Here is a 56,441-nt window from a genome sequence, read left to right as displayed (position 1 = left end):
AAGGGGGTGAAGGAGGCGACCCGGTGAGCGCCAACATCGAGCCTGTTACCTGGCGGTTTGCCCTGGAGGAAATTGAAGGCAGTGTTCAGGATGTCTATGCACAGGAATTCAAGCGTCAAATTGAAGACCTGTCCGATGAACACATCACCATTGAAATTTACCCCTACGGTTCGCTGGGCACCTCACCGCAGCTGACCGAACTGCTTCAGGACGGTTCGATTGACCTGGCGTTTGCGTCACCCGGACATTTGGCTTCCGTGATTCCTGAGGTGGGTATTTTTTCGCTGCATTTTGTGCTCTCGGACAACAATAACGTGAATAAATCGGTACTTTCCAGCCGGCGCGTGCAAGACCTTTTCGCCAAGCCCTATGCCGACCAGAATCTCAAGCTGCTGGCAATCGTGCCGGAAGGCTGGATGGCCTGGACCGGTAACAAGCCATTGCGGGCACCGCAGGACTTCATTGGTTTCAGAATGCGGACCATGGTTTCCCCGATTGCGACCGAGTCCTACAGGGCCTATGGGGCCACGCCTTCTCCCATGCCCTATTCCGAGGTCTACAATGGGTTGCAACTGCGACAGATTGATGGCCAGGTAAATCCGATATTCGCAATTGAAGAGATGGATTTTTACGAAGTTCAGGAGGTCATGACGCTGGCCAACCATGCGCAATTCGTTTCCACATTGGTGACCAACCGGCAATGGTATCAAACACTGACGGCGCCCCAGCGCCAGTGGCTGGACAAAGCCCGGGATAACCTGACTGACTTCATTTACGCCAAACAGGCCGAGTTCAACAGCGAGCGACTAGACACAATCACCGAGAACAGTGATATGCAGATTATCAGGCTGACTCGGGAAGAGCGCGAAGCATTCCTGGAGGCCAGTTTGGGGGTGCGTGACTTCTACGTTAAACGTACCGGCCCACGGGGGCAGCAGATTCTGACCACCATCACCACCATGATTGACGCCGCTGAGGCCCAGCATTCCGGAGACTAGCAGCGATGCTGGCGCTCTGGCAGCACTGAGCGAGTCCAGCTCAATGGATACGATGCGGCTGTCGAAGACGGCGACCACGTCGCCGTTGAGATCGAGCAGCAGTAACCGCTTACCTTCAATAGCGAACCGATCGGCGGCATCCAGGGCCTTAAAAAATCCCGTTTCGAGCCCCCCCCGTTTTGGACACATCATTCGAGTAGCCGCCAGTGGACCGATATCCAGGTGGTCCCGGCGCCTGTGGTAATCCCCGACAAAACGGTTGCACCCACCCAGACCATTGACGCGGCCACCGCCATCAAAGCGCAAAAAGATATCCCTGTCCCCCTCGGCGCTGGTCACAACCTGTTCTCCCAGTCGTGTGAGTACCCAGTTGTGGTATTCCAGTGTCGCCTGCGGGCAGCGATCCGGCACTTTGGTGAAAGCACGATGAAAGGTAGTGACAATCAGATGCGGCCGCAGACCATCCGGCCCCTGACGCAAAGCCAGGTGGCCAGTGACATCCGCGCCCATCCGAGCCGGCACCAGTAATCCGGCCGCCTGCCAGGCGGCGGCCAACGCCCGGTAATCCTGCTCCACAGCCACCGACAAGTCACGTCGAATGTCCGGAATATAAGCCACCGGGGCACCGGCCGGCGCCGTGAAACAGATCAACTGAGGCCCGTCCTGCTCGCTCAGGTCAAGCATGGCCATCGCCTGTCGCTCGCGTTCCGGGATCGTCTCTGGCGGCGCTTCAACGGATGACGCGCAACCGCTCGCCAGCACCACAGCAGAAAACAGCCCAGTCAAACCCTTCAATATGCTCCTGTTACGCACTCGCGTTCCCCACCTGTCCTGTCTGCATACCCGCCAGTTCACCCGATGCCACAAACGACACGTGCCGCCGATTGCCGCACCAAACACGGCGCAACCGCGACCGTCCGGAGTTCTCCGACCGACCCGGGCAATTTATTCGGGCACCAACCAATCAAGCTGGTGCGTGGCATTTAGTCGGTCGGCAGTGCCTGCCTCCGACATCATGGCACGGAAGCGCTCTTCAAACCCCCACGGGGGATTGATCACCAGCATTCCCGACCCGGACATACCGCGATCGGGCGTTTCCGCCAGCGTCAGCTCACTGCGCAATACCTTGGTGACCTCGCTGGCGGTAAGGGCACTGAACAACCGGTGATGATCCTGTTTCGGCAGAATCGGGTACCAAACCAGGAAGACACCGTGCCGACACCTCTGCCAGGCTTTAATCACCGTTTCTGCAACGTCCCTGTATTCTGTTTTGATTTCGTACGACGGATCCGTCAACACCAGCAAACGAGGCGCACTGGGTGGCAACGCCTTCAACAAGCCCCGCAAGCCATCCTGGTGACGCACCTGAATCCCCACTGTTGCCGCCCAGTCGCTGAGCTTGCCCGTCTCGGTTGGGTGCAACTCAAACGCGGTGACGGTATCTTGCGGCCGTTTTAGTGCCGCCATCCACGCCGGTGACCCGCCGTAGTGACTCAATGCCGCCCGACTGCCGTTGAAACGCTCAAGCTGCGCCATAAAGGCCTTCCAATCTCCAGACAGCAGTTGCTGGCGGTCGGGCCAAAGTGCCTGAATGCCGCGACGCGCCTCATCGGTCTTCTGGGCCTGATCGCTATCCAGCCGATAAAGCGCGCTGCCTGCGTGGGTATCAAAACAGGCGATAGCGGAATCTTTTGCCTGCATCATCCGCAACGCCAGAAGCAACGCACCGTGTTTCTGGACATCGGCAAAATTACCGGCATGAAAGGCATGGAGATAACTGAGCATGAGCATTTTCCGCTGGCTAAGGTCATAAGCATTGATCGCCCGCCCATTAGGCCCGAACCCCGGAGTTCGGGCAACAGCGCATCCCGTTCGCACAGCACTTGATACGATTCGGTACCGATGACAATCCCCACGACTCACACTCATCTGTTGCAAACCGGAAACCGAACGTTATAAGCGCAAATGATAATCAATAATATTGCTAATCGCTTGCATGGAGCAATCTGACGATGACCACCCGATCATTACTGAAACCTATCCTGATAACGGTCTGCGCATCGACCTTGCTGGGGGCCTGCGGTAACACTCCGGAAGCCACTAGCGGCAACATCGTACGCCAAGACCCAGAGTCGAAATCTGCCGTCGTTGCGCACTTTGCCATGCTCGCGCATGCCAATTACCAGGACACACTTACGACCGCGCAAGCATTGGACAAGACAACCGACGCCCTGATTGCCACACCCACGCCACAAACGCTGACCGCCGCGAAAGAAGCGTGGCTCAATGCCCGTGTGCTCTACCAGCAAACTGAAGTCTTCCGCTTTGGCAACGCCGTGGTCGAAGACTGGGAAGGCCAACTCAACGCCCTGCCGCTGGATGAGGGCTTGATTGATTACATCATCGTGATGGCTATCAGTACGAACTCGGCAACGCTGGTGCCACCGCCAATATAGTCGCGAACACCCAGGTCACCGTCGGCGGCAATCAGGTCGATGTCAGCCTATTGACTCCGCAACGACTCGCAGACTTGAACGAGATTGGCGGGTCCGAAGCCAATGTTGCCACCGGTAACCACGCTGTTGAATTCTTACTTTGGGGACAAGACAGGAACGGTTTTGACGCCGACAATGGCTATCAGACCGCATACGACCTGGCAGTCGACGGCATCAGGCTCCATGAGCTGAGGCTGCACCCGGACGGCGAAACACTGGTCGTCGCCCTGGGTGGGATCAAAACCCACCCGGACTATGACCGCGTCAAACTCAATCTGGACACCATGGCGCCGGCGCTGCTGTTGATGAATCGAAAAACGGGGGCCATTCAAGCACGTTTCACACCCTCCCACCATCCGCTCAGCTGTCGCCACCTGGATGTCGGCCCGGACGGCACCGTGATGGCCAGTTACCAATACCAAGGGCCGAAATGGGACACGCCAACCTTGATCGTCCACCTCAACACCACCACCGGTGAGTTCAGTGAGCTGGCCCTGAACGCCGACCAACGCGTCGGATTGAGGCACTACACCGCCAGCATTGCCATCCATCCAGAGCAGCCCGTCGCCGCCATCACCGCACCCTGAGGACATCGGGTTCTGTTGATCAACACGGGATCCGGCGAGCTAATGCAAACCATTGCCATTCCCGATGCTGCCAGTGTCATTGCCAAGGCCGGTCGCGGTTTTCTGGTGACCTCGGGCTCGGGCGGCGTGTTCCACATCGACGCCAGTCGCTCCAACTCCGTCGTTGTGTCCCGTCAGAGCTTGCGCTGGGACAACCATTTGAGCTCGATTGTGGTCTGAGGTAATCCATCACCCGCTGTCGAAGGCTGGAACGGGCTGCTATCATCGCGGCTTGTTTGCCAGCCAACCGGGGAGGTTGCTCTTGCCCAGTGAACGTCGCGATGCGACAGACAAACTGTACGCGTTGATTGCCAATGAAGAGGACGCTCGGGCCTGCAAGGACATTTCCGATAGTGCCTGCCGCGATGTCCCGAAAAATTTCTTTCTGATTCTCGCCAGCCTGGTACTTACCAAACTCGGCGACCTGTTGGTCAGCCCCAAAACCGTACTGGCCTGGCTTCTGACCACCATTGGGGCGCCGGGGCTGGTGGCGTGGCTGGTCCCCATCCGGGAATCCGGCTCGCTGGTCCCGCAAATGGCGATTGGTGCCTGGGTCCGACGCAAACCGGTGCGCAAATGGTTCTGGGTATCTGGCAGCCTGGGGCAGGCCGGCAGTGTTGCCGCGATGGCAGCCAGTGTCTGGTTACTCGAGGGCATGACTGCCGGCTATGCCGTCATCGCCTCACTGGTGACGTTTTCGCTGGCTCGGGGTTTTTGCTCCGTGTCCATGAAGGACGTACAGGGCAAGTGTGTGCCCAAATCCCGTCGCGGCCGTTTGGGCGGTCTGGCCACCACTCTGGGAGGCAGCGCAACCGTCGTCCTGACCGTGCTGTTATTCTGGGAACGTGGCGAGCCGTCGGAACTGTTCTATATCCTGCTGCTGTTGCTGGCAGCGGGGCTTTGGGTACTCGCCGGCCTGATATTCGCGTCCGTTGACGAAGTGGAAGGCGAGACAGGTGGCGGTGGCAATGCCTTGCGGGAAGCGTTCAGTCATATGGCACTGCTGCAAGATGACAAACCCTTTCGACACTTTGTGATCACCCGGGCACTACTGCTCTGCTCGGCTCTGGCATCACCCTATTTTGTGGTCTTGGCGCAGCAACAGAACGACAGCGGTTGGTTATTGGGCGTGTTCCTGCTGGCCAGCAGCTTGGCGAGCTCCATTAGTGCCAGTTTCTGGGGCTGGATGGCCGATCGCTCCAGCCGACAGGTGATGATTCGTGGCGCCGCCATTGCCAGCTCAGTCTGTCTGGTGGTTGGCCTGACCAGCCTGGCGACCACCAGCAGCCTGATTCCCTCGTGGCTCTATCCATTGGCCTTCTTTGCCCTCAGCATTGCGCACGCGGGCGTACGTCTGGGGCGAAAAACGTACTTGGTTGATATGGCTGACGGCAACAAGCGGACCGACTACACGGCCGTCAGTAACACGGTGATCGGCCTGTTACTGCTGGTCGCAGGTGGTTTAAGCGCCCTTGCCTCACTGATTTCAAGCGCTGCTGTCATTGTGATGCTGGGCATGATGGGGCTCATCGGCACCGTTAGCGCTATGGCATTGAAAGAGGTGGAGTAGATTTGTATCCAGATCCGGCGTCGGCAGGCGGGCCGGGCACTCCGCGTGTTGGCTAAAAAAACACCGCATCATGCCCAAAATTCAATCGTATTTAACATATATATACAGTTAATATACAGACATCAGAATTCAGATCTACAGACTATAGAGTTCTGAGACCGATGCGGACACAAGCTATGAAACGTTTCGCTTTCGCTGTTGCTTTTGTCGTTACGGCGCTGTCAATGGTGAGTTGGGTTGGCGCGAGCTATTACCCAAACCCAAAGGAACTCAGTGGCCAGAGGATTCCACACTTACCCGCTGCATCATTGATCACTCCCTTAAGCGATAGGCGAGCAAGGACACGTTGAAATGAACTCAATTGATCCTGTTCAGTTTCGATCTAACCGATTTATTGAAACACGACGAGGCTGGGTCATCCGCACCCGGGAACAAACCGATATCGGGCCTTACATCGATCGGGAATCGGCGGAATCGGCCTTGCACCGCTATATTGCATCCGCGCCCAAACGGTCGCCAAGACCGAACACCGCCACCGTGTATTACGGCATCGAAATTCACGATGCCGTCAACTGCCACAAAATCAACTGCGCCATCTGCCTGGAAGCGCAGGAAGCCGCTAACGAAGCACGGTCTCGCATACTATCGTAAGCGGTGCCGGCAGAGTAAAGCGCAAACACATCAAGCGTCTTCGGGCGCTTTACCGTCATTGAGCGCCAGCGCGCCCTTCACGATGCGGTAGATAATCCAGATCGCGATGCCGAGCAGAATGAACCAGCCGACGATAATGAAGGTGGTCACTACCCCGATAACGGTCCACAACAGCCCGATCCAGAACGTGCGAATCTGCCACCGAAAATGCGGCTCAATCCAACTGCCCCTGACATCCTCCATTTTTACATAGTTGATGATCACCCCAACCAGTCCGCTGATGCCACCCAGAAAAAAAGACAGCGCCTGCAGAATGTAAACGGTTACGGCCAGGTTGCGGGCTGCATCCGAGCGGCGGGTGATTGGATCCGGATTAGCCGGACGGAATTCTGGGTCTGCCAAAACTGCCTCCTTTCATACAATGTTCGATACAACAGGTGTTCGATACAACAGGTGATCGATACAACAGCAGCTCAGTAAGTAGCAATCATCTGCCAGTAACGGCACCACTGTACAACCTAATGACTCTTATTATAGAGGAGGAATTGGCGGTAACGGCAGCTATTACGACACCGCAATGCCATTTACGATCAGGTGCACGGCGATTGAGAGCATCATCAACGATATCGCACCATCGATGACGCGCCAGGCAATCGGTCGGCTCAGTACCGGTGCCAACGCGGCGCCGCCCCAGGCCAGCATCACGAACCAAAGCACCGAAGCACTGGTGGCACCGGCAACAAACACCATGGGATCGGATTGCTGGACCCCGATCGAGGGAATGAGCAGCAGCGTATCCAGGTACACCTGGGGATTGAGCAGCGTCACTGCGAGCGTGGTCAAAATGACGGCGCCCAGGCTGCGCTTGGACTCATCATCAACGGTCAGCGCTGAGCGCCCCTGCACCGCCCGGCGAAACGCCGTAAACGACAGCCAAAGCAAAAATACCACGCCGGCCCAACGCAATACTTCCAGCGCTGACGGCACCGCAAGCAAGGCCGCACTGACCCCGAGCATGCCGATGGTAAACAGGAGGGCGTCACTGCTCATACAAAGCACGGCCGACCACCAGTGATGCTCGCGACGAAACGCCTGCCCCAATAAGTAGGCGTTCTGAGCACCAATGGCGATGATGATCCCACCGCACACCACCAGACCCGTCAGGTAACTTTGTAACATCACAACCTCCGTTAAATTCAGAGGGCCAGCATAGTCGACGACTGCTATACTAAAAAATCATATTACTTATACTGCATTAATTTTTCTTATGCTTGATTACAAACTGCTTCAGGCGCTTGTGACCGTTATTGAAACCGGCGGATTTGAGCGAGCGGGCATTGCGTTGGGGCTGTCTCAGTCTGCCGTATCGCAACGCATAAAATTGCTGGAATCACGGCTGGGACAACCGGTGCTCGTTCGCCACCCCCATTTGCAGGCCACACCCGCGGGCCAGCGCCTGCTGAATCATGTGCAGCAGGTGCAGTTGCTGGAGCGGGACCTGCGCCGCCAGATCCCGGCACTGTCTGCTGACCGCACCCGGCTTCGCATTGCGCTGAACGCAGATAGCCTTGCAACATGGTGGGCCGACGCCATTGGGCAGTTCTGTCAGCGGGAAGGGCTGCTGATGGACATGGTCATTGAAGATCAGGATGTTGGGCTCAAGCGGATGCGCGATGGCGATGTCGCCGCCTGCCTTTGCAGCTCCGACCAACCCGTTGCCGGTGCACGCTGCGTTGCCCTTGGCCAGATGCCCTATCGGGCGCTGGCAAATCAGGCGTATTACGACCGCCATTTTGCCCAGGGCCTGACCGCCAAAGCACTGCAGGAAGCCCCCGCCATTGTCTTCGGACCTAACGATCAGTTACAGCACCGTTTTCTTGCCCAGTGTGGCTACCACGGGCGTTTTCCCTACCACCTATGCCCCTCTTCCGAAGGTTTCATCCGCCTTGCCATGGCCGGCATGGGCTACGGCATGATCCCCGATCTTCAGGCCAGGCTCGCACTGCCCCAGGGTGGCCTGGTGGACATTGCTCCCGGCGAGGCCGTACCGGTCAATCTATACTGGCACTACTGGCGTCATGGCGGTGAGTTCATGGAACGACTGACGGGAACGCTGGTGGCAGCGGGTGTCGGCTGGCTGGATAAAATACCTTAATCACGGACGTTAAACTGACCAGCCGCTGCCACACGCCGGTGCTGGATCAACGCCCGGACTGGCCGCTTTTGTCCGGCCGATAGCCGAGACGAAAGCCGCCCCAATGGCGGCCTTTGACGTAGATCGGAACCGAAAGGTCATGCATGATCTCGCCGGTATCCCGGCGATAAGTCTGCAACAACATGGCTTGGGTATGGCTACCACAGCGGGAACCGGTACGGTCATTGAACAGACGCTTACTGCGGCTGCGCAGCAAGTCTTTTGCGCTGTCTCCGGTGGGCTCGTGGGCAAATTCCCGATTGTGGGTGGGTACATACCCGTCCGGGGCACATGCAATTGCAAACACCACGGCGTCGGACGAATCTTTAACCGGCTCCTGAACGCTGTGCAATTGCTTGTCAGTAAACCCGTCAAAAGCACTACGGTACTTGGCGGGCTGTGTACCGGGTATCACTTCCCGCTTATTGTCAAAGAGTTGGCCGGTTGTCAGTTCGCCAGAATCCAGCGCACGCTCAAATAAGTGACCGATTTTCCCAGCACCTGACTGCGCCTGCTCGAAAAAGAAGCGGTGATAGCTTACCTCGCTGTTGAGTGCAAAGGCGGCATTGGCAGACTCGGCCAGCTCCATCAATGTGCCGGCCTGCACGGCAAGCGCCTGCACGCCCGAGTCACTCTCTGACATCTGGGCCCGCATGTTCTGGATTGAATTGAACATCTGCTCAAGACTTTGCTCATTGTGTCGATCACCCTCGGCAATCAGCGCAACCTGTTGCTCGACCCGGTCCGAACGCCCCTGGATCTCGCCAAGGGTTTCCGCCACCTCTTCCACCGAGACCAAGCCGGTCTCTATGCTCGCCGCCAGCTGCCCGATCTGCTCCATCACCGCGCAGGTATCGGAGCGAATAGCTTGCAGGGTTTCGGCCACTTCTGCAGTGGCCTCAGCGGTGCGCCCCGCCAGTTGACGAACCTCATCCGCCACGACAGCAAAGCCACGTCCCTGATCGCCGGCCCTGGCGGCCTCAATCGCGGCGTTCAATGCCAGCAAATTGGTCTGTTCGGCAATGCCCTGAATGGCGGTCGTGACGCCCTGAATCTTTTCCGATTTTTGGTTCAGGGTCTGGATTCGCGCCAACGACACCGCCGATTGTTCTTTTACTTCCCGAATTTGCTGGATTGACGATGCCAGGGCGGCCTTACCTTCCGCACTGACCTTGCTCGCATCGCGGGCTGTTTCGGCGGCTTCCACCGCCTGTTGGGCTGACCGCCTGACGGTCTCAGTAATCTGGCCGGCGTAGTCGGCCATTTGGCCGGTTTCCTTGACCTGATGGTCAAGGCGCTTCTTGAGATGATCTGCAGCGTAAGACACTTCTGCGGCCGATATGGCGTTGGCGTTGGCGCCACTTGAGAGCGCCGCCATAATGTTGCGACCCGCTTCAGCCTCCCGCAACAACTTAGGAAACAGCAGCGGCAAGACCTTTAAATCATGGGTTTGCCCCCTCGCCACAGCCGCCTGATCGGCTTTCAGGGGCGAGGTAACCATGCCCAGGCACACCGCCAAAACCACCAAACCACCCAGGAACCCGGACAGCATGCCTGGCAGCGACCAGTTCAGCAGGCTTGACAGCAATACCAGCAGGCCCAACACGACAAACAGCATGATGATACTTCGGGTGATGACTGATCGCGTTAACACAGACATTCTAATGCCTCGGTAAAATTGGACGCTCGACAATGCTCACTCGGGTCAGCCTTCGAAGGTTAGTCAATTTAACGGCTAGGATAACTGATACTTTAGTTGGCGGTGTCGTCATGCCTTGCATGCACGGCAATCCCAGATAGGCAAGCACAAAAAAGCCCGGCGGTGCCGGGCCTTAAAAGCAACCAGAAGAGCGCTGACCTGCGTCAGCTCCCGACCACGCCGCCGTCATCTTTGGTGACGATGACGGTTGACGATCTGGGCCGCGGTTCTGACGCATCCGGCCAACTGCCTCCGGGATGTTGGATGTTAACGAACATGGTCCTCTGATCTGGCGTCGTGGTTACTCCGGTCACTTCACAGCCTTCAGGGCCGACCAGGAACCGTCGAATTTCACGGGTCACCGGGTCTGCGGCCAGCATCATATTGTTCAGATAAGGCGCCGAGTCCGAGCCATCGGTCTGTATCCACAGGCGTCCGGAGCCGTCAAACCAAAGGCCGTCCGGGCTATTGAACAGGTTGGTTGCATCCAGAGTGACCACCGCCTCATCACCCACGACGGTTTCCGTTCCAGCGTCACCCGCAAACACAAAAATATCCCAGTCAAAGCTTGTGGCCGCGAAATCATCGCCGTTTTCCAGCCAGCGGATAATGTGCCCGGTGGCGTTCGGACCATTTGGGTTGGCCGCATTGGTGTCGCCCGGAGCCCGCTGGCTGTTGTTGGTCAGGGTAAAATACACCTCGTTGTTCAGTGGGTTGATGGCTCCCCACTCCGGGCGATCCATCGGTGTCGCCCCGAGGGCATCGGCCGCAAGCCGGGTATTCAGTAGCACGTCCGCCTGGGAGGCAAACCCGTCCGCCACGGTGAGCCCAGCGTTGCCATGCACCAGGGCTTTCCAGTCTCCGGTCCCGTCGTCATGAAAAACCGCGACATACAGTGTGCCTTCGTTCAACAGGTAGCCTCCGGCGGTGGCTGCGCGGTAGGGTTGTGCCGATACAAATTTGTAGATGTATTCAAACCGTGAGTCATCGCCGGAGTAGCAGACAATCGGCTCGCCCTCGGTGACTGGCGCAAATATCACGCCTTCATGTCCGAAGCGCCCCAAGGCCGTGCGCTTTTGTGGTTTGCTTTCCGGCGCAAACGGGTCGATTTCGACCATCCAGCCGAACGTATTGGGCTCGTTCCGATAGTCGTCCGCGGCCGTAGCGCCGGTCTTGGCTGCATTAAAACGGACGTAGAGGTCCTCGCCGCCAATCGCCGTGTTCCAGCGGTAGCGACCATTGACGCTGGAGATTCCGTAACGGGCATGTTCCCTCGGTTGTGGTGCATCGGCGTTGACAAAGTACCCGGCCCAGTTTTCTTCTGCCGCCAGATAGGTCCCCCACGGCGTCGGACCCATGGCGCAATTATTCAATGTGCCCCGGGTCTCGGTACCTGCCGGACTGAAACGCGTCTTTAACTTGTCATCACCGCGGACAGGCCCCCGAAGCTCCATCTCCGTGGCCCCGGTCACCCGGCGGTTGAATGGGCTGCCAAACACCACGTCCCAAGCGCCGTTGCTGTCCTGCTTTACGTGCACCACGCTGACACCGTGGGCCGCCAGCTCCTTTTTGACCTCAGCGCTGGGTCGCGGTGCGGCTGTGGCGCCGGCGGGATGGAGGTGATCCGGATTGATGTATTCGTGATTCATGACCAGGAGGCCTTCGGAGGAGCTCTCGCCACCGGACTTCAGATCAATCGGAAAATAGTGCATGCCGTCGTGATTCTGACCCATCTGGTTTTCTTGCTCTTCGGCCGTATTGGTGCCATCGCTACGATAGGCCGGGTAAGCGCCAGTAATGGGCGTTCCCCACGGCACAAACGCCACCGAAGAATACCCCTCAGGAACAACAATCGCGTTACCCGAGGAAGTGGTGACCGCCTTGAATCCCAGCATGGCAGCCGACTGCGACGTGGCGTTACCCGACGCGGTCGAATCGTCATCGGAACACCCCGCCAGGGACATTCCCATGATGCTGGCCAACCCGGCCCCCATGGTGCCTTTCATTAATGATCTCCGCCCCATTCTGGCGCTGAGAACTGACTGAAAAGTGCGGTTGTCGGAGGGGTTGGTAACAGGCTCGAAGTCCGGGTCCAGATCGATTTGGTTTAACAGCTTACTGTCCATTATTCAGGCTCTCTCATTGGGTGTTTTGGTGTTGGTTATGAGAGAGCAGTGTCGGCGTTTTTTTTGACAGGACAGTGACGGAAGTGCGACTTCCCCGTGAACAATGTATGACAGGGACAGCCGGATTTGAGGCAAAAAAAAAAGCCCGCATAAGCGGGCTTTTTCTCAAGCAGGCACGACTACTGGTTAGTCGCGTCCTCGTAGCCTTCTTCGATATCATCACCGGCTTCATCCATCGCCTCACCGGTTTCCTCTGCCGCCTCGCCCATGGTGTCCATGGCGTCGTCCGCGGCGTCACCCATGGTATCGCCCGCGTCGTCCATCATCTCGCCGGCATTTTCGGCGGCCTTTTCCATGTCGACGCCCTGAGACTCTTCCTGGCTGCAGGCCGCAAGGCCTATGGTCATCATCAGTGCGAGTGCGCTCAGCGTTAACTTGTTCATAAGACATCCCTTTTTAAAGTGAATTCAACAGCGGCTTTCATAAACCTGTGAATTCATAGTCTACGGCCTCGCCCTGCAGCCCACAACCGAACGACCGTTACCAATTTTTTAACAATGACAGGATGTTAGGATTAGTTAAGCCAATTTCGAGCGGCCGTCTGTGCGGATCTCAGGCAACCCCGGACTGCCCGACCGCCTGTCCATTAATAACCAGCACGTGGTCAAGCCGTACCAGCTGGCCTCGGCCCAATAGAATGAATTCTTCACCTGCGCGATTGAAGATATCCCGAATGACATCATGGTAATGCTGGATTTGTCCGGATTCGTCCTTAAAAACGATCTCCACCACGGTTTGCGAGGTCAGAATCTGGGTTAATAAGGTTCGAGTGGCGCACCGGACTGGCTTGTAGTCGTTGCTGAGGCTCATACACTGACCTGATGCTGAATTGCTTAGCCTCAGTCTGGCGCAGAGACAAGCGTTTTGCCAGCCCATACGGGGCTGGCAGTCCTTTTGGCTACGGCTTCGGTGCGCTTAAAACCACTCTGGCTTCATATTGAGGCAACTGTCATCACGATTTTGTAGCAGCACAATATCCTGCGCCACCGTTGGCAATTCCCAGTGGAAAAAGTACTGCGCCGCTTGCAACTTACCCTGATAGAAATTGCGCTCGTCGTCCGTGTTGGCCGCTTCCAATGCTTTGGCCGCCACGTTGGCCTGACGAAGCCACATCCAGGCGATGGAAATATGGCCAAACAGATGTAGGTAACAGGACGCATTGGCGAGCACTCCGTCCGGACCTTCGTTCATCAGTGCCTTGCCCAGCATTTGAGTGACCTGAACCGCTTTTTGCAAGGTCTCACTCAGTGACAACGCCCATTGTTGGCAGCGCGGCGTGGTGGCGGCTTCCAGATCCACCTGCATGGCCTGCATCAGCAATTGCAAACCGTGGCTCTGATCGTGCCACACTTTACGGCCCAGCAGGTCCAGCGCCTGGATGCCATTGGTACCTTCATGAATCGGATTAAGGCGATTGTCCCGCCAGCATTGCTCGACCGGGTACTCCCGGGTATAGCCTGCGCCACCATACACCTGGATGGCCAGATCGTTGGCCTTTGGGCCGTATTCCGATGGCCAGGCTTTCATGATCGGAGTCAACAGGTCCAGCAGCTTACCAGCCTCAACCCGCTTGTCTGGATCGGGGTGGGTGTGCTGGTCATCGACCAGTCGCGCGCCATAGAGGCACAGTGCCAGGCCACCCTCGGAATAGGCTTTCTGGGCCAAGAGCATGCGCCGCACATCGGCGTGTTCAATGATGGCCACCGGAGGGGCTGACGGGTCCCGCTCAGACGGCTTGCGACCCTGCAAACGATCTTTGGCGTACTCCAGACTGTGCATGTAGCCTCGATAACCAATAACCGCCGCCCCAAACCCAACACCCAGGCGAGCTTCATTCATCATCTGGAACATGTACTTCAGACCCTGATGCGGTTCCCCCACCAAGTATCCGTGACACGGTGCGTCATCACCAAAACTCAAGGCCGTCGAAGTGGTACCCCGGTAGCCCAGCTTGTGAATCAGCCCGGCCAATGCGACGCCATTGCGTTCGGTCAAATGGCCGTCATCATCGCTGAGAAACTTGGGCACAATAAACAGGGAAATGCCTTTGACGCCGGCGGGCGCGCCTTTGATCTTCGCCAGCACCAGATGCACGATGTTCTCGGTGATATTCTGCTCGCCACCCGATATGTATATCTTCGCGCCTTTGATCAGATAATGACCGTCCCCGGTCGGGGTCGCCGAGGTTCTGATATCCGCCAGCGACGAACCCGCATGGGGTTCGGTCAACGCCATGGTGCCGCTGAACTGACCGGACAACATCAGTGGCAGATACTTTTGACGTTGCTGGTCGGAGCCAAACGTGCGAATCAAATTCGCGGCTGCGGTGGTCAGGAACGGGTAGCCCGCGGTGCCCGGGTTTGCTGCTGTAAAGAAACCATTACACGCGGCCATTACCGACTCGGGTAATTGCATGCCACCCAGGTCATAGTCGTACCGGCCTGCCATGAAACCGGCCTCGGCATAGGCATCAAAGGCCTCTTTCACCTGGGGCAGCATGACAACTTGACCACCAACAAACTTGGGCTCGTCTTTGTCGGCAGCGCTGTTGTGATCAGCGAACTTCTCGCGGGCCATTTTATCCGCGGTTTCAACGACCGCGTTAAAGGTCTCCCGGCTATGCTCATTAAAGCGGTCGCGCTCACACAGAGCACCGGTATCAAGCACTTCATAGAGCTGGAAATCCAGGTCACGGCGGTCAATCAAAACATCAGTCATGGCACTCTCCTATTTAATGCGCATAGCCTGTCACAGCCTTGGGCTTGTGAAAACCGTCATATCTGACACAATCTTGGTGAATTCGGCCAACGGACCTAAAGACCTCATGATCCGCGTTTCCATTATTGGTTTTCCCGGTGCACTGGCCAGTCCCATCATCGGCATGATTGACCTGCTGCAACTCGCAGGTGTGGCCTGGGCACGGATTCAGAACGAGCCACCGACGCAGTTGTTCAGTGTCAGATTACTGACACTTGATGGCGAGCCCTGCACTTGCCTCAATGGTTTGTCGCTGCCGGCCCACGGGCGCCTTGATGACAACGACCCTGGCGACCTTATTCTGGTGCCCACGATTGGCGGCCCCATCGAAAAAACCCTGGCAAACTCCACACAGCAAGTGGCCTGGCTGGCCAGTCAGGCCACTTCTGACAGAATGATTGCCAGCAACTGTACGGGGGCGTTCCTACTGGCTGAAGCCGGCCTTCTGGATGGCAGAGAGGCCACCACGCATTGGGGGTACAGCGCCCAGTTTCAAACTCGTTACCCGCAAGTGGCGTGTCGACCCGAGCAACTGGTGACCGTCGACGGTAATTTCGCCTGTGCCGGCGGCGGCATGGCGTGGCTCGACCTGGGTGTCTACCTGGTTGGACGGTACGCCGGGGCAAAAACCGCCAGAGAGCTGGCAAAGGCCTTCGTGGTCGATGCCGGCCGACGCAGTCAAGCACCATACAGCGCCATGCAGAGTAAACGCTATCACCAGGACCAGGCCATTCTGGCGTTACAGGACTGGCTCGACCAACAATTCAACCGACCGCTGTTGATGGACGATCTATGCAGCGCCAGTGGCCTCAGTACCCGGTCTTTACTGCGTCGATTCAAACTCGCAACCGGCGACACACCGCGTAATTACCTGCAGTTGTTGAGGGTCGAGGCCGCGCGCCAGCTATTGGAAACCTCTGTCACTTCGGTTGAGCAAATAACCCAGCAAGTCGGTTACGACGATGTCAGCTCGTTCACCCGACTTTTCCGCAAACATACCGGCCTGCCACCCAGTGACTACCGCGCCAGATTCGGCCGCTAGCGCACGGGCTGGCATGCTTAATGCTGCATTAAAGTAAGGCACGGCGTTGCCGATACAAAATGTAAAGGGACCTGACAGTCTCGCGAGGCAAAGATCATGAGCACAGACAACCACCCCATCCAGATAGAGTTGTTGAACCGTCTTTACTGTCTCAAACAGCAGCAGCTACTGCAGGCCAGTCAGCAAACCGATAGCTTGCTCTACCGGGTTTTGGCGGCCGAAGCACAGGCCATCACGGAAGCCATGAAACCGCAAAGTTAAGTTTTACGTCGGGCCGCGAGCCATACAGTCAGAGCTCGCAACCGGGTACCACTGCGACTGCCAGGTGAGTCACCGCCACTAAGGCAGCGTCTCACCTCATCAGGGAGTCATTGCACCTGACGCCTCCGCTAACGGCTATCATCGGCTTAGAGCGCCGCGGCCACTTCGGTGCCCTGACGGATCGCCCGTTTTGCATCCAGCTCTTCAGCCACATCTGCGCCACCAATCAAATGGGTGGTCATACCCAGGTTGGCAAGCTCATCATACAGCTCACGAAAAGGTTCCTGTCCGGCGCACAGGATGACATGGTCCACGGCCAGCACTTTGTGCTCCTGATGCTTGCCGTCTTTCGACGAAACAGTGACATGCAATCCGTCATCGTCGATTTTTCGATAACTCACACCCCGGAGCATTTCAACACCGCGGTGTTTCAAGCTGTTCCGGTGCACCCAGCCTGAGGTTTTTCCGAGGCCACCCCCCACTTTGCTGGTTTTGCGCTGCATCAAATAAACCTTCCGCGGCGACGCCGTCGGTTCGCGCTCTACCAATCCGCCCGGGCCTTCAAAGTCCGGTTGGACGCCCCACTCCTTCTGCCAGTCCAGCACACTGATCTGCTCGCCCTCGGCGTGTTGGGCCGCGTCGTGGGTCAGGAACTCGCTGACATCAAACCCGATGCCGCCGGCCCCGATGACCGCCACGGTATTACCCACCGGCTTGTTGTGACGCAACACATCCAGATACCCCAACACCTTTGGATGCTCGATGCCCTCAATACGCGGCGTCCGTGGTTTGACACCGGTCGCGATGACGACCTCGTCGAAGCCGTCCAGAGCCAGCGATGCCGCATCGGCGCGCGTGTTCAGGCGCAGCTCAATGCCGAGGATCTCGATCTGCCGGGCGAAGTAACGCAGAGTTTCAAAAAACTCTTCTTTTCCGGGAATGCGCTTGGCGTAGTTGAACTGCCCACCAATGTCACCGTCGGCTTCAATAAGCGTCACCTTGTGACCACGTTTGGCGGCCGTGGTGGCGGCCGCAAGGCCTGCTGGTCCGGCGCCAACGACGGCGACCCGTTTGCTGACCGGCGCCACCGTCAGCAACAGCTCGGTTTCGTGGCAGGCACGGGGATTGACCAGACAGGAGGCCCGTTTGGCCTGGAAGACATGATCAAGGCACGCCTGATTGCAGGCAATACAGGTGTTGATCTCATCGCTGCGGTTTTGCTCGGCCTTACGGACAAATTCTGCATCCGCCAACAACGGGCGTGCCATGGACACCAGATCGGCTTTACCGGCGGCCAGAATCTCCTCGCCTATCTCCGGTGTATTAATGCGGTTGGTGGTGCAAACGGGAATGTCCACCTCACCGTAAAACTTCGCCGTCACATCGGCAAAACCGCCCCTCGGCACCGAGGTCACAATGGTGGGCACCCGCGCTTCGTGCCAGCCGATGCCGGTGTTGATGATGGTGGCACCAGCCTGCTCAATGGCTTTACCCAACACTACCACCTGGTCCCAAGTTTGGCCGCCTTCAACCAGGTCCAGCATTGACAACCGGTAGATGATGATGAACTCAGGACCCACCGCCTTGCGCATGCGCCGCACAATTTCCAGTGGCAACTGCATTCGGTTCTCAAACGCCCCGCCCCACTTGTCGGTACGTTTATTGGTGCGTTCACACAGGAACTGATTGATAAAATACCCTTCCGAGCCCATCACCTCTACGCCGTCATAGCCGGCCATTTTCGCCAACTTGGCGGCACTCACGAAATCATTGATCTGACGGTCAACGCCTTTGGTGGACAAGGCGCGGGCTTTGAAGGGACTGATCGGTGCTTTCGTGGCCGACGCCGATACGATTAATGGCTGGTACCCATAACGCCCGGCGTGCAGTAGTTGCATGCAAATTTTGCCACCCGCATCGTGCACGGCACCGGTAACATGCCGATGCAGCAGGGCCGTCGCGCGGTTGTTCATGGTTGATGCCAACGGCGCCAACTGGCCCACCAGATTGGGTGAAAAACCACCGGTGACCATGAGGCCAACCCCGCCCTCGGCACGTTCTGCGAAGTAGCGGGACAGTTTGCGAATGTTCCAGAAACGGTCTTCCAACCCCGTGTGCATCGAGCCCATCAAGACTCGGTTTTTCAGTTCCGTGAAGCCAAGATCAAGCGGTTTTAAAAGGTTTGGGTAGGCTGCGGTCATGCTAATATCTCTGCCGTTTGCACCATGTTTAGGAAAACGCGTCATGGTAGCATAGCCGGTCTACGACTAATGGATAAGCAGGTAGTGAATGATGAGCGTAAAGTCTGCCAGCAAAAGTGCCACTGACCGCGTGCTGATCGACATCGATCAGGGCATTGCCACGGTCACACTGAACCGTCCGGACAAATACAATGGCCTCGACATGCCGATGTTCGACGCCATCACCCGAGCCGCCAAGCGCCTGAAGAAGGAACGCCAGGTGCGCGCTATCGTGCTGCACGGTGCCGGTGATGCCTTCTGTTCCGGGCTGGACGTGAAAACCGTCTCCCAAAACCCAGTGAACTTCTTACGACTGCTGGCCAAACCGGGGCGTAAAATCAGTAACCTGGCGCAGGACGTGGGCTACCTGTGGCGCGACGTTCCAGCGCCAGTGATCGCCGCCACCCATGGCTATTGTTACGGCGGCGGATTTCAGATCGCTCTCGGGGCTGATTTTCGATTCACCACACCAAGCTGTGAATTTTCCATTATGGAGAGCAAGTGGGGATTGATACCTGACATGAGCCTGACGGTGACCCTGCGCGAACTGATCGCGATTGACCTCGCCAAGGAACTTACCATGACCGCCCGCACATTCAATGGCGAGGAAGCCAAAGCCATGGGCCTGGTAACCCGAGTCAGCCGTGACCCCCTGGCGGAAGCCTACGAGTTCGCCCGGGAACTGGCGGCCCGATCGCCGGATGCCATTGCCGCCAGCAAGCTGTTGTTTAACAGGACCTGGAGCGCGACCGACAAAGTTGCCCTGGACTGGGAAACCCGGCTTCAGAAAAAAATTATCGCTCGCACCAATCAACGCATCGCGGTGGCAAAAAACACCTCAGAACCGGACCGCGCGTACCAGGATAGACGTAGCCTGTAGAGCGCGGTACCGACTTCGTGGCTTGACCTGAGGTGTCGGCCACGTATTATTCAGGTTCGAAATTAACCAACGGAGCATTCATGACCGAACGGCCCCGTATCAATATTGGCCTATCCGTCGCACCGGATCCTGCCCTCTGGTTTCCCTGGGGCCGGTTGCCGTATTTCCCAGACCCACCCCGCCAGGGCTGAGCTTGCCTGTCCTGGCCCTGACGCAACCCGGAGTTGTACAGGGCCGCTGTCCGACGACTACACTCAGGCAACTGACTGTAGTGACAATACCCTTACCAAAGACTCAATAACGAGGTTGGGATGACCCTATCGCTGGTCGTTTTACTGCCTTTTATCGGCGCCATCGCAGCACCGTTGTTTGCCCAGGCAGGTCGAACCGCAATCGCTATCGCATCGACCGTGCCAGCCGTGGTCGCCCTGGCAGCGTTGTTTCCGCATTGGAAAACCCTGGCCGCCGGCGATGTGCTGGTACAAACCTATGAGTGGCTGCCGTCACTGGGCCTATCGCTCAGTTTCCGGCTGGACGGCCTGTCGTTGCTGTTTGCATTGCTGATTCTGATCATTGGTATCCTGATCATTCTCTACGCGCGCTATTACCTGAAAAAGCACGAGAACGTCGCTAAATTTTATTCCCTCCTGCTATTGTTCATGGGCTCCATGCTGGGCATTGTGCTGTCCAGCAACCTGATTCTGATGTTGATATTCTGGGAGCTCACCAGCCTGGTGTCGTTCCTGCTCATCAGCTTCTGGAACCATAAGAAAGATGCCCGACGTGGCGCGCGAATGGCGCTGGCCGTCACCGGAGGCGGAGGCCTGGCGCTGTTGGCGGGGGTGCTGCTGCTCGGTCATATTGTCGGCAGTTTTGAGCTCGACGCGGTGTTGGCCGCCGGCGACCAGATCAAGGCGCACGCGCTTTATCCCATCACCCTGACGCTGGTATTGCTGGGTGCCTTTACCAAATCGGCACAGTTTCCCTTTCATTTCTGGTTGCCTCACGCGATGCAGGCGCCCACCCCGGTATCGGCCTACCTGCATTCCGCAACCATGGTCAAAGCGGGTGTGTTTTTGCTGGCACGGCTTTACCCGGCGCTGGCAGGAACTGACCAGTGGTTTTACATGGTCAGCTTTACCGGCATGGCCACCCTGCTGCTTGGCGCCTACGTCGCGCTGTTCAAACACGACTTGAAAGGGCTGCTGGCCCATTCCACCGTCAGTCACCTGGGCCTGATCACCCTGCTGTTCGGCATGGGCACCGAGTTGGCCGCTGTGGCTGCGGTGTTCCACATCATTAACCACGCCACATTTAAAGCCTCACTGTTTATGGCGGCGGGCATCATCGATCATGAAACCGGTACCCGTGACATGCGACAGATCAACGGTCTCTGGCGTTACATGCCCCACACCGCAACCTTGGCGATGGTGGCGGCGTCGTCCATGGCCGGGGTGCCGTTACTGAACGGCTTCCTGAGTAAGGAGATGTTTTTTGCCGAATCCCTGGAATTGAATCTGCCGGGCCTTTGGGCTTACTTACCACCAGTGGTCGCAACCCTGGCCGGAATTTTCGCGGTCGCCTACTCGGCTCGCTTTATTCACGACGTATTTTTTAATGGCAAACCGGTCAACTTGCCCATTTACCCGCCCAGTGAACCGCCCAGATACATGAAAATCCCGGTCGAGATACTGGTTTTTGCCTGCGTCATGGTCGGCATGTTCCCGGCATTTTCAGTCGGCCCGCTGCTCTACGCTGCCGCTGCTGCGACCCTTGCCGGACCTGTGCCGGATTATCAACTGGCAATATTGCACGGCTTCAACCTGCCCCTGATGATGAGCTTCCTGGCCTTCTTCGGCGGCCTTGCCATGTACACCCAGCGGCAACGGTTTTTCGATTTCCACGCCCGCTTTCGTGAAATCGATGAAAAGGCGGTATTTGAAGCCGTCGTGGCTTACCTGGCAGATTTCGCTGAGCGGCTGACGGCGAGGCTGGAGAACGGCTCCCTGCAACGCTACGCCATGTTACTGGTGGTCACCGCCGGCACCGTTGCCTTCCTGCCACTGGTGGATCTCGGCATCTCGATCGGCGCCGAGGGACTCAGCCCCATTGATGTACCAACCGCGGTGGGCGCTCTGGTTTTGGTGGGTTGCGCCCTTGCCACCGTTGCGATGCATCGAGAGCGACTGTACTCACTGATACTGCTTAGTGTAGTTGGCCTGATGGTGGCGATGACCTTCGCCCGTTTTTCTGCACCGGATCTGGCGCTGACACAGCTTTCCGTCGAGGTGGTCACCGTTGTATTGCTGATGCTGGCCTTGTACTACTTACCCTCGTGGACACCGATTGAAGCATCCGGCGTCCGCCGCTGGCGGGATACCGCAATAGCCCTGGCCGCCGGTATCGGCATGACACTGCTGACACTGGCCATGCTGACCCGACCCTTTACCTCAATATCCGAATTCTTTCTTGCCAACAGCAAATCGGGGGGTGGCGGCACCAATGTGGTCAACGTCATCCTGGTGGATTTCCGGGGCTTCGATACCCTGGGTGAGATCACCGTGCTTGCCATCGCGGCACTGGGCATTTACGCCATGCTGCGCGAGATCAAGTTAGCCCCCCCGTCCAGCGACGGCCTGGGTAATCCCTGGAGTGTGGACGCCCATCCGACCATGCTAAAACAGGTATCACGGCCACTTCTGCCGCTGGCCATTATGGTCTCTGTTTATATCTTCCTCAGGGGCCACAACGTGCCAGGCGGGGGGTTTATCGCCGGCTTGATCACCTCCATTGCCCTGATTCTTCAGTATATTGCCAGTGGCATGGCATGGACCCAGCATCGCATGCGTTTCCGGTATCAACCCATGCTGGCGCTTGGCGTGCTGATAGCCACCCTGACCGGTATTGGCAGTTACGCGTTTGACTACCCTTTCCTGACCTCTTCGTTTGCCTACGTCACATTGCCGGTGGTGGGCAAGTTTGAAGTAGCCACCGCAATGATTTTTGACATGGGCGTTTATCTGACCGTGATTGGGGCCACATTGTTGCTAATGGTCAGCCTGGGCCGGCTGTCGATGAAGTTTGATCAACCCAACCGCGGCAACGCCCAAGGGGGCGCATAATATGGAACTGGTCTTCGCGATTACCATCGGCGCACTCACTGGCTCCGGCGTTTACTTGCTGCTGCGAGCCCGGACATTTCCGGTTGTAGTGGGCCTGACCTTGCTGTCCTATGGCGTCAACCTGTTTCTGTTTTCAACCGGACGACTGGTAACCGGCGGTCAACCCATCATCGGCAGCACGGGCACCTACACCGACCCACTGCCCCAGGCATTGGTGCTGACGGCGATTGTTATTGGCTTTGCCATGACCGCTTTCGTGGTTGTGTTATCACTTCGCAGCCAGGCGGATACCGGCGATGATCATGTCGACGGCCTACGGGAAAGTCCCGAGAACCCGGATAAGAATGGCCAGGGAGCAAGCCAATGAACCACTGGTTGACCGCTCCGATTCTGATTCCGCTACTGGGCGGCCTGCTGCAAATATTCATGACCTATGCGCCGTTGCAACTCCGGCGCACGCTGGCACTGGCGACCACCGTAATGATGCTGGCCTCAGCCCTGGTCCTGCTTGGACTCGCCGACGACGGCAGCTACCGCGTGTACGCCTTTGGAAATTGGCAGCCGCCCTTTGGCATCGTACTGGTGCTGGATCGCCTCGCGGCCCTGATGCTGGTCGTAACCGGCATCCTGGCCCTGTTTTGCCACATCTTTTCGACTCGTGGTTCGGATGGTCAGGGGGCACACTTCCACGCCCTGTTCCTGTTCCAGTTACTGGGTTTGAATATCGCCTTTCTGACCGGAGACCTGTTCAATCTGTTTGTGGCGTTTGAGGTTCTGCTGATCGCGTCTTACGGGCTTCTGATGCACGGCGGCGGCACGACCCGAACCATTCCCGGATTGCATTATGTGGTTCTGAACCTGGTGGGCTCGGCCCTGTTCCTGATCAGCGTGGGCATGATTTACAGCGTGACCGGCACCTTGAACATGGCGGACCTGGCCATTCAGGTGCCTCGCGTCAGCCCTGAAGATCTGCCGCTGGTTGAAGCCGGAGGCATGATGCTGCTGGTGGTGTTTGGTCTCAAAGCCGCTATTCTGCCTTTGTGTTTTTGGCTCCCTCGGGCGTACGCCAATGCCACGGCACCGGTGGCTGCGTTATTCGCCGTCATGACCAAGGTTGGCATCTACGCCATCCTGCGAGTTTATACCCTGGTCTTTGGCGACCAGGCCGGCGCGCTTGCCAACCTTGGCATGGATTGGCTGTTCCCGGTCGCGCTGGTCACACTGGCCGCCGGTGTTGTCGGCGCACTTGGCGCCAAGGCACTGAAGGCATTGGTCGCCTGGCAGGTTATTATTTCTGTCGGTACGCTGTTGGCAGCCATCGGCCTGTCCAACCCGGCCGGCACCTCGGCGGCCCTGTTCTATTTGCTTAACACCACGTGGGTGGTCGGCGGCTTGTTTTTGGTGGTCGACCTGATTGGCAACCAACGCGGTTCTGCCGGTGACAAAATTGTCACGGCGCCAAAAATGCACAGTCGCACCTTGCTGAGCGTGTTGTTTTTACTAGGCGCAACTGCTTCCGCAGGACTGCCGCCGCTCAGTGGCTTTTTCGCCAAGTTGCTGATTCTCAAAGCCGCCGTACCGGGCGTGGAAATGGCATGGTTGTGGAGCATCGTGCTGGTTGGCGGTTTCTTTACCATGATTGCCTACAGCCGCGCCGGTAGCATCGTGTTCTGGCGCACGGTAGAGGGACATGTCGAAGACAAGGGCCAGCTCACCCTGCCCGTGACCGTGTCGGCCAGCGCACTGATCGCATTAAGTGTGGCCATTGTCGTACTGGCTGGGCCCATTTCGCGCTATACCGATGCCACGGCGGCACAGTTGCACGATCCGGCGGGCTACATCGGCATCCTGGAGATGCCGAGCACCCAGGAGGCACAGCCATGAATGCGCGTTTTGGTTTTCCTCGTCCCCTGCTCAGCCTTACCCTGTTGCTGGTCTGGCTCATGCTCAATGGTTTGTCGGCCGGCCACGGGGTGCTCGGGTTGATCATGGCCTGGGGACTGCCCCTGTTTACGCGCGACCTTTGGCCTGACAGTCCGACGGTCAAGAAGCCCTGGCGGCTGCTGCTGTATTTCGCCCGCATGATGGTGGACATTATTCAGGCCAGTCTGACGGTGGCACGGTTGGTTCTCAATCCTTCGCGACAGCCGAAACCCTCGTTTGTGTCCTACCCCCTGACACTCGAACACCCACTGGCGATCACGCTGCTGGCCGGCACCATTTCGCTGACACCCGGTACCGTCAGTGCAGACATCAGCGATGACCGAAAGCTGTTGCTGATTCATGCGCTGGACGAGCTGGATGACAAAAGCCTCATTGAGGCCATCCATAACCGTTACGAGAAGCCATTGCTGGAGATTTTCCAATGATCACCGTTGCGCTCCACATCACGATTGCGCTGATTACGCTGGCGGTTCTACTGAATGTTTTTCGCCTGGTTCGCGGGCCTGACTCAACCGATCGGGTATTGGCACTGGATACACTCTATATCAATGCGATCGCCCTGATCCTGCTGCTGGGCATTGAGCTGGGGACCCGTCTATACCTGGAAGCTGCACTGCTAATCGCCGTAATGGGGTTTGTTGGCACCGTTGCACTGGCAAAATACCTGAAACGCGGCAGTGTCATCGAATGAGCCTGCGTCCGGATACCGTCACATCACCATGCGCCTGCTGGAGGGAACGCACATGCCACTGATTGCCGAGTTGAGTATCTCAATCCTTTTAGTTATCGGCGGCGTGTTTGCATTGACCGGTGCCATAGGTCTGGCTCGATTGCCAGACTTCTACACCCGGCTTCATGGACCCACCAAGGCAACCACCGTCGGCGTGGGGAGTATTGCCCTGGCCTCGGTCGTGTATTTTGCCACGTCGAATGCCCGCTATGACTTGATAGAGCTTCTGATTATGGTCTTTCTGTTTCTGACCGCGCCAATCAGCGCCAACTTCCTTGCCAAAGCCGCCATGCACCTGAAGGTCAAAACCACCGACGACACTCGCGGCCATCCGTGGGATCAATAACACGCCCTTCCTCAGGGCCCGGAGAACAGTGACACTGCAATCAGTACCACCAAACCAAGCAACAGCAGTCCGAACAGCGTGATCAACGCATAGGACAGCCAGGGCCGGCGGGGCGATGGCGGCTTCAGCTTGCTCTCCACATGCGCCCGGAGCAAGGCGACGTTGCGATTATTGGCTTGCCAGAGCAGGTCAAATGCATCGCCAAACACCGGCACTAACCCAACCACAAACTCAAGCATCACGTTGCCCGCCATCTTTGCGATGGTTTTGCCACCCGCCCCGATTTTCAGCCCCTCACCTATGAGATACAGCGACATCACCAGGCCGGCGACATCGCCTACGCCCGGCAGTAGGCCGATCAGCGGGTCCAATCCAAATTTCACGCGAGTAAAAGGAATACGGAACTGGCTGTCGAGCAGTCGCGCATAGCGATCCAGGCGCGCCAGCGAGCGTATGTATTGCTCACGCTCACCAAGGCCCACTGTGGCATTGGCCGGGCCGGACTTTTCAGGTGTATTTGTCATATTAACGTCGCTCATTTGCCGTATAGTAGGCGATCCAAAATTAAGGAGACATGTGTATGTTGCAGGTTAATGAGTACTTTGATGGCAAAGCCAAATCCATCAGTTTCCAGTCCTCCACTCTACCAGCCACGGTTGGCGTTATCAGTGCCGGCGAATACACTTTCGGCACAACCAAAAAAGAGATCATGACGGTCGTCAGCGGTGCACTGACGGTTCAGTTCCCCGGCATGTCGGAGTGGATCACCTACGGTGCGGGCGAGGGATTTGAAGTAGCGGGACAATCCAGTTTCAATGTGAAAACAGATATCGATACGGCCTACCTCTGCACCTACGAGTGAAACAATCGCCACACCAGCCATGGGTCCGCAGGGATTTCTTTTTCCCTGCGGTTCCGATTTTGTGTGAACTGTGTCAGATTTGGTCCCTGTTCTCGATACAACTCCAACACACGAGATAAAGAGGCATTGCTTCCATGGCACAGACCAAAATTATTCCTGCCGCTGATAACGCCTATCAGTACCCTCTGCTGATCAAGCAACTGTTACTGTCAGCCCCGCGCTACGCGCCGGATCAGGAAATTGTTTACGCCAACCGCAGTAAATACTCATACACCGACTTGATTGAGCGCATTCATCGCCTCGCCAACGCACTGACCGATGCCGGGATTAAAGCCGGCGATACCGTTGCCGTGTTGGACTGGGACACCCCCAGATATCTTGAGTGCTTTTTTGCGATTCCGATGATTGGTGCGGTCCTGCATACTGTGAATATTCGCCTGTCTCCGGAGCAGGTGGTCTATACCATGAATCACGCCGAAGACGATCTGGTGTTGATCCACGATGATTTCACCGAGCTACTGGAGCAGGTCAATGACCAGTTGACCACGGTGAAAGGCTATATTCAGCTCACCGATGAAGCACAGGCAAAATCAACGACGCTGAAGTGCCATGGTGAATACGAGAGCCTGCTGGCGAAAGCGGAGAGTCATTTTGACTTCCCCGACTTTGACGAGAACAGCATTGCCACCACTTTTTACACCACCGGCACCACCGGCAACCCCAAAGGCGTCTTCTTCAGCCATCGTCAACTGGTCCTGCACACACTGACCATGGCCAGCAGTCTGTCCGCCTATGACGAGCGGCCATTGATGCGGTCGTCCAGCGTGTATATGCCGATTACCCCCATGTTCCATGTCCATGCCTGGGGTGTGCCCTATGTGGCGACCATGCTGGGTTTGAAACAGGTGTACCCGGGCCGCTATGAACCCGAACTGCTGGTGGAACTGCTGAAAGAACACCAAGTGACTTTCTCCCACTGCGTACCCACCATCATGCAGATGTTGATGGCAACCGACGCTATCAAGACCGCTGACCTCAGCAACTGGCACGTCTTGATTGGTGGCAGCGCAATGACCGAAAGTCTTTGCCATGCAGGCGCCAAGCTTGGCATCACAATGTACACCGGTTACGGCATGTCCGAGACGGGACCCTTGTTGACCACCACACACTTGCAGCCTGAAGATCTCGATTTGCCATTAGCGCAGCAAGCGACCAAGCGCACCAAGACAGGCATTCCAGTGCCGCTGGTGGAAATTCGCGTACTCGACGACCAGGGCAAACCACTACCAATGGATGGCATCGCCAAGGGTGAAGTGGTGACGCGTGCGCCCTGGCTTACCCAGAGTTACCTCAAGGAGCCCGAAAAAGGCGAGGAGCTTTGGGCTGGCGGCTGGCTCCATACCGGCGATGTCGCCAGTATCGAATCCGATCATACGCTGGTCATCAAAGACCGCATCAAGGACGTGATCAAAACCGGTGGTGAGTGGTTATCATCACTGGATCTTGAAAACCTGATCAGTCAACACCCGGCCGTTGCCGGCGTAGCGGTGGTCGGGGTCCCCGATGAGAAATGGGGGGAACGTCCCCACGCAATGGTGGTGCTCAAACCCGACGCAACGGCCGATTTAGCGGCCATTCAGGAACATCTGAAGCAATTCGTTGAGAATGGTGAAATCAATAAATGGGCCATTCCGAGCCAAATCGACTTTGTTGACGACATTCCGAAAACCAGCGTCGGCAAGATCAACAAGAAACTTATTCGGGACCTGCTAAAGTAACGACTGGATCCAGTGCAAGCGGCCTGACCCTGACCGGCGTCAGGCCGCAGCCAGTGCACCGTTTAAAGTGCATTGCCACGGGTTACTTAATTGCCACCGTATGACCCACACTCCCCCTTACCGACAGGCCTCGGACACGCATCGCTTGCCAACCCACCTGAACGGAACACCTCGATGACACCGACCATTCGACGCTGGATTGCCAGCGCGCAAGGCTTGCGACAAGCCATGAACCTGTTTGGTCCCTATATGGGGGCCGGTGTTCGCATCAGCGACATCGCAGACGATTTCAGCTCAGCCACCGTGGCAATGGATCTGCATTGGTATAATCGAAACTACGTCGGTACTCACTTTGGCGGGTCGCTCTACAGCATGGTTGACCCCATGTACATGCTGTTGCTGATGCGGCGACTGGGACACGGCTATACCGTGTGGGACAAGTCCGCCAGTATAGACTTCGTCAGCCCCGGCCGGGGCAAGGTGTCTGCGCACTTCGAATTGACTGACCAACGCGTCGGGGAAATCAAGGCGGCAGCTGCAGGCGGCGACAAGGTGTTGCCGGAGTGGGATATCGATATTGTGGATCAGCAGGGCAAGCTTGTTGCCTGCGTCCATAAAGTCCTCTACGTCCGGGAAAAGCGCGGACCGGGGATCTGCGCCCCGGTCGCAACAAGTGCACCAGCCTAAGCGAAATCGTATTTACCGCCCTTTGCCAAAGCCTGTTGATAGGCCGGGCGAGCATGCATTCGTTTAACAAAGGACCGGATATTGGGACGGTCGTCCCCGACGATGCCGCGAGCCACGGAGGCCTCCAATGGGAAGCTCATTTGCACGTCGGCCGCACTCAGGTCATCCCCCAAAAACCAGGTTTTGTTTGCCAGATGTGCCTCAATGAAGTCCAGGTGGTTCTTGATTTGGGGGCCAATAAAGATCTGATTCGCTTTGTCGGATATGCCCTTGGCAACCGGTTTGACAAAAAACGGCATCGGGCTGGTTTTTACCTTTTCAAACACCAGCCGCATCACCAATGGCGGCATCAGTGAGCCCTCGGCGTAATGCAGCCAATAAGTATAGTCCAGCCATCGCTGGGTACCCGTTTCCGGCAACAAAGCCTCCTTACCATAGGTGTGCGCCAGATAGTCCACAATCGCGCCGGATTCAGCCACGGTCAGCTCACCGTCAGTAATCACCGGCGATTTGCCGAGCGGGTGAACCTTTTTCAGGCTCGCTGGCGCAAGCATGGTCTTCGGGTCGCGCTCATACCGTTTGATTTCATAGGGCACGCCCAGTTCTTCGAGCATCCAGAGCACGCGTTGTGACCGGGAATTATTGAGATGGTGAACAGTAATCATGCACAGACTCCGTGGGTGTCAAAAGATGGCACAGGATAACAGAGTAGGCGCTGAATCCAGTTTTGGTTCACTAATTCAACCCGGTAAAGGCAAAATCAACCTCCGGCTTGCGGCCTGAAATAACATCGGTAATGGCCGCAGCCGAGCCACAGGAGTGCGTCCAGCCAAGGGTGCCATGCCCAGTGTTCAGATACAGGTTACGGAAGTGGCTCTTGCCAATGTAAGGCACGTTGGACGGTGTCATCGGGCGCAGTCCGGTCCAGAATTCACTTTGATCCCAATGGCCGGCTTCCGGCATGAGTTCAGCCGTTCGACGCACGATGGCCTGACAGCGAGTCATGTTGAGGTCGCGACTGTAGCCCCCCAATTCAGCCGTGCCTGCAACTCGCATACGATCACCAAGACGCGAAAACACCAGTTTGTATTGATCATCGGTCAAGCTGACGTTAAAGGCAGCGTCCGGATTCTTGACGGGAACAGTAATGGAATAGCCTTTGGCCGGGTATATGTTCAGTGATAAGCCAAGGGCGCGTGCCATGGGCGCACTGTAGCTGCCCATGCTCAACACATAGTTGTCGGCGCGGAGCGTTTCATGGCGACCCTCACACAGGGTATGCACGCCCACAAGGGTGTCGCGGGTTTTATCAAAACCAACGACTTCTGTGCCAAAACGAAATTCCACCCCCGCCGCAGCGGCCTTCTCAGCCAATGCCTGGGTGAATTTTCTGGCATCGCCGGATTCATCTTCCGAGGTGAAGGTGGCGCCAGCAATTCGGTCTCGAATCGGCGTCAGCGCCGGCTCCAACTCAACCGCACGGGCAGCATCAATAACCTGTCGGTCACACCCAAGCTCACGCATCTGCCGGGCCGGCTCGAGGGTACCTTCAAACTCTTTCTGGTCGGTGTAAAAATGCAAGATACCCTTTTGCAACTGGTCGTATTCCAGACCAATCTCTTTGCGCAAGGCCTGAAGGGTGCTGCGGCTGTAAGTGCCCAGGTTCACCATCTGGCGGATGTTATGAGCGGTACGGCCCGGTGTGCACTCCATTAGAAAGCGAAGCCCCCAGCGCCACAAGGCAGGGTCCATACGCAAATGGAACAACAGCGGTGCGTCTGGCTTACCCAGCCACTTCAACACCTTGAACGGTGCTGAGGGGTTGGCCCAGGGTTCCGCATGGGAAACCGATACCTGGCCACCGTTGGCGTAACTGGTTTCCACGGCGGCTTTGTTCTGACGCTCCACCACAGTGACATCGTAGCCTGCCTGCCGCAAAAACCAGGCGGTCGTGACGCCCACAACACCTGCTCCCATGACCAAAATATGCATGCGTGTCCCTCAAATATACTGGTGGGAAACCCCTGACTGCTGGCTGATGTCCGATCGTATAATCGCAGTTCGCCGGGGCAAATGATGATTGAATGACAAGGACCGGGCCAGAGCTCCAACGTTGAAAGCCGGAACAAGTGTAGTGGCAGGCATGGTCACTTGCGTCCTATACCTTTAGCCACCTGCCCTGCGCACCGTCCAGCCTTTGGCCTGTAACAGCGGCATCAGTACGTCGCGCTGGTCACCCTGAATCTCAATAACACCTTCTTTGACCGTGCCGCCGGTGCCGCATCGGGCTTTTAGTGCTTTGGCAAAGGCCCGCAGTTCTTTATCGCCCATTGGCACACCGGTTACCAACGTAACGCCTTTGCCTTTTCGACCTTTGGTCTCACGGCTAAGGCGCACCACGCCATCACCGGCGGCGCGCTCCGGCGCCTTGCACTGGCAATCCGACACTGGCTGGCTGCAGCCCGGGCACATACGCCCTTGCTCGGTCGAAAAGACCAGGCCACCGAGGGCTTGTTTTTTCATACTGTGCTCCTGTCACATGCGTTCACACGCCTTGAGGCCACTTCAGCCAAAAGTTGCGCCGATGTCGCTCCGGACCTGCATGAACGCCCGCTATCGTTCCGATCGACCGGCATCAATGAATTCAGGCACACACTATACCAGTGACTAAGTGCCGATAAAGAGTGCCAGCAAGGTGGCAAAGAAACCGCGCTTGCGGCGTTTTGAGGTCAGTGACGATAGATGGAGCCCATCATCGCCCTGTTGCGATTCGGAGTCCATGACCTCCGGTGCCTGCGATGGCAAGCTCTCCAGCAGTCCGGAGCGATCCTCTTCCAGAATTTTACGGGCCTTGTACAACTGATCATCCTGGACCCGGAGCCGAACCCCACCCAGGGCATCCGACAGCATCCACTGCATATTGATGGTGTGTTCGTCGGCAATGATGGCGGTAATGCCCTCGGATTCCAGACGCGAGCGGTCCAGGTGGGCCTCAAAAGGCAACGAATAGTGCCCAATGGTTACCCAGGTCACAGATCACACCCCGGGAGGGTACTTGGTAAACATTTCAGCCACGACCTCTTCGATAAGTTCGCGACGGTACTCTGGCGATTGGCTTTCGGTGAGGTAACGCCGGCTGGCCGCCCGCCAGACAACCTGGCCGTTGCTCCGATCGACCAATTCCACCACCAGTTTGCCTTCCTGAACCTCCCTGACGGGCGGCAGCGTGGCCACGCCAAACCCAAATCTCGGCTGCCCAAAACCCAGCCCATACGAAAAGCCTGTGGTATCAAGGCGATCAACATTTACGACTCGGTAAGACACCAGTAAGTCAGCCTCATTGACGTTGACTTTTTTCATTGCCTTGCGATTCAGGGCGCGCTCGACCGCGCCTTCAACCCGGGCGCCATCCAACGTAACAAACCCAGACCCATTATTGGTGTCTGCAAAGGCCCATGAATTATAGTTACCGAACACGACCGTCGAATTGTAGTCCGTAACCACATTGCCAGCACAGCCAGACAGTGCAAGTACCAATAAGAAACTCAAAATAAAGCGCATTGTCGTATGACTCCATGCCGATGGTTTAATTATCAGTATACGCAAACCCTGGGCACTTGGAGGCATCCAGGCCTCGCTACCTATCCAAACTGTAATCAAACCGCTGGGCTTCACAAAATTCAATCAGGCTGGCCAATCGGTCCGCTGGCACCCCGACCGTGGCCCGGACCGGAACACCATAGTCAATCTCGTCAACACTGGCGTGATGCAAGTCACACCAGTGCCTGAGCGGCTGTTCATCGGCGAACGACATCGATACCACCACCGCGGCCATGGTCTTCTGAACCACCCGATCCACCTCGGACAGGACACTCTCAGCCGCACCGGCGTAGGCTCGGACCAGGCCGCCCGCACCCAGCTTGGTGCCACCAAAATACCGAATCACCACCACCAGCACATCGCCCATATCTTTGTGCTGAATCACATTGAGTATCGGTTTCCCTGCCGTCCCGGATGGCTCTCCGTCATCATTCATGGCAGCTTCAGCGGCCGATCCGGGGCGGCCAATCTGGTAGCCCCAACAGACATGCCGGGCATCCGGGTGGTCTTTGTGCGCCGTCTCAACCCAAGCCTTGACCTCGGCCCGCGAAGCGACAGCATAGACGCGGGCAATGAAGCGGCTTTTCTTGATTTCGGTCTCCCGTTCCAGAAATCCAGCTGGTATGGGATACTCACTGTTCATTGCGTTCCGTCCTGTTGCGCACCTGTTGGCGCTGTTTTAAGGGTCTCTAGCTATGAACACCGATGAAGACCGCTCAACACCGGGTGCCGTCCGCCCGGCCAACGTCACCAGGGCCGGATGCGGCATTCGCTTCGCAGAGGACGAGCTGCAGGCCGGCATTGATTTCTCCGCTGCCGGCCAGCTCAAACCTGACCTCGACCCTGCCACCGTCCCTGAAAGCCTGCCGCTCATCAAGTCGCCTGAGTAAAGACCGGCCATACCAGTGAAACAACCAGGCCGCCCTTCGGACCATTGACTGCACCAATGCTGCCATCATGGGCCGTCATAATGTCTTTCGCAATCGCCAGCCCCAAGCCCCAACCATGACCACTGCGGGCTTCATCGGTCCGGTAAAACGGCTCGAACAGCTGGGCAAGCGAGGCCACCGGTGCACCCGGCCCGCTGTCGGCAATGTCGCAGAGCACCCGGCCCTGCCGTTCGGACAGGCTCAACGATACCGTATGGCCCGGAGGCGTATGGTCAAGGGCGTTTTGCAGCACATTATCCAGCGCGCGCTGCAGCAGTCCGGCATCCCCCAGCACGGTCAGCTGTTGACACCGGGTCGATACCGTAAGGTGACAGTCAACCTGCCGGTGTTCGGCATAATCGGCGGCGTCCCCGAGCACCCGGTTGATCACCGAGGCCAGGTGAACCGGTTCGCGTTCGATATCCCCGCCTTTTTCCAACACCCGGTACAGCGTCAGGATCTGGGAAGTCATCGCTTCCAGTCGTTCGTTCTGGCGCAAAATGCTGGCCATCAGCTCAGGGTCAGCCTGACCGTCGGCGGCCAGTTCAATCGCAATCCGTTGACGAGCCAACGGTGTTCGCAAATCGTGGGATATATCACGCAATAAATGTTTCTGACGCTCAAGCAGTGTACAGAGCTGCTCGGTCATGCCGTTGAACGCTTGGGCCAGGGCGCCGATTTCGTCGTGCCGGCCCGCGATTCGTTGACTGACACGCTGCGACAAATCACCGTGGGCAATCGCCTGGGCGGTGGTTTCAACATGACGCAGGGGTTGCGATATCCGCCGCGCCACCCACCAGCACGCCAACGTAATAATCACAAACCCCAACCCCAGCTCTAGCATTCGGAACATCCGCGGATCCAGCCAGCCTTCGCCACCCAGGCGCGGCCAGGCAATAAGGCGGTAACCTTTTTCCACGTTGATGACTGCCGGCTGATACCGGTGCCAGCCCGCCCCCATGCGTTCCCGAATGGATTTTGGCAACTCGTCGCCACGCTCATCCGAATCAATCAGCACCAGGTGCAGGTCCAATGCCCGGCCTTGCTCCTTCAGGTAGCGCCACGTCGCCCCCCGTCCCTCGGATTCACGGATGTTGACCGCTTCCGAGGCAAGCCCCCTGAGGCCTTCCTGACGCTCAATACTGAGACGCTCCCGGTCGATCAATTCCCGGGTTGCCATGTTGCTCGCCACAACCGTGAAGGCCATCGCCAACCAAATCAGTAAAAAAATCCGCCAGAATAACGGAAACGACCACTTCAATTTCACGACAGCCCCCGATAACTGTAGCCAAGACCACGGACGGTTTCGATTCTGGGAGGTTGATCGCCACCCAGCTTGCGCCGCAGATTGCTGATATGCATGTCCAGAGTCCGGTCGTGGGACGCGAGTCGCCGCCCCAGCGCCCATTGCATCAAGTCGGTTTTACGCACCACACTGCCGGCGTGGGCGAGCAACACCTGGAGTACTTCATATTCGGTGGCCGTCAGATCCAGGGGCTGGTCATGCTGAAAAATACGACGCTGTTCCGGCTCCACCCGGAGATCATCGTAGACCCTCGAATCGTCAACATCGGTGGCCTGATCCCAGGCAATCCGACGCAGCAGGGCCTGCAAACGGGCAACCAGTTCGCGCGGGTTACAAGGCTTGGGAATGTAATCGTCGGCACCCACTTCAAACCCCACAATGCGATCCGTTTCATCCCCATGGGCCGTCAGCAGGACCACCGGCAAATGGGTCTGTGACCGAATCTGACGAAGCACTTCCAGGCCATTGATATCCGGCAACATGATATCCAGCACCACAAGGTCACAGTGGTTCTCCGCCGCCAGCGACAGCCCATCACGACCATTGGCCGCCTCGCGCACGATAAAGCCCTGTCCCGTCAGATACCGCGCCAACAACTGCCTCAGCTCCTCGTCATCTTCTACCAGCAGGATTCGATTCCGCATGACACGCCTCATGATTCATTTTGCATGGATTCTAGCATGGCCACCGGTAGGCGTGACCTCAGTCGCAATCCGCTTTGCACAACCTTTACACCAACCTGACAGCGATTGACACAGCACAATTTAATATCAGCGCCGTGAACATTAAAACCCGCAATTCTAATGGAGCAAACCATGAAAACTTCCGGCACCAAAACCTCATTTCTAACCGCTGCGCTGACCACCTTGTTGTTAGCCAGCCCATTGGTCTTCGCCAACCACCATGGAGAGAAAAGCGAACACCGCGGTCACCCTGACATCTGCGAGAAATATGAGCAGCATCAAGGCAAGGCGCATTACGCAAAGCGCGAGGAACGGATGGAGAAGCGCTTTGAGTGGATGGCGGAACGTCTGAACCTGAGTGCCGGGCAGCGTGAAACCTGGGACCAAATGCACGCTGAAATGAAAGCAGAACGCGCGGAGAAAAAGGCACAATGGCACGAAAAAATGCAGGCACGCTGCGAGGGTGACAACGAATAACCGAGTGTTGCGGGCAGCCCGGCGGGACTGAGCTGCCCTCAGTAAGTGATCGCAAGCCCTGTTCTCGCGTATTGTATCGGAAGATGGCCACATTCAGGAGCTTCAAGGCACCATGGTAAAACCCGATACCTGCGCACTGACTGTCCGCGCGGCGACCTCCATTTTGGATATCCCCGAAGCAGTCTGGGACGGTTTCAGTGGCTCCACCAACCCTTTTCTACGCCATCGATTTTTCGTGGCGCTGGAAACCAGCGGTTGCACCACCGCCGCGACCGGGTGGTCACCCTCTCACCTGATGTTTTATCTTGGCGACACGCTGATCGGCGTGGCACCGGCGTACCTGAAGACCCATTCCATGGGCGAGTATGTATTCGACTGGGCGTGGGCCGATGCTTACCAGCGCTACGGAGTCGACTACTACCCCAAGCTACTGGTCGCCGTGCCATTCACACCGTCGGTCGGTGCCCGCTTGCTGCTGTCGGCTGACGCACGGGACCAACTGACCCCTGACCCGTTGCACCGGGCCCTGGAAGTCTGCGCCACCGAGCTGGGAGCGCACTCCTGGCATCTGTTATTCCCCAACAGTGACGATCAGGCGTTGCTGACGATGCCCGGCGTGCTGCAACGCCTGGGCTGCCAATTCCACTGGTTCAACCATGGCTACGCCTGTTTCGATGATTTCCTGGCCACACTCACCTCCCGCAAGCGCAAATCCATCCGCAAAGAACGGCGGCAAGTCAGCGAGCAGGGGATTGAATTCGTGGCGTTTCCCGGGGAGACCCTGCCCGATCATGTGTTGTCGGCTTTTTATGTGTTTTACCAGGCCACCTACCTCAAGCGTGGCCAGCGGCCGTACCTGAACCTGGCGTTCTTTCGCGCGCTGCAAACTCATCAGCCCGAACAGGTGCACGTTGTGATGGCGGTCAAGGATGGTGAAATGATTGCCGGCGCCCTGTTTCTCAAGGGGCAGGAAACCCTTTATGGTCGTTACTGGGGCTGCCTGGAAGAGTATAACCACCTGCATTTCGAAACCTGCTATTACCAGGGTATCGAGCTGGCCATCCAGCAAGGCTTCCAATGCTTCGATGCCGGGGCTCAAGGCGAACACAAACTGGTGCGGGGTTTTGAGCCGGTACTCACTCACTCCTACCATTGGGTGGAACACCCGGGCTTTCGCGACGCCATTACACGCTTCACGGACGAGGAAGCCAGCGAGGTAAGAGCTTACCAAGCGGCCGCTCTGGAGGCACTGCCTTACCGGCAGGGTGCCTGAACGTGACGAGCCAGAGACCGGCGCTTACCCCACCATCCGCTATCGCAGCGGTGACCAAACTGTGGCACCATTCGACCCGATTACCACCCATCACTAATCGTCGCCAGGGGAGTTGACGCCCGAACCGGGAGCCGACTGAGAAACTAAACCCTGGAACCTGATCCGGATCATACCGGCGGAGGAAGTGCGACATGATCTACACCACCGCTGCAGCGCTGGCTGCGGCTTTGTTATTGTTCACCTGGCTGGGCTTGCGGGCACGGCTTGCAGACGGTGGTCTGGACGACTACGTCACGGCCCGAAATTCCCAGGGCGCACGGGCGCTGGGACTGTCGTTTTTGGCCTCTGGTATGGGCGGCTGGATTCTGTTTGCTCCGCCGGAAGTGGGCGCTCTGGTTGGACCGGTGGCGCTGGCCGGCTATGCCATTGGCGCCGCACTGCCCTTTGTGGTGTTTGCCTTTTGTGGCCCAGCAATCCGGCGCTACCTGCCGGAAGGTCGCAGCATCGGGGAGTTTGCGCAAGCCTGCTACGGCCGTGGGGTCCGGCATTGGGTTGCGTTGATTTCGGTGCTGTACATGCTGTGTTTTCTGACCGCCGAATTAACCGCCATTGGCGCCATCACTTCGCTGCTGTCGGGCCTCGACGGCAGTATCGCCGTGGTCGGCGTCGCCATTGCAACACTTATCTACACCGCCTGGGGCGGGCTTCGGGCCAGCCTGGTCACCGACCGCTGGCAGGCGCTGTTATTGATATTGCTTCTGGCAGTGGTTGGTTTTGTGACACTGCAACGCCTGCCCGCCATGCCTGTCGCCGCCAGCATCCCGTCGATACCAGTGGGCAGCGCCCTGAGTGTCGCCTTGACCCTGGTCATTGCCGTCACCGCAGCCAATCTGTTCCATCAGGGCTACTGGCAGCGACTGTGGGCGGCCAAAGACGCCTCGGCCCTGGGCCGTGGAGCGCTGCTGGGCGGCGCAACGACCGTCGTCGTGGTGGCGGTGGTTGGTGGACTGGGCATTGCAGCGGCAATGAGTGGCACGGACCTTGGCAATCCGCCCATTCCGTTCTTCGCTTTGTTGCGCGGCGCACCGGCCTGGCTAACGATTCCGGCCCTGGTACTCGCGCTGACACTGGTGGCGTCATCAGTTGATACGCTGCAAAACGCCATTGCCTCGTTGGCTGTCACGGAAAAAAAGGGCCTGTCATTAACGTCGGCGCGCTGGATCACAGTGATCCTGATGGTGCCGGTGATCGCCATTGCGTTGCAGGGCATTTCCGTTTTACGGCTGTTTTTGATTGCTGATTTGCTCTGTGCAACCGCCGTCTTGCCCGTATTGATGGGGCTGTGGTCCCGTATGACCACCCTAGCGGCGGTGGGTGGCGCAATTGCCGGCTTGATCGGTGCGGTACTTCCAGGCTGGTTATCGGGGGGCAGCCTGATGGCGGGCCTGGAAGCGGCCAGTTTCCCCGGCAGCATCCCGACCCTGGGGCCCTTTGCGGGCGCTTTGGTCGCCTCCGCGCTGGTCAGCGTGCTGCTTGCGCTGGTCACAGGGAAATCAAAACAGGGGTGATACCACTGTCAGTCCAGGCCGTATAATGGGATTGCGTAACAACACACACGAATGTTGAGAGTGCCTGATGCTGAACCTGGATTTTACTCAACGGGTCGTGATTGACAGCAGCCAGCTGGATTGGGCTCCGAGCCCAGCCGGCGGGGTGCTCAGAAAACCTCTTGCCCGGGAGGAGGCCGAGCGGGGCCATGCCACCAGCATTGTGCAATACCAGCCGGGCGCCCGCTTCGATCGGCACAGTCATCCCAAAGGCGAAGAAATACTGGTGCTCGATGGGGTGTTCTCGGATGAGAATGGGGACTATGGCCCAGGCACGTACATCCGGAACCCGCCAGGCAGTGCCCATGCGCCGTTCAGCGAAAACGGCTGCACTCTGTTCGTCAAGCTGCACCAGTTTTCGCCTCGCGACCTGACCAGCGTCCGAATCGACACAACCCGCACCCACTGGCTCCAAGGCCAGGGCGGCCTTCAAGTGATGCCGCTGCACGAATTCGAACATGAACACGTGGCACTGGTGAAGTGGCCCGCCGGTGAGCGTTTTCAACCCCACCGGCACTTCGGCGGCGAAGAAATCCTGGTGCTGAGTGGAACTTTCCGGGACGAGCTCGGTCATTATCCTTCCGGCACTTGGATACGCAGCCCTCACCTCAGCCAGCACCATCCTTTTGTGGAAGAGGAAACGGTTATCTGGGTCAAAACCGGACACTTACCCATTCCGTCGTGACCGGGCGATCGGTCCCAAGGCCAGGCACTGATGATGTCACCCACAAAATGGTTCGCCCGCACCCTCACGGTGCTGGCCATTCTGCTTGCCGGTCCCGCTTTAATGGCGGCCTGCACCAGCCAGGCCAGTCAAGGCTGGCGCAACACCGATCGGTCCAGCGCGGGTATTGCACCACCCCCCCAAGACGCCGCAGAAGCCATCGTCCAGGTATACTCCGCCCGCGCCTACGGCTGGCGAGGCTACTTTGCCGTGCACACTTGGATTGCGACCAAAGCACAAAACGCCACCACGTATGTCGTGCACGACGTCACCGGCTGGGGCTACCAGGCCGTGCGTTCCCGCCCGGGTGCACCGGACACTGCCTGGTATGGTAACCAGCCCACGCTGCTGTCAGATCTGCGCGGGGGAGAGGCCGCCGCGGCAATACCCAAGATTCTCAAGGCCGTTGAGTCTTACCCCTACCCCACGAGTTACACTGCCTGGCCTGGGCCAAACAGCAATACCTTTGTATCCTGGGTCATCCGACAAGTGCCAGAGCTGAAAGTAGCCTTACCCAACACGGCCATCGGCAAAGATTATCTGGCAGACGGCATCGTCGCCGAAACACCCAGCGGATCGGGTTATCAGTTGTCGCTGAAGGGGTATGTTGGCGTGTTGGCCAGTGTTCGGGAGGGTGTTGAGTTGAACGTGTTGGGACTCAGTATTGGCATCGACCCACTGGCGCTCGCGATCAAACTGCCGGGCATTGGCCATGTCGGTCTGCTTGACCCGTGGACGAACAACGGTTCGGATTTGGATGCGGCTCTGCCTTAGCCGGGGGCGATTCGCCTTGCCCGATGACGATGTCGCTTACCCAGCCTTTCGAAACGTCAGATTGATGCGACAGGCACCAAGCAATCGGTGCTCACCCGATTTGAGCGCTCCGACGCCGTGATAGCGCAGCCGGTCGGGGCCGCCCCAGACAATGACATCACCGTGTTCCAGTGTCAGGCGAGCCGGCCGTTCCTTACGCGTGAGGCCACCAAATTGAAATTGCACCGGCAAGCCCAGCGACACAGACACAATGGGGGCACTGAAGTCCTGCTCGTTTTTGTCCTGGTGCAGAGACATCCGGCTACCAACCTCGTAGCGATTAATCAGGCAGGCGTCGGGCTGGAACCCAGGATAACCGCTTTGCGCGGCCGCCGCTGACGCCAACGTCAGAAAACATTCCGGGATGTCAGGCCAGACTTTACCGGTCTGAGGGTCAGATTCCGCGTATCGGTACCCGCCCTGATCGGTCACCCAGCCGAATTGGCCACAGTTGGTCATGGCCGCCGACATCCGGAAACCGCCCGGCGTGACCATGTGACGAAACCCGGCCTGCCGCTCGATATCGGCAATGGCCGTCATCAGCTGGACCTCATGTTTAACGGCCAAACCATGATGCCACACCGTACCTGCGCTTAAATGCTCAGCCCAGGGTTGGTCATCCTGAGCCCCAAACAAATCTGCCGTCACTGACCCTCCTGCGCCTATCCGACCATGATGCCGTCAGTGTAACAGTCGCTCAGATTCCCGGGCCACTAACCTCAGTGAACACCGGTGACACATCCGTTCTCTCTTTCCGCCTGACCCTCAGTCAATCCGTCGAATATCCAGTTGCAGGGCCTGAATTTTACGCGTCTGACCGGAAACCATAAGCTGGGCCTGTTCAAGAATCGTCAGGGATTGATAATTCTCGCCCTCACCGAGACGTTCCCGAATCATCGATTGTGCCATCACCATACCGTCCTCGACCCAAAGTTCCGGCTCCGCCCGTTCGTACTGGTAGTGTCCGCTGCGGTTAAACATTGTTTGCCACAGCGTCTCCAACTCACTACGAGTCAGGGTATCCCAGCCCGACTGATCAGGCAGGCGAATCTTTACAACGGCGTCCTCGCTCAAGAACGCCACAATACCCTGCACATCTCGCTCACTCGCTGCCTCGTCAATATCAGCAAGCATGTCCATGACCACAATCCGGGTTTGATTATCAGGCTGGTTTTCTTGAACATTTCCGCCGCCAGCCAGTTGACGAAGAAACTGGCCGGCGGCCGGATTGCTGCCATCTTCTGACGCTCTCCGAATCCAGAATAAGCCACGCTGGTGCTCACCACGATCATACAATTGACGGCCGACGGTCCATTGCGCCATATCATTACCACGGTCGGCCGAGCGCATATACCAACGCTCAGCCAGCTTCGAATCAGATTCAGTGCCGATGCCTTCACCATAGGCCTTGGCGACCTCATACATGCCGATGGAGTCCCCGGCATCGGCGGCTTTCCGATACCAGAAAAGCGCCTTGCCATTATCTCTTGGCTTACCCTGGCCGGCCCCGTACATATTGCCCAGGTTCAGCATTCCCCGGGTATTGCCTGCTTTTGCCAAGGCCATGAAACGCGCATGGGCCTCATCGTATTGGCCCATTTTGTATACGGCATACGCATCCAGTAGCTGAATCATTTCCCGACTGCTATCTCGCTGATTCTCGGCCACCGACGGTATCGAGAAAACCACCAGCACCATAACCCAGCAAAGTTGGCAGTTGCGCGATAATCCACACATATTGATGAACTCCAAAAATGACACGTTCCAACCGGATATGCCTAACACAAGACGCTAGCAAGTACGGATGCGGCTGTCTCTGATGCAAAAGTGTTGAAGCCCTACGACCTCCGTCGCTTTTCCTCCACCGTCAGTCACCCTGCGTGAAATGAAAACCTTGTAATAACCCGACATACAAGCGATAACATAACGTGCGGTACAGTGATGTGACGTAAGTTGTCGCAATCTGGCCAAATCCGGCCGTTGCGGTTTGGGTACATAGCGTTAGGGAGTTCTATAATGAAAAAAATGAGAAGCTATCTTCGTCAGGTTTCAATTGTGATGGCCATTCTGATGACGATGACAACCCTGTGGTCATCGTCAGCCGTGGCCGGTGTGGTCGGTACTGGAGAGGTGCTCACTGAGCAGCGTGCCGATCTGGACCGAGAATCTTTGATCAACATGCTTGAGAAACAGGAAGTGAAAGAGGTCCTGGTCAGTATGGGCGTGGATCAGGCCCAGGTTGAGGACCGGATTCAAAGCCTGACGCCGGGCGAGCTCGCATCCTTCAAACAGCAGCTGGCGGAAGCGCCTGCCGGGGAAGGCGTCGTGGGCGTCATTGTGCTCTTCCTGTTGGTGTTCATTATTACGGACATGCTCTGCGCCACCAACGTCTTCCCATTCATTAACTGCATCCGGTAGCCAATGCCTGCACTGGCTGTTAAGCAGCAAATAATCGCTGCGATTACTTCCATCCTGGTGGTCTTATTGACAGGGTGCGCAAGCGCACCCTCCTGGCCGACACAGCCGGCCAGCGACCAGGCGCTGGATATCACAAAGGGGCACGTGCTCAGCGACGTGCCTTTTTTCCCACAAGAGCGCTACCAATGTGGACCGGCGGCGCTCGCCATGATGCTCAATACACAGGGGCGCGACGCCAAGGTTGAATCCCTGGTGCACAAGGTCTATCTGCCGGGTCGCGAAGGCACCCTGCAGGTTGAGCTGGTCGCCGCGGCGCGCAGCTACAACCTTCTGGTTTATCCGCTAAAAACTCAGTTGTCCGATGTTCTCACCGAGGTGGCCGCTGGCAACCCGGTTCTGGTTATGCAAAATCTCGGATTTGACTGGTGGCCCCAATGGCACTTTGCGGTAGTGATTGGTTTTGATCCCGCATTGGATGTCGTGATTCTCCACACCGACACTCGCCGGGCCAACCAACAACCGTTGCGAGCTTTCATGAACACCTGGCAGCGTGCGGATCAATGGGCTGTCGTCATGCTACCGCCCGATCATCTGCCAGCCACCGCTGAGCCAGTTCCATTCCTGACCGCCGCCAACGACCTGGAGGTAACCGGCCGCCTGTCCGCCGCCGATGCCGCCTACCGCACGGCGGCGTCAGCCTGGCCGGCCCAACCTGCCGCCTGGCTGGGCCGAGGCAACATTGCCTATCAGCAAGAGCGCTGGCAAGACGCCGTCGAGCACTATCAACAAACGGTTAGCCGCTTTCCCTCAATGGCGTCGGGCTGGAACAACCTTGCCTACGCACTGTCGGAAACCAGTTGCCAAAGTGCAGCCAATAAAGCCATGGATTGCGCGGCGCGGCTGGACGACGAACGTTTCGATGACAATCTGAAAGCCAACGACGGCGTCCACCGTCCGGCAGATCAATGCCCGGAACTGCATTGTCCCGTTGACTAGCCTCTTGTCTGGCCGCCGCCTCTGGTAAGGCATAGCGGTCTGTTGACGGCCAATCCCCGCGACACACACACATTCCCAGCAGAAAACTATTGACATCCAGTGTGATTTTGAAGAACTCTCGTTGCAAAGGGAGGGCTTGTGTGAAAAATCACCAAGGCACCAAAGGACCGGATGTCCCGATCCCATCAAAGCAACAGGATTCCGTCAGGCTGGTCAACGGCCAGGCGAGATCAGCTTTTGTGCTGGCGTGCGAGCACGCATCCAATTACATCCCTGAACAGTTCCACTCCCTTGGTTTGTCCGCCGCACTGCAAGTAAGCCATATTGCCTGGGACCCGGGCGCCTTCGCGGTGGCCGAACACCTGAGTGTTCTGCTGGACGCCCCTCTGGTGGCCAGCACCGTCTCCCGGCTGGTGTACGACTGTAATCGCCCGCCGGAGGCGCCCGATGCGATGCCGGCACAAAGTGACAAGCACCCCATTCCCGGCAATGCCCACTTGAGCAACGCCGCAAAAACTGCCCGCATCGACTCCATTTATCAGCCTTTCCGGTCGCTGCTTGCCAGTGCGCTCGCGTCAGCAACAACGGCAGAGCGACGCCCCATTCTGGTTACGATCCACAGTTTCACGCCCGTGTTCCAGGGCCGGCAGCGGCTCACCGAGATCGGTGTACTTCACGATTCCGACAGCCGTCTTGCCGATGCCCTGCTTGCGGTGGCCGATCAGCACAGCGCGCGATTGTTCCGTCGCAACGACCCATACGGCCCCGCCGACGGCGTCACCCACACCCTGAAACTTCATGGCGTCCGGAACGGTTTGCTGAATGTGATGCTGGAAATTCGCAATGACCTCATCGCCCGCCCGGATCAACAACGGGGCGTTGCGGTGTTATTGGCGGGGATGCTAAGCGATGTGTGCGGCAGTGACGGCCAAACCCGACCGCCAGGCGCTGTCGGACAAGCCCGGGGTGATCGCCAGGACAATCGATAAAGAGGAACAGTAATGCCACCAGTGATTACCGGCTATGTTCGCTTCGTGGACGCAGTGAATTATCGAATTGGACGAATCGTGATGTACGGTATTTTCATCATCGTGGGCATCCTGTTGTGGTCTTCCATCTCCAAAACGTTTTTTTACCCTTCCCTGTGGACGCTCGAAGCCGCTCAGTTTGCCATGGTCAGCTACTACATTCTGGGAGGACCCTACTCGATCCAGCTCGACGCCAACGTCCGCATGGATCTGTTCTACGGCAACTGGTCCAATCACAAGAAAGCCTGGTTTGATGTGATCACCATTTTCTTCCTGATCTTCTTTATCGGCGTGCTGCTCTATGGCGCATACGACAGCACCCGCTATTCCATCCTCTACGGAGAGCGCAGCCCCACCGCCTGGCGACCCTACATGTGGCCGATCAAGGTAACCATGTGCATCGGGTTTGTACTTATGCTGCTGCAGGCTTTTTCGGAGCTGTTCAAAGACGTTGCCCGCATTCGTGGAGAGCAGCTCTGATGTCCTACGACCAGATCGCCTTCTTCATGTTTTCGTCGATGATGCTGATGCTGATGACCGGCCAGCGCGTGTTTGCTGCCATTGGCGCAATAGCCGCCATCTCCGCCCTGGCGTTATGGGGCACCGGTGGGTCCAACCTGCCATTCTCAGCCGCCATGAAGCTGATGAACTGGTACCCGCTGCTGACATTGCCAATGTTCATTTTTATGGGTTACATCCTGTCGGAGTCCAAAATAGCCGACGACCTGTATCGTATGTTTCACGTCTGGATGGGCCCGATCCACGGCGGCCTGGCCATTGGCACCATTGGCCTCATGGTACTGGTGTCCGCAATGAATGGGCTGTCGGTTGCCGGCATGGCCATTGGCGCCACGATCGCCTTGCCGGAGCTGCTGCGACGGGGCTATGACAAACGCATGGTTACCGGGGTAATTCAGGCGGGCTCCTCACTGGGAATTCTGGTGCCGCCCTCGGTGGTGCTGGTGCTGTACGCTATGATCGCCCGGCAGCCGGTCGGCCAACTCTGGCTCGCCGGTGTCTTGCCGGGCCTGATCATGGCCGGGTTATTCATTCTCTACATCGCGATCCGATGCCGGTTGCAACCGGAGCTGGGACCGGTACTGCCCTTGGAGGAACGCCAGGTCAGTCTGACCGTTAAACTCCGACTGCTGCGGGCCGGCATCCTGCCGCTGGTGATATTTGCCTCCATGATGGTGCCGTTCATTAACGGCTGGACCAGCCTGGTGGAAAGTTCCGCCATCGGGGCCATGGCGGCGTTTGGCGCGGCTATTGTCAAAGGTCGAATGTCCATGCGCGTGCTGGACGTATCGGTCCGGCAGACACTGGCGATTTCCTGCATGTTCATGTGGATCATTCTGGCGGCGCTGGGTTTTGGCGCTGTGTTTGACGGTTTGGGAGCCGTACAGGCAATCGAGAATCTGTTCACCGATCAGCTTGGTCTGAACCCCTGGATGATCCTGATTCTGATGCAGCTGTCATTTCTGGTGATGGGCACGTTTCTGGACGACACCGCCATGCTGGTGATCGTGGCGCCGCTGTATGTGCCCCTTGTCGGCGCCCTGGGCTTTGATTTGATCTGGTATGGCGTGCTCTACACCATCACGACCCAGATTGCCTACATGACACCACCGTTTGGCTACAACCTGTTCCTGATGCGGGCCATGGCACCGCCGGAGATCACCTTGCGCGATATCTATGGGTCGATCCTGCCGTTTGTTCTCGTCATGCTGCTGGCACTGACCCTGATCATGATGTTTCCGCAGATTGCGCTGTGGTTACCGGACTACATTTACAATGGCTAGGCGCCGGGTTTGGCCAGCGTCGGAAAACGTTAATGAGCTCCATCAACAAGCTGTGAGGTACACCCCGGAGGCATGTCGCCTTCACCCTAAGCGTCCGTCAAGGAGAGCACCATGACTACACGACGTAAGTTTCTCGCATCAGCAGCCGCTATGGCTGGCGCCGCCGCTTTAGCCCCGCCCATCCTGCATGCCGAACCGAAGATCCGGTGGCGGCTGCAGACCTATGCCGGACCGGCCCTGGCCGAACACGTTATCAAACCGGCCATCGACAGCTTTAACCGCATTGCCGGTGAAGAAATGCAGATAGAGCTTTATTTTGCCGACCAGCTGGTCCCCACCAGTGAGCTGTTTCGGGCACTGCAGAATGGCACCATCGATGCCGTGCAATCGGACGATGACTCTATGGCGTCGCCCACCGAAGTGACCGTGTTTGGCGGCTACTTCCCGTTTGCCAGCCGCTACTCGCTGGACGTGCCGGTGCTGTTCAACCAATACGGTCTGGCGGAAATCTGGGATGAAGAATACTCCAAGGTGGGCGTAAAGCACCTGTCGGCGGGCGCCTGGGATCCCTGTCACTTTGCCACCAAGGAGCCCATTAACCGTCTCGCGGATCTTAAGGGCAAACGGGTCTTTACCTTCCCGACCGCCGGCCGATTCATGGCGCAGTTTGGTGTTGTGCCGGTGTCGCTGCCTTGGGAAGACATTGAAGTGGCGGTTCAAACCGGCGAGCTGGATGGCATCGCCTGGTCTGGCATTACCGAGGACTACACCGTCGGCTGGGCCGATGTCACCAACTACTTCCTGACCAACAATATTTCCGGGGCCTGGGCAGGCTCCTTCTTCGCCAACATGGATCGTTACAACGAACTGCCCGCGCACCTGAAAGAATTGCTCAAACTCACCATGGACAGTTCGCACTATTACCGTCAGTGGTGGTACTGGGGCGGTGAAGCTGAGCTGCGGGTCCGCGGCTCAAAAATGCAGCTCACCACCATTCCTGACAAGGAGTGGGATGAGGTGGAGCGGGCGGCACTCAAATTCTGGGATGAAATCGCTGCCGAATCTGCCACCAAAGCCAAGGTGGTGAAAATTCTCAAGCACTACAATGAAACCATGGTGAAAGCCGGTCGGCCCTATCGTTACGGCTGACGATCGTGCCTGGGGCACCCAAGAGGATGCCCCAGGCACGCTTTGCGTTTCATAACCGATCACTCACGGGAGCCATTATGGCTGGCAATCTGTCGTTTGAAGAATTGAAACAAGGCGTCGCTGATGGGTCCATAGACACCGTGGTCGCCGCCATTCCCGATATGCAGGGGCGTCTGATGGGCAAGCGGTTTCAGGCCCAGCATTTTGTCGAGCGCGCCTGGCAGGAAAGCCATTGCTGCAAATATCTGGTGGCTACTGATCTGGAGATGACCACGGTGGAGGACTACGCCTCCACCAGTTGGGCCGCCGGCTATGGCGACTACGTGATGAAGCCCGACCTGTCCACCCTGCGGCGGCTGCCCTGGCTGGAAGGCACAGCCTTCGTGTTATGCGACCTGCTGGACCACACCAGCCATGAGGACGTTCCCCACTCACCCCGTGCCGTGCTCAAGAAACAACTCGCCCGCCTCACCGAGATGGGTCTGACAATGACCACCGCCACCGAACTGGAGTTTTTCATCTTCCGCGAGTCGTTTGAAGACATGAAAGACCAGCAATACCAGGTAATGACGCCCATGAGCCCCTACAACGAGGACTACCATATTTTCCAGACCACGCGGGAGGAAGACGTCATGCGACCGATCCGCAACGGCCTCTACGGCGCCGGCATTCGGGTTGAGAGCAGTAAGGGCGAAGCCAGCGCCGGCCAGGTGGAACTGAACATTGAGTACTCCGACGCGCTCGATATGGCCGACACTCATGTGCTGGTCAAAAACGCGGTTAAGGAAATGGCCTGGCAGAATGGGCGCAGCGTGAGTTTTATGGCGAAATGGCATCATGCCACTGCGGGTTCCTCCAGCCATATTCACCAGTCACTGTCGGATACCAGTGGCAAGTCGGTCTTCTATGACCCGGACAAACCGCACGGTATGTCCGACACCATGGAGCATGCCCTCGCCGGGCTGCTCACTCACGCCAGCGAAACCACTTTTTTCCTTGCTCCGTACATCAACTCCTACAAGCGCTTCGCCGCCAGTACCTTCGCACCCACCACCACAGTGTGGTCAGTGGACAACCGGACCGCCGGCTACCGCGTGGTGGCGCCAGACACTGCGGCAGTGCGGGTTGAGTGCCGGATCGGTGGCTCCGACCTGAACCCTTACCTGGCCCTGGCGTCACAGATTGCTGCCAATATTGCAGGCATTAAGGGTAACCTTAAACTGGAGCCTGAATTTACCGGCAACGCTTACAGGGCGGCTAAATCCCGCGGTATACCGGCCACACTGAGAGCGGCCACCGAGGCATTGAGACACTCCGCCATGCTGCGCGAGGCCATGGGCGATGACGTCATTGACCACTACGTTCGCGCCGCCGAATGGGAACAGGAAGACTTTGATCGTGTCGTCACCGATTACGAAGTTAAACGTGGATTCGAACAAGCTTAGGGCCCCTATGAACACCACCATCAAGTGCATCTCGCCCGTCAATGGGCAACTCTACGCCGAACGCCCAACGCTGTCCCTGGCGGCGGCCCGGGAAGCCGTATCACGAGCAAAAATCGCTCAGCGAGACTGGGCACAAAGGCCTCTCACGGAGCGTATTCGCAAGGTCCGATCCGCCATCGAACAGCTGGGGGACATGAACCCGGAGGTGGTCGAAACCCTGGCCTGGCAAATGGGCCGCCCGGTGCGTTACGGGGGTGAGTTTGGCGGCGTGGATGAGCGGGCCAACTACATGGCCGACATTGCAGACGCCGCCCTGGCGCCCATCACCATCGAGGACAGCGAACACTTCAAGCGTTACATCAAACGCGAACCCCACGGCACCGTCCTGATTGTCGCGCCGTGGAACTACCCCTACATGACCGCCATCAACACCGTGGTGCCCGCCCTGATTGCAGGCAATGCCGTGTTTCTCAAGCACGCTTCCCAGACACCCTTGGTGGGCGAGCACCTGGCGGTGGCGTTTCATGCGGCCGGCATTCCCGAGGCGGTCTTCCAGAATGTGTTTCTGAGCCACGACACAACCGCCGAACTGATTGCCGGCAAGGCGTTCGGTTATATCAATTTCACCGGTTCGGTGGCCGGTGGCAAGGCCATAGAAACCGCCGCCGCCGGCACCTTTACCGGCCTGGGGCTCGAACTTGGCGGTAAGGATCCGGGCTATGTCATGGAAGACGCCGACCTGGACGCAGCGGTCGACACCCTGATTGACGGTGCCATGTTCAACGCCGGTCAATGCTGCTGTGGCATTGAGCGCATCTATGTGGCAGACGCCCTGTTCGATCAATTTGTTAAAAAAGCGGTCGCCATTGTCAGTGCCTATAAGCTCGGCGACCCGCTCGATCCCACAACCACTCTGGGGCCCATGGCGCATGCCCGGTTTGCCGATACCGTGCGGGCGCAAACCGCCGAAGCGGTGGCCGCTGGCGCCAAAGCGCTGATCGACCCGGCGCTGTTTCCGAATCAGGGTGAAGCCTACCTGATGCCACAGATATTGGTGGATGTGAATCACACCATGCGTGTGATGCGGGAAGAATCGTTCGGACCCGTGGTCGGCATCATGAAGGTAAAAGACGACGCCGAAGCGGTCCAGTTGATGAACGACAGCGACTTTGGCCTGACCGCTTCGCTCTGGACCCGTGACCTTGATCGCGCCGAGCGCATTGCTGACCAGATCGAAACCGGTACGGTCTATATGAACCGCTGCGACTATCTCGACCCGGCCCTGTGCTGGACCGGCTGCAAACAAACTGGGCGTGGCGGTGGCCTGTCAGTCATCGGCTACCACAACCTGACCCGACCCAAATCCTACTACCTCAAGAGGACGTGACCATGGCTCTGACCGCAAACTGGTCCTACCCCACCAACATTCGGTTTGGAGCCGGGCGCATTGGCGAACTGGCCGAGTGCTGCGCCGCTGCCGGCATCACCAATCCCCTGCTGGTGACCGACAAAGGACTGGCCAGCCTGCCCATTACTCACGCCACACTGGACCGCCTGGCCGAGGGTGGGCTGGGCCGGGCGCTGTTTGCCGATGTCGACCCCAACCCCACCGAACTGAATATGACAAGCGGCATCCAGGCGTTCCGTGACGGCGGCCACGATGGGGTGATTGCCTTCGGCGGCGGTTCCGGACTGGACCTCGGCAAACTGATCGCATTTATGGCCGGTCAAACCCGACCGGTGTGGGATTTTGAAGACATCGGTGATTACTGGATGCGCGCCGACGCCGACGCCATCGCGCCCATCATTGCGGTTCCGACCACCGCCGGCACCGGCTCTGAGGTCGGCCGGGCCAGTGTGATCGTCAACAGTCAGACTCATGTCAAAAAGATCATCTTTCACCCTAAAATCCTGCCCACCATAGTCATTGCAGACCCGGAACTGACCGTGGGCATGCCCGCCATAATCACCGCTGGCACCGGTATGGACGCATTTATCCACTGTTTTGAGGCTTACTGCTCACCCAACTTCCACCCCATGAGCCAGGGCATCGCCCTCGAAGGCATGCGGTTGGTGAAAGAAAACCTGCCCCGGGCGTTTGCGGACGGCACCGACATTGAGGCCCGCGGCCAGATGATGGCGGCGGCGGCCATGGGTGCGGTGGCGTTCCAGAAGGGGCTCGGCGCCACTCACGCGGTGTCCCATTCCGTGGGCGCAATCTACAACACCCACCATGGCATGACCAACGCCGTCGTGCTGCCGTACGCGATGGCCATGAACCGCCCGGCAATTGAAGGCTTGGTAACGGATATTGGTCACTACCTGGGCATTGCGGGTGGATTCGAGGGTTTTGCCGATTTTATCCAGCAGTTGAGGAACACTCTCGCGGTGCCCGATAAATTGCGTGACCTGGGCGTCGGCACCGATCGCATTGACGAGATGACGGAGATGGCACTGGCGGACCCCAGTGCCGGCGGCAATCCGCTCAAGATGACCCGGGACAATACCAAAGCGCTGTTTGAAGCCTGTATCTAGCGTCCCGGCTGGTTACTCAATCAGCGCCCTGGTCTCGTGAAGACACAGCAGGCTTATATGGAAAGGTAGGTCTGGCGTAACTGCTCGTCCTCCAGGACTTCGCTCGCCAGGCCGTCGAACACCACTTGGCCGGACTCCAGAATAACCGCCCGATCGGCCAGTTTCAGCGCGGCAATCGCGTTCTGCTCGACGATCACAGTGGTCATCCCGAGCGCCTTGATCTCTTTCAGCGTGCGCTCGATTTCCTGCACGATGATGGGCGCAAGGCCTTCATAGGGCTCGTCCAACAGCAACAACTTGATGTCCCGCGCCAGTGCCCGGCCAATGGCCAGCATTTGCTGCTCACCACCAGACAAGGTGGTGCCCTCCTGGTTGCGCCGCTCCCCGAGGCGGGGAAACAACTCGAAAATGCGCTCAATTGACCAACCTGGCGAAGGCGCCAACTGAGCCAGCTTCAGGTTTTCCCAAACACTCAGGCCGGGAATGATGCGGCGGTCCTCCGGGACCAGCGAAAGTCCGCTCTGGGCTGCCTGGAAGGCTTTCATCGTATGCAGTGGCTGATGATCCAGCCAGATTTCACCGTGGGTGACTGCGGGGGAGTCCACCCGCGCAATGGCGCGCAAGGTTGAGGTTTTGCCGGCGCCATTACGCCCCAGCAACGCAAGAATTTCCCCCTCGTGGATATTCATCGTCACACCCTGAACGATGTAACTCTCGCCGTAATAGGCATGCAGGTCCCAAACCGAAAAATAGGCGGGCGTTGAGGTTTCATGCTTGGTACTGCTGGTCATCGGTTGTTCTGTCATTGTTGCCATTCCTTCACTGTGACCATGATGTTCACTCCGACTCCGCCGTGCCCAGATACGCTTCCTGCACCTTGGGATGGCCTTTGATGTTTTCCGGGTGATCCTCGACAATCACATGCCCTTGGGACAACACACTGATTCGGTCAGCCAGACTGAACACGACGTGCATGTCGTGCTCAATGACGACGAAGGTAATATTGTGGGCCTCGTTGATGGTTTTAAGCAGGTCAATGGTGTTGTTGGTGTCAGCCCGGGCCATACCGGCGGTGGGCTCATCCAGCAACAACAGTTTGGGTTGCTGAACCAGACACATGGCCATCTCCAGCCGTCGTTTGTTACCCCGGGACATGGCGGACGCCGTATGATGACGCTCATCGATCAAACCGACATCCTGCAGTATTTTCTCAGCCTGCTCGCGGATGGCGGTTTCCTTGGCCAGTGATTTGAATGGTGAGATATGAAAAGCACCGTCTCGGTGGGCAAACGCCGGGATCATAACGTTTTCCAGAATGCTCAATTCAGAGAACACCTCCGGGGTCTGAAATACGCGACTGATGCCGGTTTGATTGATCTCATGGGGCTCCAAACCCAGCAGGCTACGGTCGTTAAAACTGACCGTGCCGCTGTCAGGCATTAGCTTGCCGATAAAGCAGTTCAACAGCGTGGACTTGCCTGCGCCATTCGGCCCGATAATGGCATGAAAGGTGTTCTCCCGAACCGACAGGTTGACATCGTCCAGCGCCAACAGGCCGCCAAACCGTTTGTTAACGCCTTTGACTTTAAGTATCGACACGATTACGACTCCTTCGTGTTAACGACAGTGGACGACGGCGCTGCTTTCGTGGGCAAACTTCCCTTGTCGGCGTAAGCGTCTTCTTCACTGGCGGTGTTTTTTCGGGGGCCTGACAACCGCGTAAACAGATTCATAAGGCGATTCGCCCCCTCCACCAATCCGCCTGGCAGAAAAATAACCACCAGCATGAAGATCAGCCCGAGAGAAATGTGCCAGCCGCTGCCCAGAAAGGGCGAAATCACGGTCGTGAAGGCCTCTGCCAACCAGTCCGGCAGTGCGGAAAACCAGCCTAGCACCACCTCGTCATTGATCCGGCTGAAGATATTCTCAAAATATTTAATAATGCCGGCCCCAAGCACAGGGCCAATCAAAGTTCCGGCGCCACCCATGATGGTCATCAGCACCACTTCCCCCGAGGCGGTCCACTGCATGCGCTCCGCCCCGGCAAGGGGATCCATGCAGACCAACAAGGCGCCCGCGAGCCCGGCGTACATCCCCGAGATCACAAAAGCGGTCAGCGTGTAGGGGCGGGAATTGAAGCCTGTGTAGTTGAGCCGGGTCTGGTTGCTTTTGACGGCCCGCAGGATCATGCCAAAGGGCGAACGGAAAATGCGCAACGACAGGTAGAACATACCAATCAAAATGAGCGCACTGACATAAAACCCGACGTTGAACTGCAGGTCCATCCCGAGAAACGGCACCACCGCCGTATCCCCCATCTCAAGCCCAAAAAAGGACGGCGATGCCACCTGGCCGGCACTCCCGGCACTGTCCAGGATACGCGGGTCTTCCAGATCAAGTTGCAGACCGGTTTCACCGTTGGTGATGGGAGTCAGCACCGAATACGCCAGGTTATAGGACATCTGCGCGAACGCCAGTGTCAGAATTGAGAAATAAATCCCTGACCGCCGCAACGAGACAAACCCAATCAACAGCGCGAACAGGCCCGACACCACCACCGCGAATATTATGGCGGGCACAATGTTGATGCTGAGCAGTTTAAGCATCCAGAGCGCCGAATAGCTACCGACGCCCAGGAACGCCGCGTGACCAAACGACAGGTAGCCGGTGAGCCCAAACAGAATGTTGAAGCCGATGGCAAAAATGCCGTAAATCACGAAGCGCTGCATCAGGTCCGGGTAGCCAGCCCCCACCGGGGCCAGGATCAGTGGTCCGGCCAGCACCACGAGGGTGAACAGAATCATCAATGCGGTATCGTTTGTGCGTAAGGTTTTCAGCATGACATCAGGTCTCCATTACGCCTTTGCGCCCCATGAGTCCTCTCGGACGGGTCAGCAGGATGATGACCGCCACCAGATAAATAATGACCTGATCGATCGAAAATCCGAACAGGAAGTCTTTCACTTCCGGCATGGACGCAAAGCTCTGCAGAATACCCAGCAGAAAACCCGCCGCCACCGCGCCCGTCAGCGATCCCATACCACCGACCACGACGACGACAAAACACAGCACCAGGAAGTCCATGCCCATGTGGTAGTTCGGCGACAGGATCGGGGTGTACATCACGCCCGCCAGCCCGGTGACCACGGCGGCCAGACCAAACATCGCAGTAAACCGTTTGTCGATATCGATACCCAGTAAGCCCACGGTTTCCCGGTCGGCCATGCCGGCCCGAACAACCATGCCAAAGGTGGTGTAGCGCAAAAAGGCGAAAATGCCGCCGATGACCACACCCGCAAACAGAAAATAGACCAGCCGCCATATCGGGTAAATCACAGCATTGTCCGCCATACCGATCATTGCCCCGATATCAACGGAGCCGACAAAGGCGTCCGGTGCCGGCTGAGGTATGGGGTTGGCGCCATAGACTGTTTTGATGACCTCCTGCAGCACAATGGCCAAGCCGAAAGTGACCAGGATCTGATCGGCATGGGGCCGTTTGTAGAAATGTTTGATCAGTCCCCTCTCCATCACGATGCCAATCAGCAGCATCACCGGGATGGCAAACAGGATGGACCAGAAGACGGAGTAATCGATCATTGTCGCGCCTAATTCGCCAAACCACAGTTCGACGTAGGGGACATGAATTTCCAACGGTGTGCCCCAGGGACTCAATTCGGTCTCTGACAGCGTGACTCGTTCGAACGACAATAAATTATTGAACGTAACCGTACAGAATGAGCCAATCATGAACAGCGCACCGTGGGCAAAATTCACCACACCCAGGGTGCCGAATATCAGCGTTAGTCCTAACGCGATCAGGGCGTAGGCGCTGCCCTTATCCAGCCCATTCAGAACTTGCAGAAGGATGGCGTCCATCGGTATTTACCTTGTCTGATAACCGGCGCCTGCAGTACCACAGGCATATCCAGAGCGGACTGACAGAGGTGCACGGGCCGGCGGCCAGTGCACCTCTGTCAGGGATGGTCAGATGCCAGGATCAGGCGCCCGGGTTACACTTACCGAGTGAGCCACCCGCGAACATCGGATGGTTGGGCTCATAGGTGACTTTATCTGCCGAGGTCACGTTGACCACTTCCAGCAGATCGAACTCTGATGTTGGGTTCTCTTTACCGCGCACCACCAACACGTCCTTGAAGCACTGATGATCGTCAGCGCGGTAAAGGGTCTTGCCATTGCCCAACCCATCGAACTCAAACCCTTCCAACGCTTCAACGATGGCACAGGGGTTAAAGCTACCCGCCCGCTCGGCGGCATCGGCATACAGCAGTGTTTGCACATAACAGGTATGCGCGGCCTGTGAAGGAGGCTGGCCATACTCTTTACCGTAGGACGCCACGAAGGCTTTGGATCCTTCGTCCTGCAGCGACCAGTGCCAGTTGGTAGACCCGAAAATGCCTTTAACGTTGTCGCCGGCACCGCGAGCCATGAGGCGGGAATACAGTGGCACCACGATTTCAAACTGTTTGCCGTTGACCTTCTTCTCCCGCAAACCGAACTGAACCGCATTGGTCAAGGAATTGACCATATTGGAGCCATAGTGGTTCAGAATCAGCACATCCGCATC

At 57.6% G+C, this 56,441-nt stretch carries 57 protein-coding genes and 2 pseudogenes (2 of these 59 only partly in view); 33 read left to right on the top strand and 26 right to left on the bottom strand.

From position 1 onward, the window contains the following. Positions 1-998: the 3' portion of a TRAP transporter substrate-binding protein gene (locus GRX64_RS13515; protein ID WP_166268122.1), read on the top strand. 106 nt of this gene lie to the left of the window's left edge; only the last 998 of its 1,104 coding nucleotides appear in the window; its start codon lies off the left edge, out of view; it ends in the stop codon at positions 996-998. 75 nt (positions 999-1,073) lie between these two features. On the opposite strand, the pseudogene GRX64_RS19625 reads toward GRX64_RS13515, so the two are convergent. Together GRX64_RS19625 and GRX64_RS13505 are read right to left on the bottom strand one after the other, a co-directional pair. After that, a pseudogene (locus GRX64_RS19625) lies at positions 1,074-1,508 on the bottom strand (META domain-containing protein); the annotation flags it as partial. Between the two features lie 435 nt (positions 1,509-1,943). Continuing rightward, positions 1,944-2,783 (bottom strand): 23S rRNA (adenine(2030)-N(6))-methyltransferase RlmJ, encoded by an 840-nt coding sequence (locus tag GRX64_RS13505; RefSeq protein ID WP_166268118.1) that lies wholly within the window; start codon positions 2,781-2,783, stop codon positions 1,944-1,946. A gap of 227 nt (positions 2,784-3,010) precedes the next feature. On the opposite strand from GRX64_RS13505, the gene GRX64_RS19620 reads away from it, so the two are divergent. The 4 genes and pseudogenes from GRX64_RS19620 to GRX64_RS13485 all read left to right on the top strand — a co-directional run bounded on the left by GRX64_RS19620 (position 3,011) and on the right by GRX64_RS13485 (position 6,340). Beyond that, positions 3,011-3,454: an imelysin family protein gene (locus GRX64_RS19620; protein ID WP_427901660.1), complete on the top strand. Its 444-nt coding sequence runs from the start codon at positions 3,011-3,013 to the stop codon at positions 3,452-3,454. A 50-nt stretch (positions 3,455-3,504) separates the two neighbouring features. Next, positions 3,505-4,299, top strand: a pseudogene (locus tag GRX64_RS19615) (DUF1513 domain-containing protein). Positions 4,300-4,381: 82 nt separating this feature from the next. Continuing rightward, the gene (locus GRX64_RS13490) at positions 4,382-5,689 is read left to right on the top strand and encodes an MFS transporter (protein WP_166268114.1); all 1,308 of its coding nucleotides are present in this window, start codon (positions 4,382-4,384) and stop codon (positions 5,687-5,689) included. Between the two features lie 351 nt (positions 5,690-6,040). After that, entirely contained in the window at positions 6,041-6,340 is a 300-nt protein-coding gene (locus tag GRX64_RS13485) for a DUF6316 family protein (protein WP_166268112.1), read from the top strand. Between the two features lie 30 nt (positions 6,341-6,370). Here GRX64_RS13485 and GRX64_RS13480 read toward each other — a convergent pair whose 3' ends face one another. Together GRX64_RS13480 and GRX64_RS13475 are read right to left on the bottom strand one after the other, a co-directional pair. Further along, positions 6,371-6,742 (bottom strand): DUF4870 family protein, encoded by a 372-nt coding sequence (locus tag GRX64_RS13480; protein ID WP_166268110.1) that lies wholly within the window; start codon positions 6,740-6,742, stop codon positions 6,371-6,373. 162 nt (positions 6,743-6,904) lie between these two features. Continuing rightward, the gene (locus GRX64_RS13475; RefSeq protein ID WP_166268108.1) at positions 6,905-7,519 is read right to left on the bottom strand and encodes a LysE/ArgO family amino acid transporter; all 615 of its coding nucleotides are present in this window, start codon (positions 7,517-7,519) and stop codon (positions 6,905-6,907) included. Between the two features lie 88 nt (positions 7,520-7,607). On the opposite strand from GRX64_RS13475, the gene GRX64_RS13470 reads away from it, so the two are divergent. Next, a complete protein-coding gene (locus tag GRX64_RS13470; RefSeq protein ID WP_166268106.1) occupies positions 7,608-8,495 on the top strand; it encodes a LysR family transcriptional regulator ArgP in 888 nt (295 codons plus the stop codon). A 46-nt stretch (positions 8,496-8,541) separates the two neighbouring features. On the opposite strand, the gene GRX64_RS13465 is transcribed toward GRX64_RS13470, so the two are convergent. The 5 genes from GRX64_RS13465 to GRX64_RS13445 form a co-directional block, all read right to left on the bottom strand. Next, entirely contained in the window at positions 8,542-10,194 is a 1,653-nt protein-coding gene (locus GRX64_RS13465) for a methyl-accepting chemotaxis protein (RefSeq protein ID WP_166268104.1), read from the bottom strand. 203 nt (positions 10,195-10,397) lie between these two features. Next, on the bottom strand, positions 10,398-12,359 hold the full coding sequence (locus GRX64_RS13460) for a PhoX family protein (protein WP_166268102.1): 1,962 nt from the start codon (positions 12,357-12,359) through the stop codon (positions 10,398-10,400). Between the two features lie 179 nt (positions 12,360-12,538). Then, positions 12,539-12,802 (bottom strand): hypothetical protein, encoded by a 264-nt coding sequence (locus GRX64_RS13455; RefSeq protein ID WP_166268100.1) that lies wholly within the window; start codon positions 12,800-12,802, stop codon positions 12,539-12,541. Positions 12,803-12,971: 169 nt separating this feature from the next. Continuing rightward, complete coding sequence (locus GRX64_RS13450) at positions 12,972-13,229, bottom strand: hypothetical protein (protein ID WP_166268098.1); 258 nt, start codon at positions 13,227-13,229, stop codon at positions 12,972-12,974. Between the two features lie 105 nt (positions 13,230-13,334). Beyond that, on the bottom strand, positions 13,335-15,137 hold the full coding sequence (locus GRX64_RS13445; RefSeq protein ID WP_166268096.1) for an acyl-CoA dehydrogenase: 1,803 nt from the start codon (positions 15,135-15,137) through the stop codon (positions 13,335-13,337). A 106-nt stretch (positions 15,138-15,243) separates the two neighbouring features. Between GRX64_RS13445 and GRX64_RS13440 the strand changes: the two genes are divergently transcribed. Continuing rightward, positions 15,244-16,218 (top strand): GlxA family transcriptional regulator, encoded by a 975-nt coding sequence (locus tag GRX64_RS13440; protein ID WP_166268094.1) that lies wholly within the window; start codon positions 15,244-15,246, stop codon positions 16,216-16,218. A gap of 96 nt (positions 16,219-16,314) precedes the next feature. Then, on the top strand, positions 16,315-16,479 hold the full coding sequence (locus tag GRX64_RS13435) for a hypothetical protein (RefSeq protein WP_166268092.1): 165 nt from the start codon (positions 16,315-16,317) through the stop codon (positions 16,477-16,479). Between the two features lie 146 nt (positions 16,480-16,625). Here GRX64_RS13435 and GRX64_RS13430 read toward each other — a convergent pair whose 3' ends face one another. Next, positions 16,626-18,680, bottom strand: coding sequence for an NADPH-dependent 2,4-dienoyl-CoA reductase (locus GRX64_RS13430; RefSeq protein ID WP_166268090.1), 2,055 nt, complete (start codon positions 18,678-18,680; stop codon positions 16,626-16,628). Positions 18,681-18,768: 88 nt separating this feature from the next. Here GRX64_RS13430 and GRX64_RS13425 point away from each other — a divergent pair, with 88 nt between their 5' ends. The 7 genes from GRX64_RS13425 (at position 18,769) to GRX64_RS13395 (ending at position 25,741) form a co-directional block, all read left to right on the top strand. Further along, complete coding sequence (locus tag GRX64_RS13425; RefSeq protein WP_166268088.1) at positions 18,769-19,599, top strand: crotonase/enoyl-CoA hydratase family protein; 831 nt, start codon at positions 18,769-18,771, stop codon at positions 19,597-19,599. Between the two features lie 311 nt (positions 19,600-19,910). Next, entirely contained in the window at positions 19,911-22,721 is a 2,811-nt protein-coding gene (locus GRX64_RS13420; RefSeq protein WP_166268086.1) for a monovalent cation/H+ antiporter subunit A, read from the top strand. Between the two features lies 1 nt (position 22,722). Continuing rightward, on the top strand, positions 22,723-23,088 hold the full coding sequence (locus GRX64_RS13415) for a Na+/H+ antiporter subunit C (RefSeq protein ID WP_166268084.1): 366 nt from the start codon (positions 22,723-22,725) through the stop codon (positions 23,086-23,088). Further along, a complete protein-coding gene (locus GRX64_RS13410; RefSeq protein ID WP_166268082.1) occupies positions 23,085-24,605 on the top strand; it encodes a monovalent cation/H+ antiporter subunit D in 1,521 nt (506 codons plus the stop codon). Before GRX64_RS13415 ends, GRX64_RS13410 begins: the two co-directional genes overlap by 4 nt. Continuing rightward, on the top strand, positions 24,602-25,090 hold the full coding sequence (locus GRX64_RS13405) for a Na+/H+ antiporter subunit E (protein ID WP_166268052.1): 489 nt from the start codon (positions 24,602-24,604) through the stop codon (positions 25,088-25,090). The genes GRX64_RS13410 and GRX64_RS13405 overlap by 4 nt, the downstream gene beginning before the upstream one ends. After that, the gene (locus GRX64_RS13400) at positions 25,087-25,356 is read left to right on the top strand and encodes a K+/H+ antiporter subunit F (RefSeq protein ID WP_166268049.1); all 270 of its coding nucleotides are present in this window, start codon (positions 25,087-25,089) and stop codon (positions 25,354-25,356) included. The genes GRX64_RS13405 and GRX64_RS13400 overlap by 4 nt, the downstream gene beginning before the upstream one ends. Before the next feature lie 52 nt (positions 25,357-25,408). Next, positions 25,409-25,741 (top strand): Na+/H+ antiporter subunit G, encoded by a 333-nt coding sequence (locus tag GRX64_RS13395; RefSeq protein WP_166268047.1) that lies wholly within the window; start codon positions 25,409-25,411, stop codon positions 25,739-25,741. Between the two features lie 11 nt (positions 25,742-25,752). On the opposite strand, the gene GRX64_RS13390 is transcribed toward GRX64_RS13395, so the two are convergent. Continuing rightward, positions 25,753-26,265 carry a DUF4112 domain-containing protein gene (locus tag GRX64_RS13390; RefSeq protein ID WP_166268045.1) on the bottom strand — a complete coding sequence of 171 codons (513 nt, stop codon included), beginning with the start codon at positions 26,263-26,265 and terminating at the stop codon, positions 25,753-25,755. Between the two features lie 56 nt (positions 26,266-26,321). Here GRX64_RS13390 and ppnP point away from each other — a divergent pair, with 56 nt between their 5' ends. The 3 genes from ppnP to GRX64_RS13375 all read left to right on the top strand — a co-directional run bounded on the left by ppnP (position 26,322) and on the right by GRX64_RS13375 (position 29,068). Beyond that, positions 26,322-26,603: a pyrimidine/purine nucleoside phosphorylase gene (gene ppnP, locus GRX64_RS13385; RefSeq protein WP_166268043.1), complete on the top strand. Its 282-nt coding sequence runs from the start codon at positions 26,322-26,324 to the stop codon at positions 26,601-26,603. Positions 26,604-26,737: 134 nt separating this feature from the next. Beyond that, on the top strand, positions 26,738-28,381 hold the full coding sequence (locus tag GRX64_RS13380) for a fatty acid--CoA ligase (protein ID WP_166268041.1): 1,644 nt from the start codon (positions 26,738-26,740) through the stop codon (positions 28,379-28,381). 174 nt (positions 28,382-28,555) lie between these two features. After that, a complete protein-coding gene (locus tag GRX64_RS13375) occupies positions 28,556-29,068 on the top strand; it encodes a DUF4442 domain-containing protein (RefSeq protein ID WP_166268039.1) in 513 nt (170 codons plus the stop codon). On the opposite strand, the gene GRX64_RS13370 is transcribed toward GRX64_RS13375, so the two are convergent. From GRX64_RS13370 to GRX64_RS13345, 6 genes are all read right to left on the bottom strand, one after another. Beyond that, positions 29,065-29,733: a glutathione S-transferase family protein gene (locus GRX64_RS13370; RefSeq protein ID WP_166268037.1), complete on the bottom strand. Its 669-nt coding sequence runs from the start codon at positions 29,731-29,733 to the stop codon at positions 29,065-29,067. The genes GRX64_RS13375 and GRX64_RS13370 overlap by 4 nt on opposite strands. A 70-nt stretch (positions 29,734-29,803) precedes the next feature. Next, the gene (locus GRX64_RS13365) at positions 29,804-31,060 is read right to left on the bottom strand and encodes a D-amino acid dehydrogenase (protein WP_166268035.1); all 1,257 of its coding nucleotides are present in this window, start codon (positions 31,058-31,060) and stop codon (positions 29,804-29,806) included. Between the two features lie 174 nt (positions 31,061-31,234). After that, a complete protein-coding gene (locus GRX64_RS13360) occupies positions 31,235-31,591 on the bottom strand; it encodes a translation initiation factor Sui1 (protein WP_166268033.1) in 357 nt (118 codons plus the stop codon). 144 nt (positions 31,592-31,735) lie between these two features. Next, complete coding sequence (locus tag GRX64_RS13355; protein WP_166268031.1) at positions 31,736-32,101, bottom strand: putative signal transducing protein; 366 nt, start codon at positions 32,099-32,101, stop codon at positions 31,736-31,738. 3 nt (positions 32,102-32,104) lie between these two features. Continuing rightward, the gene (locus tag GRX64_RS13350) at positions 32,105-32,629 is read right to left on the bottom strand and encodes a DUF4136 domain-containing protein (RefSeq protein WP_166268029.1); all 525 of its coding nucleotides are present in this window, start codon (positions 32,627-32,629) and stop codon (positions 32,105-32,107) included. A gap of 76 nt (positions 32,630-32,705) precedes the next feature. After that, positions 32,706-33,311 carry an IMPACT family protein gene (locus tag GRX64_RS13345; protein ID WP_166268027.1) on the bottom strand — a complete coding sequence of 202 codons (606 nt, stop codon included), beginning with the start codon at positions 33,309-33,311 and terminating at the stop codon, positions 32,706-32,708. 52 nt (positions 33,312-33,363) lie between these two features. On the opposite strand from GRX64_RS13345, the gene GRX64_RS13340 reads away from it, so the two are divergent. Further along, on the top strand, positions 33,364-33,558 hold the full coding sequence (locus tag GRX64_RS13340) for a hypothetical protein (protein WP_166268025.1): 195 nt from the start codon (positions 33,364-33,366) through the stop codon (positions 33,556-33,558). Here GRX64_RS13340 and GRX64_RS13335 read toward each other — a convergent pair. Together GRX64_RS13335 and GRX64_RS13330 are read right to left on the bottom strand one after the other, a co-directional pair. Continuing rightward, the gene (locus GRX64_RS13335) at positions 33,542-34,864 is read right to left on the bottom strand and encodes a sensor histidine kinase (protein WP_166268023.1); all 1,323 of its coding nucleotides are present in this window, start codon (positions 34,862-34,864) and stop codon (positions 33,542-33,544) included. The two genes, GRX64_RS13340 and GRX64_RS13335, sit on opposite strands and share 17 nt — an antisense overlap. Beyond that, positions 34,861-35,547: a response regulator transcription factor gene (locus tag GRX64_RS13330; protein ID WP_166268021.1), complete on the bottom strand. Its 687-nt coding sequence runs from the start codon at positions 35,545-35,547 to the stop codon at positions 34,861-34,863. The genes GRX64_RS13335 and GRX64_RS13330 overlap by 4 nt, the downstream gene beginning before the upstream one ends. A gap of 171 nt (positions 35,548-35,718) precedes the next feature. Here GRX64_RS13330 and GRX64_RS13325 point away from each other — a divergent pair, with 171 nt between their 5' ends. The 5 genes from GRX64_RS13325 (at position 35,719) to GRX64_RS13305 (ending at position 40,441) form a co-directional block, all read left to right on the top strand. Continuing rightward, the gene (locus tag GRX64_RS13325; RefSeq protein WP_166268019.1) at positions 35,719-36,063 is read left to right on the top strand and encodes a hypothetical protein; all 345 of its coding nucleotides are present in this window, start codon (positions 35,719-35,721) and stop codon (positions 36,061-36,063) included. 112 nt (positions 36,064-36,175) lie between these two features. After that, positions 36,176-37,336: a GNAT family N-acetyltransferase gene (locus GRX64_RS13320; protein ID WP_166268017.1), complete on the top strand. Its 1,161-nt coding sequence runs from the start codon at positions 36,176-36,178 to the stop codon at positions 37,334-37,336. A gap of 191 nt (positions 37,337-37,527) precedes the next feature. Further along, positions 37,528-38,904 (top strand): sodium:solute symporter family transporter, encoded by a 1,377-nt coding sequence (locus GRX64_RS13315; protein WP_166268015.1) that lies wholly within the window; start codon positions 37,528-37,530, stop codon positions 38,902-38,904. Positions 38,905-38,971: 67 nt separating this feature from the next. Further along, a complete protein-coding gene (locus GRX64_RS13310) occupies positions 38,972-39,628 on the top strand; it encodes a cupin domain-containing protein (protein WP_166268013.1) in 657 nt (218 codons plus the stop codon). Between the two features lie 30 nt (positions 39,629-39,658). Continuing rightward, positions 39,659-40,441: a DUF3750 domain-containing protein gene (locus GRX64_RS13305; RefSeq protein WP_166268011.1), complete on the top strand. Its 783-nt coding sequence runs from the start codon at positions 39,659-39,661 to the stop codon at positions 40,439-40,441. Positions 40,442-40,477: 36 nt separating this feature from the next. Here the strand turns inward: GRX64_RS13305 and alkB are convergent, their stop codons facing one another. Together alkB and GRX64_RS13295 are read right to left on the bottom strand one after the other, a co-directional pair. Next, positions 40,478-41,128: a DNA oxidative demethylase AlkB gene (gene alkB / locus GRX64_RS13300; protein WP_166268009.1), complete on the bottom strand. Its 651-nt coding sequence runs from the start codon at positions 41,126-41,128 to the stop codon at positions 40,478-40,480. 117 nt (positions 41,129-41,245) lie between these two features. Beyond that, positions 41,246-42,217, bottom strand: coding sequence for a tetratricopeptide repeat protein (locus GRX64_RS13295; protein WP_166268007.1), 972 nt, complete (start codon positions 42,215-42,217; stop codon positions 41,246-41,248). A 279-nt stretch (positions 42,218-42,496) separates the two neighbouring features. On the opposite strand from GRX64_RS13295, the gene GRX64_RS13290 reads away from it, so the two are divergent. From GRX64_RS13290 to GRX64_RS13250, 9 genes are all read left to right on the top strand, one after another. Further along, positions 42,497-42,898, top strand: a complete 402-nt coding sequence (locus GRX64_RS13290; protein WP_166268005.1) for a PA2779 family protein — start codon at positions 42,497-42,499, stop codon at positions 42,896-42,898. Positions 42,899-42,901: 3 nt separating this feature from the next. Then, positions 42,902-43,894 carry a PA2778 family cysteine peptidase gene (locus GRX64_RS13285; protein WP_166268003.1) on the top strand — a complete coding sequence of 331 codons (993 nt, stop codon included), beginning with the start codon at positions 42,902-42,904 and terminating at the stop codon, positions 43,892-43,894. Positions 43,895-44,034: 140 nt separating this feature from the next. Next, entirely contained in the window at positions 44,035-44,883 is an 849-nt protein-coding gene (locus GRX64_RS13280; protein ID WP_207308807.1) for an N-formylglutamate amidohydrolase, read from the top strand. A 12-nt stretch (positions 44,884-44,895) separates the two neighbouring features. Then, the gene (locus GRX64_RS13275; protein WP_166268001.1) at positions 44,896-45,402 is read left to right on the top strand and encodes a TRAP transporter small permease subunit; all 507 of its coding nucleotides are present in this window, start codon (positions 44,896-44,898) and stop codon (positions 45,400-45,402) included. Continuing rightward, the gene (locus GRX64_RS13270) at positions 45,402-46,724 is read left to right on the top strand and encodes a TRAP transporter large permease (protein ID WP_166267999.1); all 1,323 of its coding nucleotides are present in this window, start codon (positions 45,402-45,404) and stop codon (positions 46,722-46,724) included. The genes GRX64_RS13275 and GRX64_RS13270 overlap by 1 nt, the downstream gene beginning before the upstream one ends. A gap of 111 nt (positions 46,725-46,835) precedes the next feature. Next, positions 46,836-47,873, top strand: coding sequence for a TRAP transporter substrate-binding protein (locus tag GRX64_RS13265; RefSeq protein WP_166267997.1), 1,038 nt, complete (start codon positions 46,836-46,838; stop codon positions 47,871-47,873). 77 nt (positions 47,874-47,950) lie between these two features. After that, positions 47,951-49,318: a glutamine synthetase family protein gene (locus GRX64_RS13260; protein ID WP_166267995.1), complete on the top strand. Its 1,368-nt coding sequence runs from the start codon at positions 47,951-47,953 to the stop codon at positions 49,316-49,318. A gap of 7 nt (positions 49,319-49,325) precedes the next feature. Then, positions 49,326-50,705 (top strand): aldehyde dehydrogenase family protein, encoded by a 1,380-nt coding sequence (locus GRX64_RS13255; protein WP_166267993.1) that lies wholly within the window; start codon positions 49,326-49,328, stop codon positions 50,703-50,705. A 2-nt stretch (positions 50,706-50,707) separates the two neighbouring features. Beyond that, on the top strand, positions 50,708-51,853 hold the full coding sequence (locus GRX64_RS13250) for an iron-containing alcohol dehydrogenase (protein ID WP_166267991.1): 1,146 nt from the start codon (positions 50,708-50,710) through the stop codon (positions 51,851-51,853). 53 nt (positions 51,854-51,906) lie between these two features. On the opposite strand, the gene GRX64_RS13245 is transcribed toward GRX64_RS13250, so the two are convergent. From GRX64_RS13245 to GRX64_RS13225, 5 genes are all read right to left on the bottom strand, one after another. After that, complete coding sequence (locus tag GRX64_RS13245) at positions 51,907-52,659, bottom strand: ABC transporter ATP-binding protein (RefSeq protein WP_207308806.1); 753 nt, start codon at positions 52,657-52,659, stop codon at positions 51,907-51,909. Between the two features lie 31 nt (positions 52,660-52,690). Beyond that, entirely contained in the window at positions 52,691-53,452 is a 762-nt protein-coding gene (locus tag GRX64_RS13240) for an ABC transporter ATP-binding protein (protein WP_166267989.1), read from the bottom strand. A gap of 2 nt (positions 53,453-53,454) precedes the next feature. Then, a complete protein-coding gene (locus GRX64_RS13235) occupies positions 53,455-54,693 on the bottom strand; it encodes a branched-chain amino acid ABC transporter permease (RefSeq protein ID WP_166267987.1) in 1,239 nt (412 codons plus the stop codon). Between the two features lie 4 nt (positions 54,694-54,697). Next, a complete protein-coding gene (locus tag GRX64_RS13230; protein WP_166267984.1) occupies positions 54,698-55,732 on the bottom strand; it encodes a branched-chain amino acid ABC transporter permease in 1,035 nt (344 codons plus the stop codon). 121 nt (positions 55,733-55,853) lie between these two features. After that, positions 55,854-56,441: the 3' portion of a substrate-binding protein gene (locus tag GRX64_RS13225; RefSeq protein WP_166267982.1), read on the bottom strand. Its footprint extends 756 nt past the window's final position; the window shows 588 of its 1,344 coding nt (coding positions 757-1,344); its start codon lies off the right edge, out of view — the gene reads right to left on this strand; the stop codon is at positions 55,854-55,856.

The organism is Marinobacter caseinilyticus (assembly GCF_011074955.1).
GTDB lineage: Bacteria > Pseudomonadota > Gammaproteobacteria > Pseudomonadales > Oleiphilaceae > Marinobacter > Marinobacter caseinilyticus.
This window is presented reverse-complemented; position numbering and strand designations above follow the sequence as displayed.

What these genes read in the sequence shown, in the direction of transcription:
- GRX64_RS13505 (WP_166268118.1), bottom strand. Translation starts at nt 2,783, where the DNA reads ATGCTCAGTTATCTCCATGCCTTTCATGCCGGTAATTTTGCCGATGTC.
- GRX64_RS19620 (WP_427901660.1), top strand. Translation starts at nt 3,011, where the DNA reads ATGACCACCCGATCATTACTGAAACCTATCCTGATAACGGTCTGCGCA.
- GRX64_RS13485 (WP_166268112.1), top strand. Translation starts at nt 6,041, where the DNA reads ATGAACTCAATTGATCCTGTTCAGTTTCGATCTAACCGATTTATTGAA.
- GRX64_RS13475 (WP_166268108.1), bottom strand. Translation starts at nt 7,519, where the DNA reads ATGTTACAAAGTTACCTGACGGGTCTGGTGGTGTGCGGTGGGATCATC.
- GRX64_RS13470 (WP_166268106.1), top strand. Translation starts at nt 7,608, where the DNA reads ATGCTTGATTACAAACTGCTTCAGGCGCTTGTGACCGTTATTGAAACC.
- GRX64_RS13465 (WP_166268104.1), bottom strand. Translation starts at nt 10,194, where the DNA reads ATGTCTGTGTTAACGCGATCAGTCATCACCCGAAGTATCATCATGCTG.
- GRX64_RS13460 (WP_166268102.1), bottom strand. Translation starts at nt 12,359, where the DNA reads ATGGACAGTAAGCTGTTAAACCAAATCGATCTGGACCCGGACTTCGAG.
- GRX64_RS13455 (WP_166268100.1), bottom strand. Translation starts at nt 12,802, where the DNA reads ATGAACAAGTTAACGCTGAGCGCACTCGCACTGATGATGACCATAGGC.
- GRX64_RS13450 (WP_166268098.1), bottom strand. Translation starts at nt 13,229, where the DNA reads ATGAGCCTCAGCAACGACTACAAGCCAGTCCGGTGCGCCACTCGAACC.
- GRX64_RS13445 (WP_166268096.1), bottom strand. Translation starts at nt 15,137, where the DNA reads ATGACTGATGTTTTGATTGACCGCCGTGACCTGGATTTCCAGCTCTAT.
- GRX64_RS13440 (WP_166268094.1), top strand. Translation starts at nt 15,244, where the DNA reads ATGATCCGCGTTTCCATTATTGGTTTTCCCGGTGCACTGGCCAGTCCC.
- GRX64_RS13435 (WP_166268092.1), top strand. Translation starts at nt 16,315, where the DNA reads ATGAGCACAGACAACCACCCCATCCAGATAGAGTTGTTGAACCGTCTT.
- GRX64_RS13430 (WP_166268090.1), bottom strand. Translation starts at nt 18,680, where the DNA reads ATGACCGCAGCCTACCCAAACCTTTTAAAACCGCTTGATCTTGGCTTC.
- GRX64_RS13425 (WP_166268088.1), top strand. Translation starts at nt 18,769, where the DNA reads ATGATGAGCGTAAAGTCTGCCAGCAAAAGTGCCACTGACCGCGTGCTG.
- GRX64_RS13420 (WP_166268086.1), top strand. Translation starts at nt 19,911, where the DNA reads ATGACCCTATCGCTGGTCGTTTTACTGCCTTTTATCGGCGCCATCGCA.
- GRX64_RS13415 (WP_166268084.1), top strand. Translation starts at nt 22,723, where the DNA reads ATGGAACTGGTCTTCGCGATTACCATCGGCGCACTCACTGGCTCCGGC.
- GRX64_RS13410 (WP_166268082.1), top strand. Translation starts at nt 23,085, where the DNA reads ATGAACCACTGGTTGACCGCTCCGATTCTGATTCCGCTACTGGGCGGC.
- GRX64_RS13405 (WP_166268052.1), top strand. Translation starts at nt 24,602, where the DNA reads ATGAATGCGCGTTTTGGTTTTCCTCGTCCCCTGCTCAGCCTTACCCTG.
- GRX64_RS13400 (WP_166268049.1), top strand. Translation starts at nt 25,087, where the DNA reads ATGATCACCGTTGCGCTCCACATCACGATTGCGCTGATTACGCTGGCG.
- GRX64_RS13395 (WP_166268047.1), top strand. Translation starts at nt 25,409, where the DNA reads ATGCCACTGATTGCCGAGTTGAGTATCTCAATCCTTTTAGTTATCGGC.
- GRX64_RS13390 (WP_166268045.1), bottom strand. Translation starts at nt 26,265, where the DNA reads ATGACAAATACACCTGAAAAGTCCGGCCCGGCCAATGCCACAGTGGGC.
- ppnP (WP_166268043.1), top strand. Translation starts at nt 26,322, where the DNA reads ATGTTGCAGGTTAATGAGTACTTTGATGGCAAAGCCAAATCCATCAGT.
- GRX64_RS13380 (WP_166268041.1), top strand. Translation starts at nt 26,738, where the DNA reads ATGGCACAGACCAAAATTATTCCTGCCGCTGATAACGCCTATCAGTAC.
- GRX64_RS13375 (WP_166268039.1), top strand. Translation starts at nt 28,556, where the DNA reads ATGACACCGACCATTCGACGCTGGATTGCCAGCGCGCAAGGCTTGCGA.
- GRX64_RS13370 (WP_166268037.1), bottom strand. Translation starts at nt 29,733, where the DNA reads ATGATTACTGTTCACCATCTCAATAATTCCCGGTCACAACGCGTGCTC.
- GRX64_RS13365 (WP_166268035.1), bottom strand. Translation starts at nt 31,060, where the DNA reads ATGCATATTTTGGTCATGGGAGCAGGTGTTGTGGGCGTCACGACCGCC.
- GRX64_RS13360 (WP_166268033.1), bottom strand. Translation starts at nt 31,591, where the DNA reads ATGAAAAAACAAGCCCTCGGTGGCCTGGTCTTTTCGACCGAGCAAGGG.
- GRX64_RS13350 (WP_166268029.1), bottom strand. Translation starts at nt 32,629, where the DNA reads ATGCGCTTTATTTTGAGTTTCTTATTGGTACTTGCACTGTCTGGCTGT.
- GRX64_RS13345 (WP_166268027.1), bottom strand. Translation starts at nt 33,311, where the DNA reads ATGAACAGTGAGTATCCCATACCAGCTGGATTTCTGGAACGGGAGACC.
- GRX64_RS13340 (WP_166268025.1), top strand. Translation starts at nt 33,364, where the DNA reads ATGAACACCGATGAAGACCGCTCAACACCGGGTGCCGTCCGCCCGGCC.
- GRX64_RS13330 (WP_166268021.1), bottom strand. Translation starts at nt 35,547, where the DNA reads ATGCGGAATCGAATCCTGCTGGTAGAAGATGACGAGGAGCTGAGGCAG.
- GRX64_RS13325 (WP_166268019.1), top strand. Translation starts at nt 35,719, where the DNA reads ATGAAAACTTCCGGCACCAAAACCTCATTTCTAACCGCTGCGCTGACC.
- GRX64_RS13320 (WP_166268017.1), top strand. Translation starts at nt 36,176, where the DNA reads ATGGTAAAACCCGATACCTGCGCACTGACTGTCCGCGCGGCGACCTCC.
- GRX64_RS13315 (WP_166268015.1), top strand. Translation starts at nt 37,528, where the DNA reads ATGATCTACACCACCGCTGCAGCGCTGGCTGCGGCTTTGTTATTGTTC.
- GRX64_RS13310 (WP_166268013.1), top strand. Translation starts at nt 38,972, where the DNA reads ATGCTGAACCTGGATTTTACTCAACGGGTCGTGATTGACAGCAGCCAG.
- GRX64_RS13305 (WP_166268011.1), top strand. Translation starts at nt 39,659, where the DNA reads ATGATGTCACCCACAAAATGGTTCGCCCGCACCCTCACGGTGCTGGCC.
- GRX64_RS13295 (WP_166268007.1), bottom strand. Translation starts at nt 42,217, where the DNA reads ATGTGTGGATTATCGCGCAACTGCCAACTTTGCTGGGTTATGGTGCTG.
- GRX64_RS13290 (WP_166268005.1), top strand. Translation starts at nt 42,497, where the DNA reads ATGAAAAAAATGAGAAGCTATCTTCGTCAGGTTTCAATTGTGATGGCC.
- GRX64_RS13285 (WP_166268003.1), top strand. Translation starts at nt 42,902, where the DNA reads ATGCCTGCACTGGCTGTTAAGCAGCAAATAATCGCTGCGATTACTTCC.
- GRX64_RS13275 (WP_166268001.1), top strand. Translation starts at nt 44,896, where the DNA reads ATGCCACCAGTGATTACCGGCTATGTTCGCTTCGTGGACGCAGTGAAT.
- GRX64_RS13270 (WP_166267999.1), top strand. Translation starts at nt 45,402, where the DNA reads ATGTCCTACGACCAGATCGCCTTCTTCATGTTTTCGTCGATGATGCTG.
- GRX64_RS13265 (WP_166267997.1), top strand. Translation starts at nt 46,836, where the DNA reads ATGACTACACGACGTAAGTTTCTCGCATCAGCAGCCGCTATGGCTGGC.
- GRX64_RS13260 (WP_166267995.1), top strand. Translation starts at nt 47,951, where the DNA reads ATGGCTGGCAATCTGTCGTTTGAAGAATTGAAACAAGGCGTCGCTGAT.
- GRX64_RS13255 (WP_166267993.1), top strand. Translation starts at nt 49,326, where the DNA reads ATGAACACCACCATCAAGTGCATCTCGCCCGTCAATGGGCAACTCTAC.
- GRX64_RS13250 (WP_166267991.1), top strand. Translation starts at nt 50,708, where the DNA reads ATGGCTCTGACCGCAAACTGGTCCTACCCCACCAACATTCGGTTTGGA.
- GRX64_RS13245 (WP_207308806.1), bottom strand. Translation starts at nt 52,659, where the DNA reads ATGACAGAACAACCGATGACCAGCAGTACCAAGCATGAAACCTCAACG.
- GRX64_RS13235 (WP_166267987.1), bottom strand. Translation starts at nt 54,693, where the DNA reads ATGCTGAAAACCTTACGCACAAACGATACCGCATTGATGATTCTGTTC.
- GRX64_RS13230 (WP_166267984.1), bottom strand. Translation starts at nt 55,732, where the DNA reads ATGGACGCCATCCTTCTGCAAGTTCTGAATGGGCTGGATAAGGGCAGC.